The following is a 56,990-nucleotide window of genomic DNA, read 5'->3' as shown; positions in this document are numbered from 1 at the left end:
AGCGGGGACTTCGATATGGTAATCGAAAATATTCTGATCTGGTGCGTCATCGGCCTCGTTGCCGGTTGGCTGGCGAGTCTGGTGCTCGGTGGTGGCGGGTTGATCCGCTATCTGATCTCCGGTCTGATCGGTGCGTTCGTCGGCGGCTTCCTGTTCAATCTGCTTGGCATCGACATCAATCTCGGCAATGCCATCGTCAACCAGATCGTGGTCGCGACCGTCGGTGCGATTGTCGTCGTTTTCATCGCCAGGCGGATCGGTTGATATCGGGCAAGGTCGCGGCGGGTTCGCTCTGCTGATCCGTCGCGGCGACGGGTCAGCTTCGAGGCGCTCGTCCGCGTCCATGCCGCCTCTGGCAAGCTGAATAGAAATCCTGAAAGGAGTGCGCGATGGGCCTGATCATGTGGATCATCATCGGCTTGATCGCCGGTGCGGTCGCCTACCGCGTTCTTGGCGGGCGCGGCGGCTTTGTCGGCAGCCTCGTCGTCGGTCTGATCGGCGCGCTTGTCGGCGGCAAACTCGCGGAAATCCTCAGGCTCAACATATCGGGCGGGTTCATCGACCAACTGGTGCTGTCGACCGTTGGTGCGATCCTGCTTCTGTTCCTCTGGCGCAAGATCAAGGGATAAGACAGTGTCCGACTTGCTTTCCCTCGACAGCTATCCGGCGCGGGTGCGCGAGAAGCTGCGCTATTGCGATACCGACAGCCAGGGCCACGTCAACAACGCGGTCTTTTCCGAAATGCTGGAAGCGGGGCGGGTGGCGCTGTTTTACGACAGCGAAACGCCGCTCGCAGACGAGGGGTGCGCTTTCGTGCTGGCGCGCCTGGAGCTGGACCTTATGGCGGAGCTTTTCTGGCCCGGGCAGGTCGATGTCGGCACGGGGATCGTGGAGATCGGACGGAGCTCGATGACGCTTGCGCAACTGGTGTGCAAGGAGGACGGCACGCCTGTCGCGAAGGCCCGGACGGTGATTGTCCAGCTGAACCAGACCGCACGCAGGTCGCAGCCGTTTTCGGATACGGCGCGCGAGATGCTTTCTCGCCACGCACTGCCGCCCGAGATGCAAGGCTGACATGCAGCGAAACTCTTGACCTTTCTCTTCAACAACGACAGTTAGAGGCCATGGTAACGATCCTCGATACAGTCTCGCCCGACACGGGCGACGCACAGCGGCCCCGGCACCCGGAAAAGGCGCATCGGCCCGACAATCCGATTCAGCGCAAGCCGGCATGGATCCGCGTGAAAGCGCCGACGTCGCCTGTGTATCGCGAGACACAGAAGGTCGTGCGCAACAACAACCTCGTGACGGTCTGCGAGGAGGCCGGCTGCCCGAATATCGGCGAATGCTGGTCGAAGAAACACGCCAGTTTCATGATCCTGGGCGACACCTGCACCCGCGCCTGCGCCTTTTGCAACGTGCGCACCGGCATGCCGGGGCCGGTGGACCCCAACGAGCCGGCCGGCGTCGCGGAAGCCGTCGCGACCATGGAGCTGCAACATGTGGTCATTACCTCGGTCGATCGCGACGATCTGGACGATGGTGGCGCGCAGCACTTTGCCGACGTGATCGGGGCGATCCGCGACCGTGCGCCGGGCACGACGGTCGAGGTCCTGACACCGGATTTCCTGCGCAAGCCAGGCGCTCTGGAAACCGTCGTCGAGGCTCGGCCCGACGTGTTCAATCACAATCTGGAAACGGTGCCCTCGAAGTATCTGACGGTGCGGCCGGGCGCGCGCTATTTCCACTCGATCCGGCTGTTGCAGCAGGTCAAGGAGCTGGATCCGGCGATGTTCACGAAGTCCGGCATCATGGTCGGGCTTGGCGAGGAGCGCAACGAGGTGCTCCAGCTGATGGACGACCTGCGTTCCGCCGATGTCGACTTCCTGACCATCGGGCAATATTTGCAGCCGAGTTCCAAGCACCATGGCGTTGCGCGTTTCGTTACGCCCGACGAGTTCAAGGCCTATGAGAAGATTGCCTATGCCAAGGGCTTCCTGAAGGTCTCCGCCAGTCCGCTGACGCGCTCGTCGCACCACGCGGGCGAGGATTTCGCAGACCTTCGCCGTGCCCGCGACGCGAAATTGGGCGTTCAGGGGGGCGCTTGAACGCCGGTACCGGGCGCCGGGCGGTCACCGCGCCGGTTGCCTTCGGGAAACCACGTGCAGCGCCGCACGGTTTCCAATTGCGGATTCCGCATTCCGTTCGACCCATCGCTACGTCGTGAGTGCCGATGCCGTCCTTCAAGACTGTCCACAAGGTTGACCATTCCGCCGGCGACATGTTTTCGCTCGTGGCGGATGTGGAAAAATATCCAGAGTTCGTTCCGCTTTGCGAGAGCCTGCATGTGCGCGGGCGCAAGGCGCTCGATGACGGCCGCGAACTCCTGGTCGCCGACATGACGGTGTCCTACAAGCTGTTCCGCGAGACTTTCACCAGTCGGGTCACGCTTGAGCCGGAGGCGGATCGCATTCTTGTCGAATATCTCGACGGGCCCTTCCGGCACCTGGAAAACCACTGGACCTTCCGGCCCCTTGGCGAAGACGCCAGCGAGGTGGGCTTCTATATTTCGTATGAATTCAAGAACCGTGCGCTCAGTGCGTTGATGTCGGCCATGTTCGACCGGGCCTTCCGGAAATTTTCAGATGCCTTCGAGGCGCGCGCGGACGTCGTTTACGGCGGCGGCTGACGGCTCAGCGGCCGTGGAAGGAGGGCGTGGTTCGGCCGGAGTTGCTGAAGCTGGAAAACGCTTTCTTGATGTTGATGAAACGCTGACGCTTGTTCGTTGCCGCGTCACTGGCACGCATCACCGTGAGATTGTCGTCTTTGACGCCGATATCGGCGAGTTTGACCTGCTGGTCGGGATCTTCGCACACACGGAACCAGCCGCTGCCGCCGTTGTATTCCAGGCCGACATCGCGCCCTTCCTCGGCCTCGTAATTCATCCATGCGACCGTTGCCGCCCTTGCGAAATACGGGCGTCCGCACAGGGCGATCTCGTGCAGCGTCGAGCCGTTGCGGTCAAACACCCGGTGGCTGGAAGAGAAGGTTCCGTCCGACTGGCGCGAAATCATGTGGTATTCGCCTGCCGCCGCCATGGCGGGCGAAAGGGCGGCAAGAACGACAGTGAGGCGAAAGATGTGCATGACGGATTGATCCCTTGGCATGCAACCTAGATGCGCAGAGCGTGGTTGCGAATCAATTATCGAAAACAGGAGATTGTCGGTCTGGTGAATGCTGTTTTCGACTAAACGTTCAACTTTGAAAGACCTTCGAGAGCGACCGCCACGCTGGCCAGGCGGATTGCCGACCGCGAGAGATCGCCAAAACGACGTTCCGCATGGACCGTGGCCCGCCCCCTTGCGGCGAAGCCGAAATGAACGAGGCCGACCGGCTTTTGCCCGGACCCGCCGCCCGGGCCGGCAACCCCGGTGACGGAGACGGCGACATCGGCGTTCGAGGCTTTCAGCGCACCGGACGCCATCGCCAGGGCAACCTCCCGACTGACCGCGCCATGTTCGCCAATCAGCGTTTCCGCGATCCCGAGCAGATCCGTCTTGGCGGCGTTGGAGTAAGTCACGAAGCCGCGTTCGAGGACGGCCGAAGAGCCCGGTATTTCGGTCAGCAAAGCCGCGATCAGCCCTCCGGTGCAGCTTTCCGCGGTGGCGATCGTGCGACCCGTGCGGGTGAATGCCGCGATCAGGTCTTCCGCGCCGGGGCGAAGCGGGGTCAGGTCCGTCATGTCGAAACTCAGCTCTCGTCGTCAGGGAAGAGGGGCAGGCGGACCGTGGCGGAGGCAAGGGCGGCAATGCCTTCCCCGCGTCCGGTGAAACCGAGCCGCTCGGAGGTCGTCGCCTTGACCGACACGCGCGAAAGCGGAATGCCGCAGATCTCGGCAATGCGCGCGCGCATGGCCTCGCGGTGCGGTCCGATCTTGGGTTCCTCGCAAACGATTGTCGTGTCGAGATGGGCGATGGCGCCGTCGCGCGCCCGCACGCGTTCCGAGGCAAAGGCCAGAAAGCGGTCGGAGGAGACCTTGTGCCAGGCCGGATCGGAGGGCGGAAAATGGTGGCCGATGTCGCCGTCGCACAGCGTTGCGAGAAGCGCGTCGGTCAGCGCGTGCAAGACCACATCCGCGTCGGAATGGCCTTTCAATGCGCGGTCGTGATCGATCCGGATGCCGCCGAGCATAACGTGGTCGCCGGTCTCGAAGGCATGTACGTCATAGGCGCTGGCGACGCGGGTGTCGCCGCGCGCGGCCCAGTCTTCGAGGGTCAGTTTCCGGTCGGCCTGCATCAGGTCCTCCGCCGTCGTGATCTTCACATTCGCCGGATCGCCGGCAACGAAACGGACCGTCTCGCCGGCCCATTGGGCGACGGCCGCATCGTCGGTGAGGTTGCTTGCCCCGTTGCGCGCGGCGCGTTCATGCGCGCCGAGAATGGCCGCGAAGCGGAAGCCCTGCGGGGTCTGGGCGGCGCGCAGCGGCGTCCGGTCGACGGTTTCGGCAACAGACGCAAGGCCGGCGCCGTCATCCTGCGCGCGTTTCACCGTATCGACGACCGGCAGGGCCGCGATCACGCCGGTTTCGCCAGCGGCAAGCGCGCGAACCGTGGCATCGATGACGGCCGGGGTCACGAACGGGCGGGCGGCGTCGTGGATCAGGACGGTTTGCGGGTCGTGCGGCTCAAGGGCGCGCAGGCCTTGCAGAACGGATTGCTGCCGTGTTTCTCCGCCGATCACCGGCGGCAAGAGGGCGCAGGCGAGGGAGAGGCCGGACACGCTGGCGTCATAGAGCGGCATGTCGTCGCGGTGGATCACAACCTGGATCGCGTCGATCGCGGGTGCCGAGGAGAGCGCGACAAGCGTGCGCGCGAGAACCGGCACTCCGCCGATTTCACGGTACTGTTTGGGCGCATCGCCGGATCCGGCCCGCGATCCGCGCCCCGCGGCGACAACGAGGGCCGCCGTTTCGATGGACGGACGACGCGAAGCCGAAGGCGCTTCATCTGCAGGCATTCAGGCACTTTCCCGGGTTGGAGATCCTGTCTGCGTTTTGAAACTTTCCACCGGCGATCTCAAGGCTTATGTGCGGGAGCTGAAATTGTCACTTGCGGGCGCAAGGCGGATGTCTATTCTATAGGCAGAATGGAAAGTGCACATCATATGAGCAACGCAAACGCGCAATCGGCGAAAGGCACGCTGGCGATCGGTGGGATCGCGGTGCCGAACCGCGCCTTTCTCGCGCCGATGTCCGGGGTGACGGACATGCCGTTTCGCCAGCTCGCGCATCGCTTCGGCGCGGGGCTTGTGGTCTCCGAGATGGTCGCCTGCGAACAACTCGCCGCCGGCGATCCCGAAACGCAGATGCGCAGCGAAGGGGTCGCGGGCGCATTGCACGTGGTTCAGCTCGCCGGCCGCGAGGCGCACTGGATGGCGCATGGCGCGCGTCTGGCGGAGGAGGCCGGGGCCGATATCGTCGACATCAACATGGGGTGCCCGGCCAAGAAGGTGACCTCGGGCTTTTCGGGCTCGGCGCTGATGCGCGATCTCGATCACGCGTTGCGCCTCATCGAGGCGACGGTTGCGGCGGTGCGCGTTCCGGTCACGTTGAAAATGCGACTTGGCTGGGATCATGACACGCTGAATGCGCCGGACCTCGCCAGGCGCGCCGAAGACGCGGGCGTCAGCATGATCACGGTCCATGGACGCACCCGCTGCCAGTTCTACAAGGGAACCGCCGACTGGGATGCCATTCGCGCCGTGCGCGAGCGCATTTCGGTGCCGCTGGTTGCCAATGGCGACTGCCGCACGGCAGACGATGCCCGCGAGATGATGCGCCGCTCCGGCGCGGATGCCGTGATGATCGGCCGGGCCTCCTACGGCCGCCCGTGGCTTGCGGGGCAGATCGGTGCGGACCTGGCCGGCAGGGTTGGCGTCGAGACCCCGCAGGGGGCCGCGCGTGCCGATCTCGTGTGTGAGCATGTCGAGGCAATGCTTCACCACTACGGACGGGACAAGGGTCTCAAGCTCGCACGCAAGCATGTCGCCTGGTCTCTCGACGACATGACACCGGCGATGCCGGTTGCGCTTCGCAAGGCGGTGCTGACATCGCACGACCCGCTTTTCGTGCTGTCGACCCTGCGCGACTGGATCCTTCACGGCAGCCGGGAGGCTGCTGCATGAGCGATATGCCGACCAACCCCGGATCCCGCAGCGAAGGCGCCTCGACGCCGATTCTCGACGCGCTGCCGCATCCGCTTCTGCTGATCGATCCGCAAGGGCGCGTGGCCGAGGCGAACATGGCTGCGGAGAGCTTCTTCCGCGCCAGCGCGCCGGTGCTGCGACGCCATCCCATGTCGCATTTCGTGCCGTTCGGCAGTCCGCTGCTCCTGCTGATCTCGCAGGTGCGTGATCGTGGCGCGCCGGTCAACGAATACAAGGTCGATATCGGCTCGCCGCGGATCGGGTCGGAAAAGATCGTCGACATCATCGCGGCGCCCGTCGCCGATTCTCCAGGCTCCGTCGTTCTGATGCTGCAGGAACGGGGAATGGCGGAAAAGATCGACCGCCAACTGACCTCGCGCGGCGCGGCGCGGACCGTTTCCGGCCTTGCGACCATGCTGGCCCATGAGATCAAGAACCCGCTGTCGGGAATCCGTGGCGCGGCCCAGCTTCTGGAGGGATCGGCCTCCGACGAGGACCGGGCGCTGACCCGGCTGATCATGGACGAGGCCGACCGTATCGTGAAGCTGGTCGACCGGATGGAGGTGTTTTCCGACGACCGTCCGATCGAGCGCGAGCCGGTCAACATCCATGTGGTGCTCGATCATGTCCAGCGACTGGCGTCGTCCGGGTTCGCCCGCAACGTAACGATCAATGTCGACTACGACCCGTCGTTGCCGCTGGTGTTCGCCAACCGCGACCAACTGGTGCAGGTCTTCCTGAACCTTTTGAAGAATGCCTCGGAGGCGGTCTCCGGCGGCCACGGAGGCGAGATCACGCTGACGACGGCCTATCGGCCGGGCATTCGCCTGTCGGTGCCGGGATCGCGCGAACGCGTCAGCCTGCCGCTGGAGTTCTGTGTACGCGACAGCGGCCCGGGCGTGCCGGAGGACCTGCTGCCGCATCTGTTCGATCCTTTCGTGACCACCAAGGCGAATGGCTCGGGGCTTGGTCTGGCGCTCGTCGCCAAGATCATCGGCGATCATGGCGGCGTGATCGAATGCGACAGCCAGCCCGGGCGGACCGTGTTCCGCATCCTGATGCCGGCCTACGCCACCCAAGACGAAACCTGACACCAAGAGATCCGACACCGGGGAACCCGAAAACATGCCGACCGGTACCATTCTTGTCGCAGATGACGACGCCGCGATCCGCACGGTGCTCAATCAGGCGCTGTCGCGGGCGGGTTACACCGTACGTCTGACCTCCAATGCCACCACCTTGTGGCGCTGGATCAGCTCGGGCGACGGAGATCTCGTGGTCACGGACGTGATGATGCCGGACGAAAACGCCTTCGACGTTTTGCCGCGCATCAAGAAGATGCGGCCCGATCTGCCGGTTATCGTGATGAGCGCGCAGAACACCTTCATGACCGCAATCCGGGCGTCGGAGAAGGGGGCGTATGAATATCTGCCCAAGCCGTTCGACCTCAAGGAACTGACCAGCATCGTCAGCCGGGCGTTGTCGGAGCCGAAACGCGCCCAGGTCGATGCGCCCGAGGACGGCGGCGAAAGCATTCCGCTGATCGGTCGTTCGCCGGCGATGCAGGAAATCTACCGGGTCTTGGCCCGCCTCATGCAGACCGACCTGTCGGTGATGATCAACGGTGAATCCGGCACCGGCAAGGAACTGGTTGCGCGCGCGCTGCACGACTACGGCAAGCGCCGCAACGGCCCCTTCGTCGCGATCAACATGGCAGCCATCCCGCGCGATCTGATCGAGGCGGAGCTTTTCGGCCACGAAAAGGGCGCCTTTACCGGCGCTCAGCAGCGCTCGGCCGGACGGTTCGAGCAGGCGGACGGCGGCACATTGTTTCTCGACGAGATCGGCGACATGCCGATGGAGGCGCAGACCCGGCTGCTGCGCGTGCTGCAACAGGGCGAATACACCACGGTCGGCGGACGGGTGCCGATCCGCACGGACGTGCGCATCGTCGCTGCGACCAACAAGGACCTGCGCCAGCTGATCAATCAGGGGCTGTTTCGCGAGGATCTTTATTACCGCCTCAATGTTGTGCCGATCCGGCTCCCGCCGCTGCGCGAGCGCATCGAGGACATTCCCGATCTCGTGCGTCACTTCTTCGCTTTGGCGGAACGCGAGGGGCTCCCGGCCAAGCAGATCGAGAATGCCGCGATCGACCGGATGCGGCATTACCGCTGGCCGGGCAATGTGCGGGAACTGGAAAACCTGGTTCGACGATTGTCCGCGCTCTATCCGCAGGACGTGATTTCCGCTTCGCTGATCGACCAGGAACTCAGTCAGCCGGCCGCGCTCCCCGATGAGGAAGAAAACGGGACAATCGACCTTTCAGGGTCCGTCGAGCGCTATCTCAGTACCTATTTTCAGACATTCGGCGACGCGTTGCCGCCTCCGGGTCTCTACCACCGGATCCTCAGGGAGGTGGAATATCCGCTGATCGGCGCGGCGCTGGCTGCCACGCGGGGCAACCAGATCAAGGCGGCGGAACTTCTTGGCGTCAACCGCAACACACTGCGCAAGAAGATCCGGGACCTCGACGTCCAGGTCATACGTGCGAACAGATAAGTGGTTGCGCCTGTCGCGCAGCATTCACAATGCGATCGGTCTGTCGTAATTTGGCAACAATGTGTGGTAAGGGTGCCGCATCTTTGCGCCGGTCCCGCATGGACCGATTCCAGACAATGGTTGCCCGACCTTGACCGCCGAACGAACGAGCGCCGCCGCCTATCAGGCAGACCATGGCCGTACGGGGCTGCGTGTCCGCCGGCTCGGTTTTGCGCTTGTGATCGTGTCCCTGATCTCGATCACCTTCACCTTCTTCCTGCTGATGGGCGCGACGCCGATTCCCCCAGACGGGCCTGTCGCCCAGGTGGCGATGGTGATCAACGGAATCCTGGTCGCGGCCTTGATGTTGCTGATCGGGCTGGAACTCTTGTCACTGTGGCAGGCGCGTCGCCGCGGCCGGGCGGCCGCGCGCTTGCACGGGCGGATCGTCACGCTGTTCAGCTTCGTGGCCGCCGTTCCGGCGATCCTTGTCGCCATTTTGGCGACGATCACGCTCGACCGCGGCCTCGATCGCTGGTTCGAGGACCGCACGCGGCTGATCATCGACAATGCGCTGACGGTGGCGCAGGCCTATCTTCAGGAACATGCGCGGGTTCTGCGCGGTGACCTGATCGCCATGGCGAACGACATCGACCGCGCCAAGGCCGTTTATGAGTTCGAGCCGACGCGTTTCGATTCCTTCTTCCAGACCCAGACATCCCTTCGCGCGCTTCTCGGGGCCTTCCTCATGAAGTCGGACGGCACAGTGATAACGCGGATCATCGTCAACCCGGACATGGACGTCCTTCTGCCGCCGAACCAGGCTTTCGAACAGGCAAGCCGCGGTGAACCGGTGATCATCGCGCCCGGGGTGTCGAACCTCGTTGGCGGCGTCATGAAGCTCTCCGCCTATGACGACATGTATCTCTATGTCACCCGGGCGATGGACAAGCGCGTGGTCGACTACATGCGGCTGGCGGAGGAGGGGGCCAACCAGTACACGCGCATGGAACAAAGCCGTTTCGGCGTCCAGGTCGCCTTTGCCCTTGTCTATACCGGCGTGACGCTGGTGCTCCTGCTGTCGTCGATCTGGATCGGTTTCGGCTTCGCCAACATGCTGGTCGCGCCGATCCGGCGCCTGATCGGCGCGGCGGACCAGGTGTCCAAGGGCAATCTCTATGTCCAGGTCGAGACCGACAAGTCTGCCGGCGATCTCGCCAATCTGGGCGCGACCTTCAACAACATGACGGCTCAGTTGCGCGGGCAGCGCGACGCACTCCTGGCCGCGAACGACCAGATCGACCGCCGCCGCCGGTTCACCGAGGCCGTGCTGTCGGGTGTCACGGCCGGGGTCATCGGTGTCGACGACAGCGGGCGCATCACGCTGGTGAACCGCTCGGCCCTGTCGCTCGTCGGGGTCAGCGAGAGCGCGCTGCTGGACGAGCCGCTGGCGCAGGCGGTGCCGGAGCTCGCCGACATCGTCGCGGATGTGCTGGCGCGGGCCGACGACCGCATGAGCGAGACGCAGGTGTCGCTGCACCGGCACGGCCGCGAGCGCACCGTCAACGTGCGGGTGACCAGCGAACAGTCGACACGCAGCGAGCACGGTTTTGTCGTCACGCTGGATGACATCACCGACCTTGTCACTGCGCAGCGCACCTCCGCCTGGGCCGATGTCGCGCGCCGGATCGCCCATGAGATCAAGAACCCGCTCACGCCGATCCAGTTGTCGGCCGAACGGATCCGCCGCCGATACGGCAAGGTTATCGTGGAGGATCGCGGGGTTTTCGACCAATGCGTCGACACAATCATTCGCCAGGTCGGAGACATCGGGCGCATGGTCGACGAGTTCTCCTCCTTCGCGCGCATGCCGAAGCCGGAAATGGAGGTTTCCGACCTGCGCACGACCGTGCGCGAGGCGGCCTTCCTGCAAGGCGTGGCCAATCCCGACATGTCGATCAAGACCGATCTGCCCGACAAGGCGGTGAAGGTGCGTTTCGACCAGCGCCTTGTCGGCCAGGCGCTCACGAATGTGATCAAGAACGCGGCCGAATCCGTCATGGCGCTGCCGCAGGATCAGGTGGCGGACGGGCGCGTCGACATTCATCTGGCACAAGAGGACGGCAAGGTGGTGATCGATGTCACCGACAATGGCATCGGCTTGCCGGTCGAAAACCGTCAGCGGCTGCTCGAACCCTATATGACGACCCGCGAAAAGGGCACCGGCCTTGGTCTCGCGATTGTGAAAAAGATCATGGAAGAACACGGCGGCGGCATCGAACTCCTCGATGCCCCCGGCGACACGGCAGATTCAGCCGGCGGGCGCGGCGCCACGGTTCGGCTCACGCTCGCAGTTGAGCCCGTTCCGACCCTTGCGGTCGACGCGGATCAGGTCCCTCCCACCTCGGAAACGGTTGCGACAGATGGCGTATGATATTCTGGTAGTCGACGATGAAGCCGATATTCGCGATCTCATCGCCGGCATTCTCGATGACGAGGGCTACAACACCCGCACCGCCTCCGACAGCGACACCGCGCTCGCCGCGATACAGGAGCGTCGTCCGTCGCTTGTGGTGCTCGACATCTGGCTGCAGGGCAGCCGTCTGGACGGTCTCGATCTGCTCGATGTGATCAAGGAACAGGACCCGGACCTTCCCGTCGTCATCATCTCCGGCCACGGCAACATCGAAACGGCCGTGTCCGCAATCAAGCGCGGCGCCTACGACTACGTCGAAAAGCCCTTCAAGGCCGACCGGCTCGTGCTGATCGCCGAACGGGCGCTCGAGGCCTCGTCGCTGCGCCGGGAAATCCGCCAGCTCAAGCAGCGAAGCTCCGACGCGCTGGACCTGCTTGGCAACAGCAGCGCCATGGGCCAGTTGCGCGGAACCATCGAACGCGTCGCGCCCACCAACAGCCGCGTCTTGATCACCGGACCGTCGGGATCGGGCAAGGAATTGACGGCGCGTACCATCCACACCGCCTCGCAGCGCGAGAAAAGCCCCTTTGTCGTCATCAATGCCGCCACGATCACCCCTGAGCGGATGGAAGAGGAACTCTTCGGCATCGAGGGCGACGATGGGCGGATCCGCAAGATCGGCGCCATGGAAGAGGCGCATGGCGGGACACTCTACATCGACGAGGTGGCGGACATGCCGCATGGCACGCAGGGCAAGATCCTGCGCGTGCTTGTCGACCAGACCTTCACCCGCGTCGGCGGGGCGGGCAAGGTCAGCGTCGACATTCGCATCCTGTCGTCGAGCGCCCGCAATCTGGAGCAGGAGATCGCCGAGGGGCGCCTGCGCGAGGACCTGTTCCACCGGCTCGGTGTCGTGCCGCTGCATGTTCCAGCCCTTGCCGACCGTCGCGAGGACATTCCCGAACTCGTGCAGTTCTTCATGGAACAGATTTCACTCAGTTCTGGCCTTCCGATCCGCCGCATCGGCGAGGACGCGATGGCGGTCCTGCAGGCCCATGACTGGCCGGGGAACGTGCGCCAGTTGCGCAACAACGTCGAACGGTTGATGATTCTCACCCGCGCGGATCCGGATGCGGTGATCACGGCCGACCTGCTGCCGGGCGAAATCGGCGCGGACGCGCCGAACCTGCCGACAAACGGGGGCGGTGAACACCTGATGGCGCTTCCCTTGCGCGACGCGCGGGAGTTGTTCGAGCGCGATTATCTTCAGGCGCAGATCAAGCGTTTCGGCGGCAATGTCTCGCGCACGGCGGAATTCGTCGGGATGGAACGCTCCGCCTTGCATCGCAAGCTCAAGTCGCTAGGACTGTCGTAGGCACGTCGGGGGCCGGGGCTCCCGTGCGCACCGGCATGCGATGAAGGAAACCGAACGATGAGAGTGGTGATTTGCGGGGCCGGCCAGGTGGGTTACGGCATCGCCGAGAAGCTCGCCGCGGAGCAAAACGACGTTTCCGTCATCGATTCGTCGCCGCGTCTGATCAATGCGATCCGCGACACGCTCGACGTGCGCGGCTTCGTCGGCCATGGCGCCCATCCGGATGTGCTGGCCCAGGCCGGCGCGGATCAGGCCGACATGCTGATCGCCGTCACATTGTATGACGAGGTCAACATGGTGGCGTGCCAGGTGGCGCATTCGCTGTTCAAGGTGCCGACCAAGGTGGCGCGCGTGCGTGCGCAAAGCTACCTCAAGCCGCAGTGGAGCGATCTGTTCTCCCGCGACAACATGCCGATCGACGTGATCATCTCGCCGGAAATCGAGGTCGGCGAGATGGTGCTTCGGCGTCTCGCTCTGCCCGGCGCTGTGGAGACCGTGCGGTTTGCCGACGATCAGGTCGTTGTCGTCGGCGTCGTGTGCCGGGAAGACTGTCCGGTGGTGAACACGCCGCTGCGCCAGCTCACCGAGCTGTTTCCCGACCTCGGCGCGGTGGTCGCGGGCGTTTTCCGCGGAAATCACCTCTTTGTTCCCAAGAGCTCCGACACGCTTCTGGTCGACGACCTTGTCTATGTGATTGCCCGCCGCGACCGGGTGCGGCGAACGCTCGCGATCTTCGGCCACGAGGAGCCGGAAGCGACCCGTGTGGTGATCGCCGGCGGTGGAAACATCGGTCACTACGTCGCGCACATGCTCGAGCAGCGCCAGTCGACGGCCAAGGTCAAGATCGTCGAACATTCCCGCGAGCGTGCGCTGAGCATCGCCGACACGCTGAAACGCACGGTGATCCTGCATGGCAGCGCGCTCGATCAGAACCTGTTGCTGGAAGCCGACATCCAGGACGCCGACACGTTGATCGCGCTGACCAACGAGGACGAGGTCAACATTCTGTCCTGCGTCATGGCGAAGAAGCTGGGCTGCAAGCGCAACCTGTCGCTTCTCAACAATCCGAGCTATCCCACATTCGCCCATGCACTGGGGATCGACGCCTTCGTCAATCCGCGCCAGGTGACGATTTCCAAGATCCTGCAGCACGTGCGGCGCGGGCGCATTCGCGGCGTGCATGCGCTGCAAAACGGCGCAGCCGAGGTGATCGAGGCCGAGGCGCTGGAAACCTCGCCGCTCGTCGGCAAGCCCCTGCGCGATACCGAGCTTCCGGACGGGATCCGCGTCGGCGCCATCTTCCGTGAAGGCACGGTGATCACCCCCGACGGCAGCACGATCATCCGCGCGCACGACCGGGTAGTGCTCTTCGCGATCGCCGAGAGGGTGCGCCAGGTGGAGCAGATGTTCCGGGTCAGTCTGGAATTTTTCTGATACGCATCAATATAGAAGAATGGCTTGGGGGCTGTCGCGCGCGGTCCCGGCCGTCAGGACCCGGATACAAAGGACCGGATGAACGATGTCAAGAATCGCCTATGTCAACGGACGCTATGTCCGCCATGCCGAAGCAGCGGTCCATATCGAGGACCGCGGTTATCAGTTTGCGGACGGTGTCTATGAGGTCTGCGAGGTCTGGCACGGCAAGATCGTCGACGAACGGCGTCATTGCGACCGGCTCGAGCGCTCCTTGCGGGAGCTGGCGATCGACATGCCGATGACGCGGGCCGCTCTTTCGCAGGTCATGCGCGAGGTGCTCCGCCGCAACCGCGTGCGCAGCGGGTTCGTCTATCTCCAGGTGACGCGGGGCGTGGCCCGTCGCGACCATTACTTCCCGTCTCCGGACACGCCGCCGGCCCTTGTCGTCACGGCCCGCAATGTGGCGCCGGAAACGGGCGACAAGGCTGCGGAAAAGGGCGTTGGCGTGATCACCGTTCCGGAAAACCGCTGGGACCGCGTCGATATCAAGACCGTCGGGCTTCTGCCGAACGTGCTGGCCAAGCAAAAGGCCAAGGAAGCCGGCGCCAAGGAGGCCTGGTTCGTCGATTCCGACGGCTATGTCACCGAAGGCGGATCGACGAACGCCTGGATCGTCACCAAGGACAATACGCTCGTGACCCGACCGGCGGACCACGGCATCCTGAAGGGGATTACGCGACAGGTTGTTCTTGATATGATTGAACGAAACGGTTTGTCCTTTGATGAAAGGCCCTTTACCGTAGCAGAGGCAAAGGAGGCAAAGGAAGCCTTCATCACTGCCGCCTCGACGCTCGTGATGCCGGTGGTCCGAGTTGACGACGCTGCCGTCGGCAACGGTCATCCGGGCGAATTGTCCCGCGAGCTTCGTCGGCAGTTCCACGAAGTGAGCGAGCTCGAGCCGGTCTGATAGGAACAAGGTGCCGGCCATGACCGCCGGTGCCGACACGGAACGTCCTGTGCTTCGCTCCGAGCAAGATCGCCCGGACCCGGAAGGCTCTTTTTTTGAGCTGTGGCGCCTGCAAAAACGGGCAGAAAATCGGTTCCGGATAGGATAGAGTCCCGGTCAAGCTCCGGAATCCTATTGGCGGTTCCCGGGTGTGATCGACGGAGAGACAGAACATGGCGTCGGGGCAGGCGACCGTCTCACCGGATCTCAAGCGAAGCGCAGTAAAACGACCAGGCGAATGCAGGAAATAATAAAACATGGCTGACCGCGCACAGAATCTTCAAGACACTTTTCTTAATCATGTCCGGAAACAGAAAACGCCGCTTACGATCTTTTTGATCAATGGCGTCAAGTTGCAGGGTGTTGTGACTTGGTTTGACAACTTTTGCGTGCTGCTGCGGCGGGACGGGCATTCCCAGCTTGTCTACAAGCACGCGATTTCGACAGTGATGCCGAACGCACCGGTTCAGCTGTTCGATCCGGGCGACGAGACGGATGAAAAGGCGGCGAGCTGATTGAAAACCCAGGAACGGCCAAAAACCGACGGCCAGGCGGCGGCGTCGTCTGATCACGCCTTCGACGGTCCGCGCGAGACAACGGGCGCCCGTGCGGCGGTGGTGGTGCCGGTGCTCACCCATCGCGGAGACGCGAGCGCGGACGCGAAGCGACGCTCGCCGGAGGCCCGGCTTGAGGAAGCCATCGGGCTTGCGGCCGCCATCGAGCTCGAAGTCGTATCCTCCGGGATCGTGAACATCGCCACGCCGAAACCGGGCATGCTGTTCGGCAGCGGCAAGGTCGAGGAACTGGCGGCGATCGTCCAGGCGGAAGAGATCGAGCTTCTGATCGTCGATCATCCCCTGACGCCGATCCAGCAAAGAAACCTGGAAAAGGCACTCAAGTGCAAGGTGCTCGACCGGACCGGCCTGATTCTGGAGATTTTCGGTGCGCGCGCCAGCACCGCGGAAGGCACGCTGCAGGTCGAACTCGCGCACCTGAAATGGCAGAAAAGCCGGCTGGTGCGCTCCTGGACGCACCTTGAGCGCCAGCGCGGCGGGCTCGGCTTCATCGGCGGGCCGGGCGAAACCCAGATCGAGGCCGACCGGCGGCTGATCCAGGAACGGATCACACGGTTGGAGCGCGAGCTCGCGCAGGTCAGCCGGACGCGGGAGCTGCACAGGCAAAAGCGCAAGAAGGTGCCGCAGCCGGTTGTCGCGCTCGTCGGCTATACCAACGCCGGCAAGTCCACGCTGTTCAACCGCCTCACCCGGTCCGAGGTTTTCGCCAAGGATCTGTTGTTTGCAACGCTCGATCCGACGCTGCGCCGGGTCGCGCTGCCGCATGGGCGGGAAATCATCCTCTCCGATACGGTGGGGTTCATTTCCGACCTGCCGACGCATCTGATCGCGGCCTTCCGTGCGACGCTGGAGGAGGTCACCGAGGCCGACCTGGTGCTGCATGTGCGGGACATTTCGCATGAGGACACGCAGGCGCAGGCCGCCGATGTGACCACCACGCTCGACCTGCTCGGGCTGGGCGAAGACCGCGATGTCACCGTCGTCGAGATCTGGAACAAGATCGACCTTCTGCCGCAGGAGCGGCGGGACGGTCTGCTTGCCGCCAATGGCGCCGCGACGGAGGCGGTTTCCGTCTCAGCGGTCACGGGCGCGGGCATGGACGACCTGCTGGCCCGCATCGAGCTGGAGCTTTCGGCCGGCAGCGTGGTCTTCGATGTGTCGCTTTCCGCCGATGACGGCGAAGGGATCGCCTGGCTGCATCGCAACACCGACGTCCTGTCGCGCGAGGACGCGGAGATGCTGTGCCACTTCCGGATTCGCGTCGCGGAGCGGCGCAAGGGCGAGGTCATGCAGCGGTTTCGGGGCAGGCTGGACCCGGTGGGCGGGCCGGCCGAGGGCTGATTGACGGCGTGCCTGCGGGGTCTTTGGCCGAGACCGGTATCATTCAGCCCGGTGACGTTTCGCTTCCTGCCAGGCGGCTTCCATCTCTTCCAGGGTGAGATCGTCCAGCGCCCGTTGTTGCCGGTCGGCTTCGCGCTCGATTGCGGCAAAGCGGCTGCGGAATTTGCGATTGGTTCGCTTCAACGCTTCTTCCGGGTCGATGTCGAGATGGCGCGCGAGATTGGCGACGGCGAAGATCAGGTCGCCGAGCTCATCCTCCATCCGGTCGGTTCTGCTTTCGCTCTCGGCTGACGCGACTTCCTCGGCCAGTTCGTCGATTTCCTCGCGGATCTTGTCGAGTACCGGACCGGCCGCGCCCCAGTCGAAGCCGACGCGCGCGGCCCGTTTTTGCAGCTTTTCCGCCTCCGTCAGCGCGGGAAAAACGGGCGGAACCGTGTCGAGATAGCCGGGCGCCTCGGCGTTGAGTCCAAGGTCGGCGCGCTGTTTGGCGCGGTCCGCTTTTTCCCGATCCTTGATCCGCTCCCAGGCACCCTTGGCCATTCCGGCGGAGCGTGCGGTCTCGTCGCCAAAGACATGCGGATGGCGGCGGATCATCTTGGCGGTGATCTCTTCCACGACGTCGCCGAAGTCGAACTGGCCGTGCTCGCTTGCCATCTGCGTGTGATAGACGACCTGAAGCAGAAGATCGCCCAGTTCCTCTCGCAGGTCCACCGGATCGCCCCGGTTGATCGCGTCCGCCACCTCGTAGGCTTCCTCGATGGTGTAAGGCGCGATGGTCGCGAAGGTCTGTTCCAGATCCCAGGGGCAGCCGGTCTCCGGTGTGCGCAGGGCGGCCATGATCTCGATCAGACGTTTGATGTCGCGGGCAGGGGTCACAAAATACCTTCAGATCGTTGCGAGCGTGTTCCCGACGTAGCATTCGCACAGCCGCGTGCAAAGCAGGTTGGCGGACGAACAAGTTTCTTCACGAGGCGATCTGGCGCGCCGGGCGCGCTCATGCGAAACAGGAAAAATGAGCGAAGGACCACAGGACGGGCTCGACGTCGGGCGCGGATACATCATTCCGGCCAGGGAGCTCTCGGAGAGTTTCATCCGGGCCTCGGGACCGGGCGGACAGAACGTCAACAAGGTCGCGAGCGCGGTGCAGTTGCGTTTTCACCTTGGCGACAACACCAACCTGCCGGAGGACGTGAAGCGCCGGCTTGCGCGGCTGGCCGGCAGTCGGCTGACGCTCTCCGGCGACATTCTCATCCAGTCGGACCGGTTCCGCAGCCAGGACCGCAACCGTGAGGATGCGATGGAGCGACTTGCCGAACTTGTGCGCAAGGCGTTCGAGCGGCCCAAGCCGCGCAAGGCGACCCGGCCGACCAAGGGCTCGAAAGAGCGACGGCTGAAGGCAAAGAAGCAACGCGGCGCCATGAAGAAACTCAGATCCGGTCCCATCGATTGAGGCGACGGTCGACGAGCGACCATCACGGGGAGGTGCGGGCATGTACATCGGGATCGACATCGGCACGTCCGGCGTCAAGACGGTGCTCACCGACGAAGATGGCGCTCTCATCGCCCATGAGAGCGAAGCCCTGAGCCTGTCGCGCCCGCAGCCGGGATGGTCGGAACAGGATCCCCGCGCGTGGTGGGAGGCTGTCTGCCGCACGCTCGACCGTCTGTCGACCAACGCATCCGCGGCAATGGCCCGGGTCACCGGGATCGGCCTGTCCGGGCAAATGCATGGCGCAACCTTGCTCGACGTGCGGGACAGGGTCCTGCGGCCCGCGATCCTGTGGAACGATGGACGCTCGGATCGCGAATGCGCGGCGATCGATGCGCGCGCGGATTTTCGCGGCATTGCCGGCAATCTCGTCATGCCGGGTTTCACCGCGCCCAAACTGGAATGGGTGCGCCGGCACGAGCCGGAGATTTTTTCGCAAATCGCCAGGGTTCTGCTCCCCAAGGACTATGTCCGCCTCCTGCTGACCGGCGGTGCCGTCTCCGACATGTCGGACGCATCGGGCACGCTGTGGCTCGATGTCGGCAAGCGCGCCTGGTCGGAGGCGTTGCTGGACGCCTGTGGCCTGTCGCCGGCGCAAATGCCGGAATTGGTCGAGGGCAGCGATCCATCGGGGGCGGTGCTTGAAGAGCTCTGCGCGCGCTGGGGCTTCGCCGCTCCTCCGGTGGTGGCCGGCGGGGCCGGCGACAATGCCGCCAGCGCCTGCGCGCTCGGTGTCATGCGGGAAGGTGAGGCCTTCCTGTCGCTTGGCACGTCGGGCGTTCTTTTTGCCGCGACCGACGGATTCCGTCCCTTTGTCGAAGACGCCGTTCATGCCTTTTGCCATGCCTGTCCGCAGACCTGGCACCAGATGGGCGTCACGCTCTCGGCCAGCGACAGTCTGGAATGGCTGGCCACGATTACCGGCGCCGACGTCGCTGTTCTGGTCGCGGAAGCCGAGGTCTTGCGGGTGGAAAGGTCCGGTCCTTCACCGGTTCTGTTTCTGCCGCATCTGTCGGGCGAGCGCACCCCGCACAACGATCCGTCGGCGCGCGGCGCCTTTGTCGGGCTTGAACGCGGTGTCGGCCGGGCGGATCTCGCGTTGGCGGTGATGGAGGGGGTTGCCTTTGCGCTGCGCGATTGCCGGGATGCGCTGAACCGTGCGGGCACGCAGATACGCCGGCTGACAGCCGTCGGTGGGGGCGCGCGATCCGCTCTCTGGCTATCCATCCTCGCGGATGTTCTGGAATGCGAGATCGCGCGCCCGGTGCACGAGGACTTCGGCGCCGCCGTCGGCGCGGCGCGGCTTGGCGGGGCGGCAGCCAGCGGCGGATACGCGGCGCAGTTCTTTCCCGCGCCCGAGATCGCCAAGGCGGTCAAGCCAAACGCGGAGAGGGGGCAGGCCTATGCGCCTGTTCGCGCGCGTTACCGGGCGCTTTATCCGATGCTGGCGGCCTTGCCTGACTGAGCGCAGTCCGCCTGGTGTCGACAAAAAAAACCGCCGGGCAAGCGCGGCCCGGCGGTCCTTTAATCGCAGTTCGGGCCCTTTGAAGAAGGCTAGCGGCCGTTGACGCCGTGGCGGGCAGCCTGCGAGGCGCCGGGCTCACCGACGCGGAAAGCGCCGAAACGGGCGCGCCTGGAATCGTCGCCGGCGAAACCGAGGTCGGACAGCGTGCGCGGATCTGCGTCCGCGACATGAAGGGGGTGGACGCGGGAGGCAACGCCAAAAGCATTGCCGAGGACTTTGGTCAGATAGGACATTGCGCTCTCCTGAGTGCCTGGTTTTTCGGGCCACGCACCAGCCCTCGGCCGGTTGCGATACGCTGGATATGTGCGTATTCGACCTGTCAATCAAACCAAAAGATCTTATATGATAGGTCAATCTGGTTGATGTGTAAGATCTGGAGGCCAATTGTGGATATCGGGCCGGGAAAAGGCACCGCGCTGATCGAAACCGACCTTTACCGGACGTTTCTGGTGATTTCCGAAACGGGAAGTTTTTCAAGAGCTTCTGAAGTTGTCGGACGCACGCCGTCAGCGGTGTCGATGCAGATCAAGAAACTGGAAACCATACTTGGCGTTTCCCTGTTCGCGCGCGAGGGGCGCAGCGTTCGCCTGACCGCGGAAGGCGAGGCCCTGCTCGGATACGCAAGACGGATCCTGATGTTGAATGCCGAGGCGGTGGCGCTTTTTCGCGCGCCAGCGATCGAGGGGGAGGTGCGCTTCGGCGCTCCCTCCGATTTCGGAACGCGGTTCCTGCCCAATATCCTCACGCGCTTTGCACGAACGCACCCCGGCGTGAACGTCGATGTCCACCTCGACGGCAGCCCGCAGTTGCTTCACAAGCTCAAGGAGCGCCAGCTCGACCTGATCCTTTACACCGTGCGCACCGACAGCGACCTCGTGCGCGGAGGAGAGATCGTCCATACGGAGCCGCTCGCCTGGGCGGGCCTGGAGGGCGGCGTCGCCTACAGTCGCGATCCGCTGCCGCTTGCGCTCTCGGTCTCCGGCTGTCCATGGCGCAAGGCGGCGCGCATCGCGCTCGACAAGACCGAGCACCCTTATCGCATTGCCTACCAAAGCTTCCACAATGCCGGACAGGAAGCCGCATTGCTGGCCGATCTCGCCGTTGCGCCCTTTCCGGCCAGTGTCATCGCGCCGCCGCTGCAACGTCTCGACGAGCGCCACGGACTGCCCGAGATCGGCGACTATAACCTGATCCTCAAGGAAGGCGCCAAGGCGGGAAAGGCGACGGACGCCTTCGCACGCCATGTCGTGGAATGTTTCCGGGAAATTTCGAATAGCTAAAAATGCCACTATATCAATGTATTAAAAAGTTTTTTTCATCAATTTTCGCAGCGGCCATCCCCGGTATTTGTTCCAAGCCGGACCGACTGGTTTTCGTGTGCGTTCGCCGGCGCTGCAAGTACGGTGGCAGAATGGTCGAAAATTTTCTGGTAGATTAAGTCTTTTTATATCAATTGACTAAGCGGTATTTTTAATCTGATCTCTCAGGAGATACGGGAGCTGTCGGCGCTATCGGCGGGTCGTTTCGCCGGTCGCCGCATCAGGGGGTTTGCTGCACCGCACAGCAATGACGCCGGTCCTTGTGGTGACGGGCCGCGAACGGCGATTCGACGCGCCAGGGCGCGGTCAGGCGCCTCGATCGGAAGATTGTTGCAAACAAACACAATCGGCCCCGACTTTTTCCAGTGCGGCCTACTTCCCGCGAGCGCGAGTGGCGGGATGGGCAAATACTGTTGAATGCCGTCCATGCGGAGCGCGGCGACCCGTCTCAACGCGCCGGCGCCATTCTCGCGACGCGGCGGTTTCTTGCGCAAATCCGGGCCCTTTGCTTCGGTTTGACGAAGATTCAGGCTCATTGCCGGGCCGGGGGGCATTTGGCGTGGCGACCGTCAAGGCATCGGGCACTGGTGGCTCTTGAGATGTTTTTGGCGATGTACGACGTATTCCCCATGAATGGATGGAATATCTTGTTCGAGAGAATGCTTTCTTTTCGATCTTATATTAAATCATGAAAGAATAATCGGATTCAGATGTGCCTTTTAGCGTATTTTTGAGGCTGTTTTTCGCGCGGGACTGTCAAGGGTGGCCGGCTCTTTTCTGGCGCGATGCGGGGGAGATGGCAAAGTTCCGGATTGGGCTTTGCATATGCATCCGTTTTCATTGTTTACTTACAGGGATATTGCGAGGTGCGTGGTTCGACCGACCGCCTCGCGCCCGGTCCGCGCAGAACCCCCGGTTTCCGCGCGACCCTGTTAGAAAACGGATCTCCCGTTCGGGTGAAATCCGTGTGACGTCGAAACATGAGGAAAGACAGGGCCAATGTCGAACAAAGACACGTCGAACACACTCCATCCGAAAGTGGCGGACGCCCGTTGCCAGATGGAATCTGGAAAGCTCAATCGCCGTGAGTTCGTCCGGTTTGCCGCGCTTCTGGGCGTCGGTGCCGGGGCTGCCTACGCCATGGCGGGACTGCCGAACCCGGCGGTTGCCCAGGATGCGGCGAACCTGCCGTTTCCCGCGGACGATCCCGATGCCAAGGCGGGCGGGATTTTGAAAGTGGCGATGCAGGTGCAAAAGATCGACGATCCGGCGACCTTCTCCTGGACCCAGGCGTCCAACCAGGCGCGGCACATGCTCGAGCATCTGGCGATGACGGGACCGGACAACGTCACCCGTCCGATGCTCGCGGAGCGCTGGGAGGCATCCGACGATCTCAAGACCTGGACCTTCTACCTGCGCAAGGGCGTGAAGTGGCACAATGGCGACGACTTCACGACCGAGGACGTGAAGTTCAATTTCGAACGCTGGACGGATCCGGACCTCGGCTCTTCCAATGTCGGCCTGTCATCGATCTCGGCGATGGTCGAGGAAGTCGACGGCAAGAAGAGGCTGATCGACGGCGCCATCGAGGTGGTGGACGATCACACGATCCGTTTCCATCTCGCCAAGCCGGTCCTGTCCTTCCCCGAGGATATGTACAACTATCCGACCGCCATTGTTCATCGCGGCTTCAGGGCACCGCTCGACGATTCCCCGAACGGCACGGGCGCCTACCGGATTGCGGAGAATGTGGTCGGTGACCGATGCATCCTCAAGCGCGTGACCGAGGCCGACGGCCAGCCCTTCGAGTACTGGGGCGGCAAGGTCTATCTCGACGAGATCCATTATTACAACTTCGATGCCGACAACCAGCTCACCGCCTTCGCCGGACAGAGTGTGGACGCGATCTACGACTTTGGCGTCGAGCAGATGGAGCTGGCCAAGGCGATCGACGGGCAGATCATCTCCGCCCGCACCGCACAGAGCCTGTGCTGCCGCATGCGGGTGGACGCGGAGCCCTTCACCGACGTGCGCGTGCGAAAGGCGATTGCCATGGCGGTCGACAATTCGCTCATCAAGCCGCTGGTCTATCCGGAAGGCGGCGACGTCGGAGAGAACTATCACGTCGCGCCGGTTCATCCCGACTACCAGGCTCTGCCGCCGATCAGCCGTGACGTGGAGGGCGCCAAGGCGCTGCTTGCGGAGGCCGGGTATCCGGACGGTCTGGAGGTCACGATCGACGTCGGCAACACGGACGGCCCCTGGCACCAGACAGTGGCCGAGGCCATGCGCGACCAGCTCAAGGACGCCGGTATCACGCTCAACATCAACGTGATCCCGGCCTCCAAGTACTGGGAAATCTGGACCCAGACGCCGTTCGGCGCCACGGCCTGGACGCACCGCCCCCTCGGGACGATGGTGATGTCGCTCGGCTACCGCACCGGCGTGCCATGGAACGAGAGCGGCTTCTCGTCGGCCGAGTTCGATGCCGCGCTTGACGAGGCCGAGGCAACGCTCGACGTCGAGGCACGCAAGCCTTTGCTCGCCAAGGCGTCGAAGATCCTGCAGGATTCCGGTGTCGTGGTGCTGCCGATCTGGCGCCCGATCTACTGCATGGCGTCAAACTCTGTGCATGGCTATCCGGCACACCCGACACAGTACCATCAGTTCAACAAGGTCTGGATGGGCTGAGACGGCCGACGGGGCGGCGATCCGTCATGACTTCCCGTGGCCGGCCGCAAGAAGCCGGCTGCGGGGCTTTAGGTCCGGACGCCCGCTCGGGCGGCCGGTACGAGGGGCATGCCTCGCAGGCGCGGCGAGGCGGCGACACGGTGGGCACCGATGTTGAAACTGATCCTGCGCCGCCTTGCTCAGATGGTTCTGATCATGGCGGTCTCGTCGCTATTGCTGTTCGCGATCTTCGACACTCCGGAGTTCAAGAAACGGCTGGCAGTCCAGGAACTCGGAGGATTTGCCGTCTCGGCCCTGACCGAGGACAGCTACCAGAGCTGGCTGGCAAAACGCGGCCTCGACGTTCCTTTTCACGAGCGCTACGTCAACTGGGTGGGCAACATCCTGACCGGCGACTTCGGCTTCTCCTTCGAGAAGAACAGGCCGGTTGGCCCGCTCCTGGCCGACCGGCTGGTCAATACGGGTATCCTGGCCTTCTTCGTCTTTGCGTTGATGATACCGCTTTCGCTCGTGCTCGGCGTTCTCGCCGGCATGAAGGAGGGATCCGTGCAGGACCGGACGATTTCCTTCGTTTCGGTTTTCACGACCAGCATTCCCGAGATCGCCAGCGCCATCCTGCTCACCGTGATCTTTGCCCTCGGACTTGGCTGGCTTCCGGTGAAATCGGCGATGATCGGGGGCTTTTCCTTCCGCGAGCTGGTCTTGCCCGTTCTTACACTGGTGATCTACGACTTTGGCTACGTGGCGCGCATGACACGCGCTTCCATGGCCGAGGTAATGACCTCCCAGTACATCCGTACCGCGATCCTCAAGGGGATTCCCTACCGGCGCGTGGTGATGAAACACGCGCTGCGCAACGCGCTGATCGCCCCCTTCACGCTGATCGTGCTGCAGCTCAACTGGCTGCTGTCGGGCGTCGTGGTGGTGGAGGTGTTCTTCGAGTACGACGGATTCGGCAAGCTGTTGCTGGAGGCCGCGCTGTTCCCGGACGTGGAAGTGGTGCAGGCGTGCACGCTTGTGGCCGTGGCCGTAGCGGTCGTCTCGCAGATCATTTCCGACATTGGCTACACATTCCTCAACCCGCGCATTCGCTTCGCATGAGGACCGGAGACAAAACGTCATGGCTGTGACTGAACTCGATGCCGGCCCGTCCTTTCTCGATCGCCTGTCGCGGCCGAAGCCGCTGATCGTGCTGGCGGTCCTGATGTGGATCCCGCTGACCGTCTACGTCATGTTCGGCGACCGGCTGGACGGTTACGCCGACACGGTCCTGTTGCCGGCGATCCCCGCGACCCTGGTGCTCTATATACTCGGCGTGCGTGCCTTTCGCGAAAGCTGGGTGGCGGTGCTCGGACTGAGCCTCGTCTTCTTCTGGTTGCTGATGGCGGTGACCGCGCCTTATCTGCCGCTCATGGACCCCAACAAGCCGATCGCGCCTTTCACCACACCGTTTTCGGAAAAGCGCGACGTGTTTTTCTGGCTCGGAACGGACTTCAAGGGCCGCGACATGCTTTCGCGCGTCATCTGGGGGTGCCAGCGGGTGATCGTGTGGGGGGTAAGCGCAACCATGGTTGCCTATGTCGTCGGCGCGCTGTTCGGCCTGGTCTCGGGCTACCTCTCGGGCTGGTGGGACGAGATCATCTCCTTCTTCGCCAATGTGCTTTTGTCGTTCCCGGTGATGGTGCTTTTCATCGTGATCCTGAACTATCTGGGGCCGTCGGGATTCAACATCGTGGTCGCGGTCACTTTCGCCTCCGCGCCGGCAATCATGCGCATCGTCCGGGGGCTGGCGCTCGACATCAAGACACGCGATTACGTGTTTGCGGCACAGACGCGCGGTGAACACCCGCTCTACATCATGATTGTGGAGCTGCTGCCCAACGTGCGCGGGCCCATTATCGTCGACGCCTGCCTGCGGCTTGGCTACACCACCGTCGCGATCACCACGCTGACCTTCCTGGGACTGGGACTGCAGCCGCCGGATCCCGACTGGGGGCTGATGATCCGCGAAAGCGCCAAGACGGCGATGCTTTGGAAGTTCTCCTACATGCTGCTCGTGCCGGCACTTGCCGTGTCGAGCCTCATTCTCGGCTTCAACCTGATGGCTGACGGTCTCAGGGAAATGAGCCTGCGTGACTGAGGAAGGATCCGTCATGAGCGACCAGATCCCGGTTCTGGAGTGCCGGAACCTGAGCATCTCCTATTACACGCGGGCCGGAGAGATCCCGGCCGTGGTCGACTTCAACCTCAAGCTGATGCCCGGCGAGGCGCACGGAATCGTCGGGGAATCGGGCTGTGGCAAGTCGACCGTCGCGCTCGCGATCATGCAGTACATGGGCACGAACGGCGCCATCGTCGATGGCGAGATCCTGTTCGAGGGGCGTGACATGCGCACCATGAGCGCGGAGGAGCTGCGCCATATCCGTGGCTCCAAGATCGCAATGGTCTACCAGGAGCCGATGGCCTCGCTCAATCCGTCGATGCTGATCGGCGAACAGCTCGCGGAAGTGCCGGTCTATCACGAGGGCATTTCACAGGACGCGGCGATGGCGCGGGCAGCGGAGACTCTGGCGAAGGTGCGGCTTCCCGATCCCAGGCGCATTCTGAAGTCCTATCCGCACCAGATTTCCGGCGGACAGCAGCAGCGCGTGGTGATCGCCATGGCACTGCTGTCCAATCCGCGCCTGCTGCTTCTCGACGAACCGACGACCGCGCTCGATGTCACCGTCGAGGCCGGCATTGTCGAACTGATCAACGAGATCTCGGAAGAGTTCGGCACTTCCATGATCTACATCTCGCACAATCTCGGGCTTATTCTGGAGACCTGCGACCGGCTGACGGTGATGTATTCGGGCGAGGCCGTCGAGGTCGGAGACATTCGCGATGTCTTCGACGAAATGCGCCACCCCTATACGCGCGGGCTGTTCGGATCGATCCCGCTGCCCGGCGCCGACAAGAACGCGCAGCCGCTCGTTGCCATCCCGGGTCAGCTACCCCTGCCGCACGAACGGCCTCAGGGCTGCAACTTCGGTCCGCGCTGTTCGTTCTTTCGCGGCGGGACATGCGATGTCGGCAAGCTGAAGATGCATGCCGTCCCGGGCGACGATGGCCACAAGGTGCGCTGCGAACGTTTTCAGGCAATCGACTGGGAGCGGGATCTTCCCAAGGGGGAGGCAAAGGAGCCCGTTCCGGCCGGGGACATCGTGCTGTCGGTCGAGGAGATGACCAAGCACTATGTCATCGACGACGGCGGCATGGCTTTTCTGAGCGGCCCGCCACGGACCGTGAAGGCAAACGAGAAGCTGACCTTCACCGCGCGCGAGGCGGAGACCGTCGCCATCGTCGGGGAATCGGGCTGTGGCAAGTCGACGTTCGCCAAGGTGCTGATGGGACTTGAGGACGCGACGGCCGGCAAGGTCATGCTCGGAAACGTCGAGCTTGGCGACCTTCCCGTGGACAAGCGCGACCGCGAGACGGTCTCCCGGCTCCAGATGGTGTTCCAGAATCCCTTCGATACGCTCAACCCCTCGCACACGATCGGCAGCCAGATCGGCCGGGTCATCCGCAAGTTCGGTGTGGCAAAGGACGATGACGAGGTTGAGGAAATCGTCTACCGGCTGCTCGATACGGTGAAGCTGCCGCGCGATTTCGCCAAACGCAAGCCGCGCCAGCTCTCCGGCGGGCAGAAGCAGCGCGTCGGCATCGCCCGGGCCTTTGCCGGAAACCCGAAGGTGGTGATCGCCGACGAACCGGTGTCGGCGCTCGATGTTTCCGTGCAGGCCGCGGTCACCGAACTGCTGATGGACATCCAGCGTGAAAACCGCACGACAATGCTGTTCATCAGTCACGACCTGTCGGTGGTGCGTTATCTGGCGGACCGGATCGTCGTGATGTATCTCGGTCAGATCATGGAGCAGGGGACGACGGACGAGATTTTCGCGCCGCCCTATCACCCCTATACCGAAGCCTTGCTCGCGGCGGTTCCAATCGCAGACACGCGGATCGAGAAGCGCAGCATCGTGCTCAAGGGCGAAATCCCGTCCCCGGCCAATCCGCCGAAGGGGTGCCCGTTTTCCACCCGTTGCGCCTATATGATGTCCGGCGTGTGCGACACCCAGGCACCGCCACTCAGGACATTCCAATCCGGTCACCAGATTCTGTGTCATCTCGAGCCGGCAGAGCTGGAAGCGATGGAGCCGGTGATCAAGCCCAAAGCCGCCGAGGCGGCCGAGTAGCAGAGAGCAGACAAAGATGACGACGATCGGCAGCATGGACGAACTCGAGGCGCTTTACGGCCCCACGGTCGAGGCGGCCACGGTCAAGGAGATCGACCATGTCAGCGATGCCTATGCGCGACTGATCGCTGCGTCTCCCTTCGTTGCGCTTGCGACCTCGGGACCGGAAGGGCTCGATTGTTCGCCACGCGGGGACGCGGGAGCGGTCGTGCGCATCGAGACGCCCCGGCGTCTGGCGCTGCCCGACCGGCGTGGCAACAACCGCATCGATTCGCTGCGCAACATCCTGCGCGATCCACGGGTGGCGTTGCTGTTCCTGATTCCGGGAAGCGGAACCACCTTGCGCGTCAACGGCCAGGCAAGCATCAGCGTCGACAAGGAGCTGCTCGCCTCCTTTGCAGTCGACGGGAAGGCGCCGAGATCCGTCATTCTGGTCGATGTGGAGCGGGTCTATTTCCAGTGCGCGCGCGCCATCGTGCGCTCAAGGCTTTGGGAGGCGGAAACACGCCGCGATCCGGCCGACTTGCCGACGCCCGGCGAGATCCTCTCGGAGCTGAGCGAAACCCGCGTCGGCGGTGCCTCCTATGACGCGGCGTGGCCGGAACGGGCCCGCAAGACGCTGTGGTGACGGAATATCAGGTTTCCGGCTGGCAGATCTCGTCGCGCCGGATGGCGGCCATGGTCTTGATCACGAGCATGGCGATCACCCCGAGCAGAACGACGTAGGACACCAGCATGACCCCTTGCTGGAAGCCGTTTCCCGTTTTTTCCGCGAACAGCGCTGAGGCGATGGTGAAGGCGGCCACCGGGAACGAATAGGCCCACCAGGACATGGTGAAGGGCAGGCGCAGCAGTTTTTGGACCTGCGTCAGGGTGATCAGGACGAACATCAGGCCGCAGTAATAGAGCAGCCGCGCGACGGCATCGATTTCGCCACCGTTGATCTGGTACCAGGCGACGAAGCCGGCCGAGGGGGGCGCGATCATGATCACCAGCGTGGGAAGCAGGCGCTCGGGCAGCGGGTTATGGAAGATAAGCCGGTTAAAGACCAAGGTGAGGAAGACGAGCCAGAACAGCATTCCGACCGAGAAAAAGAACCAGGACACCTCAAGATAGCCAAGTTGTACGCCGGCAACGGGCACCAGCACATTGCCGACGGCTGGAATGAACCAGGCCGGCGTGAGGTGCGCCTGTTCGAATGTCCTGTGGCTTATCCATGCGGAGACCACGCCGAGCGTGATGCAAAGATGAACGGCCGCCGCCGGAATCCAGATCGCGCGGGCAAGCGGCTCGCTTACCGGCAACATCCCGGCCGCAATCAGGAGCGCGCCGATGGTGATCGCGGGAAAGAAGGCGATGCGCACCGGATGGTTCCATTCCGCCCGCAGGTCCGCACGGTGTCGCAGCCCCTTGAGCACGAAAAGGACTGAGATTGCGCAAAAGACCAGCGCCGTTGCCCCGATCAGGCCGGTGCTGGCAAAAGATCCCGCGCCCAGAAAAAGCTCGACGCGGCGGGTAGCGAGCGCCAGGCCGGCCAGTCCCATCACGACGGCGAAGAAGGTGACGGGGAAATGGGCAAGCCTTGAGGTCGCGGCGGAGTGATCGGCGGTTGGGGCGGACATGGGGTCTCGGTCTGGCATCGGGCGGGGGCTGAACGCAGAGCATTGCGTGAATGCGAACATAGACAGGCTTTCAGCCCGCCGTTCAAGTCCGACAGGCGATGGCTTTTGACAAATGCCCGAGCCAAGGCCGCCGGTCGCTTGACGCGAAGGGCGTGGCGAAGGATGACTTGCCGCAAGACTTTTTGTTCCGCTCGAGGGTTTCCATGTCATCACCTTTTCGTCTCGCCATCGTCCTTGCCGCCGATCCCGGTACACGCATGGCCTCAAAGTGGCCGCTGGCACTCCACGAGGTGGGCAACCTGTCGCTCGTGGGGCATGTGCTTGCAAGTGTCGCGGGCGCGGGGATCGAGCGGACGGCGGTGATTGTCGGTCCCGACATGGAGGAGCTTGCGGCGGAAGTGACCCGGTGGGCACCAAATGCCAGCTGTCATGTGCAAACGGAAGAACAGGGTGGCGCGCAGGCGCTTGCCGACGCCCTGGCCGCCCATGGCGAGGTGCCCGATCAGGTGATCGTCCTGTCCGCCGACCGGCCGTTCATCACGGACGAAACCCTGGTGCGGCTGTCGTCGCGCCTTGGCGAGGGGGCCGATGTGGTGATGCTCGGGTCGCGGGAGGGGCAGCCGGAAAACGTTCGTCCCAGCGGGATCATGGCCCTCGCCGGGGACCGGTTTGCGGAAACCCTGTCCCGGATCGATGCCGAGCCCGGCACGGGGGCGGGCGGTCTTTCGGATGTGACACGCGCCGTTCAGGCGCTTGGGCTGGCAGTGGTCAGCGAGATCGGCGCCGACGCGGAAGTGCGGCGCGTCGGGACGCGGGCCGACCTTGCGGCGGTGGAAGCGCATTTCCAGGCCACGATGCGCGCCGAAGCGATGGCGGCCGGCGCAACACTGATCGCGCCCGATACCGTGTTCTTTTCCCATGACACGACACTCGGGCAGGATGCGGTGATCGAACCGAATGTGGTGTTCGGTCCCGGGGTTGCGGTTGCCGATGGCGCGCGTATCCGCGCCTTTTCCCACCTGGAGAAGGCGATCGTCGGCCAGGACGCGACGGTTGGCCCCTATGCCCGGTTGCGGCCCGGTGCGAAGATCGGAGACGCCGCCCACATCGGCAATTTCGTCGAGATCAAGAACGCAACGGTCGAGGCCGGCGCGAAGGTCAACCATCTCAGCTACATCGGCGATGCGCGCGTCGGCGAAAAAGCCAACATCGGCGCCGGCACGATCACCTGCAATTACGACGGCTTTCTCAAACATCACACTGACATCGGGGCGGGCGCCTTCGTCGGATCGAATTCCACGCTGGTTGCGCCGCTTTCAATCGGCGACGGTGCCTATCTGGCGGCCGGCGGGGTGATCACGGCCGAGGTGCCGGATGACGGACTGGCGATCGCGCGCGCGCGGCAGGTTTTGAAGGAAGGACGCGGCGCGCAACTGCGCGCCCGGTTCGCGCGCGCCAAGGCGGAAAAAGCCGGAAAATGACGGTGGCCTGCCGCGTCCGTTTCCAGGCACACTCCTCAGGAGGAGCAGGATGACACAGCCAGTATCCGGTGGCTGCGCCTGCGGCGCAGTGACATTCGAAATCACGGGATCGTTCGAGGCGTTCTTCCTGTGTCACTGCGCGAGATGCCGCAAGGACACCGGGTCTGCCCATGCGGCGAACCTGTTTTCCTCCTCCGCCACAATCGAATGGCGGACGGGGCAGGAGCGGGTGAAGACCTACAGGGTCCCAGATTCCCGGCATGAAAAGAGTTTTTGCCGGGATTGCGGCTCGGCGCTGCCGGGTCTTCAGATGGACGGCACGCTTCTGGTCGTGCCCGCCGGGAGCCTCGACAGCGACATCGGCATGCGTCCGACCGCGCATATCTGCTGCGCGAGCCGTGCGGATTGGGACGACAATCTGGAAACCGTGCCGCGGATCGACGGGCTGCCCGGGTGATCAGCGCCCGCGCGCCAGCCCATGCGCCACCAGCCGGTCAATGACCTGCGCATAGTCGATGCCGCTGGCGGACATGACCTTGGAATACATGCTTATGTCGGTGAAGCCCGGAATGGTGTTGAGCTCGTTGACCAGGATCTCCATCGTGTCTGTGACGAAGAAGTCGGCGCGCGCCATGCCATCGCACCCAAGCGCGCGAAACGCCGTTTCCGCCATCTCGCGCATCCGGCTTTCCACCTCTGCCGGCAGTGTCGCAGGAATGCTCAGCGCGGCGCCATCGGCATCGATGTATTTGGCATCGTAACTGTAGAAGCCATGCTGCTCCGCCGGCGCGATTTCGCCCGGACGCGAGACCACCAGGCTTCCATCCGGGTTTTCGAGAATGGCGAATTCGATCTCACGGCCCTGGACGAACGCCTCGACGATTAGCTTGCGGTCGTGTTTGAACCCTTCGGCGAGTGCCGCCCGATAGTCCTGCGCATTCTCGACCTTGCTCACTCCGACGGAGGAACCCTGTCGTGCCGGCTTGACGAATACGGGCAGGCCCAGCCGGCTTTCGACCTCCGAAAAGGGGGGCGGGGTGGTGACGTGGGCCGTGACGGAGCGGGCGGTGGGAAGCCCCGCCTCGTTGAACAGGCGCTTGGCGACGTCCTTGTCGAGAGCGGCTGCGGATCCAAGAACGCCGCAACCCACGAGCGGAACGCGCGCCACCTCGCACAGACCCTGAACCGTTCCGTCCTCGCCATGAAGGCCGTGCAGCACCGGAAAGAGGATATCGATCCCGGGCAACTCATGCGCGGCGGCTTGATCGGGAACCGCCAGGATCCGCCCGCGCCCGCCCGGCACGAGACAGATTTCGGTCCCGCGCGAGGGAGTGTCCAGCGATCCGTCCTCATAGCTGCTCAACAGCCATTGACCCGCTCGGGTCACATGGATCGGAACGGCATCGTATTTCCCCGGATCGAGCGCCTGCAGGACATTCCTTGCGGACATCACCGACACGTCATGTTCGGCGGAACGTCCGCCAAAGAGCACCGCAATGCGCAGCCTGCCTGTGGGGGATGTCACGAAAACCTCCAGGGGGTCGGGTCGAGACAGCGGTGCCGGAGCGAAACGGGCGTTGGCGAGGTGCAGCTCATATCTTGTAGAAATCCCGGTACCAGTCGACGAAGGCCTTTACGCCGTCCTCGACCGCGGTCTTCGGGCGGAACCCGGTGGCCGCGCTCAGGTCGTCGACATCGGCCCAGGTCGCCAGCACGTCTCCTGGCTGGAGCGGCATGAAGTTGCGTATGGCTTTCTTGCCGCAGGCCTTTTCGACGGCCTCGACATAGCGCATCAGCTCCACCGGCTCGGAATTGCCGATGTTGTAGATGCGGTAGGGGGCGGAACTCGATGCGGGATCGGGCGTCTTGCCGTCCCAGTCGGGATCGGGGGCAGCCGGGCGATCCGCGATCCGCACGATGCCCTCGACGATGTCGTCCACATAGGTGAAGTCGCGCACCATCTGGCCGTTGTTGTAGATGTCGAGCGGTTCGCCGTTCAGGATCGCGCGGGTGAACTTGAACAGCGCCATGTCGGGTCGCGCCCATGGCCCGTAGACGGTGAAGAAGCGCAGGCCCGTCAACGGCACCTTGAACAGATGCGCGTAGCTGTGCGCCATCGCCTCATTGGCTTTCTTCGTGGCGGCATAAAGCGAGATCGGATGATCGCCGCCGCGATGGGGCGAGAGCGGCATATCCTCGTCGAGACCGTAGACAGAAGAGGTCGAGGCATAGACGACATGATCGACGGCGAAATGCCGGGCGCATTCCAGGATCGTCAGGAAGCCGGTGACATTGGCATCAATATAGGCCTGGGGCGCGTCGAGCGAATAGCGCACGCCGGGTTGTGCCGCCAGGTGGATGATGCGTTCCGGGGCATGTTCGCGCATCAACGCAAAGACCGCCTCGCGGTCTTCCAGCGAAATCCGCGCCTCGGTGAAGTGGTTGTTGGTCTTGAGGTTCTTGACGCGGGCTTCCTTCAGCTCCGGGTCGTAATAGGGGCTGACGCAATCAAGGCCGATCACATGCCAGCCGTCGCGAAGCAGGCGCTGGCTGACGTGATAGCCGATAAAACCGGCCGAACCGGTCACGAGGATCTTGCGCATGATGTTCCGTGAGGCTCAGACCTTGAGAAGGTCATTCAGGACTGGGCGGATCTGGCCGGCGAGCTCTTCGTCCTCCAGGGCATAGGCGATGTTTGCGGCAAGGAAACCCGACTTCGAACCGCAGTCGTAGGTCTGCCCCTCGAACCGCAGGCCGGTGAAGGTCTGCTCCCCCATGAGCGCCAGCATCGCGTCCGTCAGCTGGATCTCGCCGCCGGCGCCCGTGCCCTGTTTCTCCAGCAGCTCGAAGATGCGCGGCTGCAGGATGTAGCGGCCGTTGATGAAGAGGTTCGACGGCGCTGTGCCGGGCTTCGGCTTTTCCACCATGCCGGTGATCTGCACGGTGCGCGCCGTCTGGTCGCCCTTGACCTCGACAATGCCGTAGTTGTGGGTCTGGTCCTGCGGCACGGCCTCGACCGAAATCACATTGCCGCCGGTGTTCTCGTAGACCTCCACCATCTGGCTGAGGCAGCCGGGGTCCGATTTCATCAGCATGTCGGGCAGGAGAATGGCGAAGGGCTCGTTGCCGATCAGGTCGCGGGCGCACCAGATGGCGTGACCGAGCCCGAGCGGCTCCTGCTGACGGGTGAAGCTGGTGCCGCCGGCGGCGGGGCGGATCGCCTCCAGCAGGTCGAGCGCGTCCTGCTTACCGCGTTCGCGCAGCGTGTCCTCAAGCTCGTAGGCAATGTCGAAGTGATCCTCGATCACATGCTTGTTGCGCCCTGTGACGAAGACGATGTGCTCGATCCCCGCCTTGCGGGCCTCGTCGACCACATACTGAATGATCGGCCGGTCGACGATGGTCAGCATTTCCTTCGGCAACGCCTTTGTGGCCGGCAGGAACCGGGTGCCCAGACCTGCGACGGGCAGGACGGCCTTGCGAATTGTCTTCTTCTGCATGAACGGGGTTTCCGGTATTTGCATTCAGGAACGGGCACCTGCGCGAAAACCGCGCGGGTCTTTCTGTCTATCGCGAATGCAATCGTGAACCAAGCTGCTCTTGCATTGTTCCCGTTTGGCCGAGCGCGGGCAGGGGCGCATGTCTTGCGCGCGCCGGCCGCTCGCAGTACTCACGGGCGGGGCGAACCATGACGAGCCGCAAGAAGGATAGACCACCCGCCATGACCATGACCTGCAACAGCGCCGTCCGCGTCGGCGACGTCACCTTTTCCCAGACGGCACCCCTTTCGCTGATCGCCGGTCCCTGCCAGATGGAAAGCCGCGCACATGTGCTGGAATGCGCCGCGGCGGTGAAGGAAATCGCCGACACGCTCGGCATCGGCGTTGTCTTCAAGGCCTCCTTCGACAAGGCCAACCGCACCTCGATCGCCGCATCGCGCGGCGTCGGCCTCAAGGACGCGCTTCCGGTCTTCGCGGAGATCCGCGAAACCTATCGTATGCCGGTGCTGACCGACATTCATTCCGTCGATCAATGCGCGCCCGTGGCCGAGGCGGTGGATGTGCTGCAGATCCCGGCCTTCCTGTGCCGGCAAACCGATCTCTTGATCGCCGCAGCCGCGACCGGGCGCGTGGTCAACGTCAAGAAGGGGCAGTTCCTGGCGCCCTGGGACATGAAGAACGTGCTCGCCAAGATCGTCGATAGCGGCAATCCCAACGTGTTGCTGACCGAACGCGGAGCCTCCTTCGGCTACAACACGCTGGTCACCGACATGCGCGGGCTTCCGATCATGGCAGCCACCGGCGCGCCGGTGATCTTCGACGCGACCCACTCGGTGCAGCAGCCGGGCGGGCAGGGCGGCTCCTCCGGCGGTCAGCGCGAGATGGTGCCCGTGCTGGCGCGGGCGGCGGTTGCCGTCGGCCTGGCAGGCCTCTTCGTCGAGACCCATCCGGACCCGGACAATACGATCTCGTCCGACGGGCCGAACATGATCCCGCTCAATGCCTTGCAGGGACTTCTTGAAGATCTGATGGAATTCGACAAGGTCGCCAAGGCGCGCCCTGTCACCCTTTGAGCGGCGCTCCAGAGCGCGCGCCGCCCCGCCACGCCCTTCCCCTTTTGTCCGTCCTCGGCTAGAAGCGCGGGCAAGATCTTTCAACGCTTGGGCGCGCCATGCGCGCCTGCCTGCCCGGCTAGCCGGACGCCCATTTCAAGGAGACGCCAATGACCGCCATCGTGGACATCATCGCACGCGAAATTCTCGACAGCCGCGGCAATCCCACCGTCGAGGTCGATGTCCAGCTGGAAGACGGCGGCTTCGGCCGTGCGGCCGTTCCCTCCGGCGCCTCCACCGGCGCGCATGAGGCGGTGGAACTGCGCGACGGCGGCGCGCGCTATCTCGGCAAGGGCGTTGAAAAGGCGGTCGACGCGGTCAACGGTGAGATCTTCGATGCCATCGGCGGGCTCGATGCGGAAGACCAGCTCAAGATCGACGAGGCGATGATCGACCTCGACGGCACGCCCAACAAGGCGCGCCTCGGCGCCAACGCCATCCTCGGCGTGTCACTGGCGGTCGCCAAGGCCGCCGCCCAGTCCGCCGGCCTGCCGCTTTACCGCTACGTCGGCGGCACCGGCGCGCGGCTTCTGCCCGTGCCGATGATGAACATCATCAACGGCGGCGCGCATGCCGACAATCCGATCGACGTCCAGGAATTCATGATCATGCCGGTCGGCGCGCCGACCTTGCGTGATGCCGTGCGCATGGGCGCGGAGGTGTTCCACACGCTCAAAAAAGCGCTGAAGGATGCGGGCCACAACACCAACGTCGGCGACGAGGGCGGCTTTGCGCCCAACATCGGCTCCACCGACGAGGCCATCGGTTTCGTGATGAAGGCCATCGAAAAGGCCGGTTACCGTCCGGGCGAGGACATGTTCCTGGCGCTCGACGCGGCCTCCACCGAATTCTTCAAGGACGGCAAGTATCACCTCGACGGCGAGGGCAAGGTGCTCGGCCCGGACGAGATGGCTGCCTATCTCGCCGATTTCGTCAATCGCTACCCGATCATCTCCATCGAGGACGGCATGGGCGAGGACGACTGGGCCGGCTGGAAAGCGCTGACCGACATGGTGGGCGACAAATGCCAGCTCGTCGGCGACGATCTCTTCGTCACCAACTCCACGCGCCTGCGCGAGGGCATCGAGAAGGGCGTCGCCAACTCCATCCTCGTCAAGGTCAACCAGATCGGCTCGCTGACGGAAACGCTCGACGCGGTCGAGACGGCGCACAAGGCCGGCTACACGGCGGTGATGTCGCACCGCTCGGGCGAGACCGAGGACGCGACCATCGCCGACCTGGCGGTCGCCACCAACTGCGGCCAGATCAAGACCGGCTCGCTCGCCCGCTCCGACCGGCTCGCGAAATACAACCAGCTCATCCGCATCGAGGAAGAGCTGGGCGCCCAGGCCCGCTACGCCGGCCGCTCGATCCTCAAGGGCTGAGCGGAAAAGGGCGGCCACGCGCCGCCCGGCCTGGTTTTGCTGCGAGACTGATGTGAAAGCCGCCGGAGAAATCCGGCGGCTTTTTCGTGTGTGCCCGGTCGACCCCGACGGGCAGGGGAACGGCGATCCCCCTCAACGGCTCGATGTGATCACTCTCTCAGCCGCAAACCACGAACGCCCCCGGCTCCCCGATCCCGGGTCGCGGCTGTGCCTTGCCCGGGATGACGCCGGGGCGAAATCGTTGTGCGCGTCAACACCTTACATCCGGAGCCGTCATCCCGGCCGAATGCAATGAGAGCCGGGATCGGAGAGCCACCGATCCCACCGTGATGCACCGCCGACGCACCCCCACGGAGGTCATCCCCGACTTGATCGGGGATCCATTGGCACCCGTATCGGTCGGGAGAATCCTCTGCGATTGCCGCTCGCCCCGCGCTGACTTCCGCCGCTCTGGAACCGATTGGACACCAGATCTCCGGCTGCGCCTGCGTCCGGTGTGACACAGATGGGGGCGGTGTGTCCAAACGATCTGCGGCCTATAAGGCCGCCGACAAGAAAGGTATGTCGCACCACTCTTACGATACTGACGACACAATCACCGCTGAACTAGCGGTAACCACCAACAGCGGACAGATCAATACAGAATCGCTCGCACGTTCCGACCGACCGGCTGACGGAAGATGCCCGATTGATACGATTCGAGGTGGAAATAGACGCACAAGCGCGCAAAGTGTGGCGTGCTGTGGCTGAACCACAAGTCTGGAGGCAGTCCTACCATGCTCGCGACTGCACTACTTATTGTTTTTCTTCAGCGGACTTTGTACTTTCTGTGCGAGCACGGATGTGCTTCAGAAGAAATCGTGAAATGCCAGGAGCTGTTCCTTCCCGAATTTCCTTCGACGGAACCAACTTGTCTGTTGGGTTAAAGGCGAGTTGCTCCAGAACAAGCGCTGCGATTTCCTCCGCGTATTGCGGTGCCTGTTGTTTAAAACCTTCAACCGCAACCGCCATGGAATATTTATAAGCATAGTGCTCTCGCAGCCTGAACAAAGAAGAGTGCCGGATTGCAGCAAACGAGACAAGCCAAGCCGCGGGAAGCAAGATTGCGACACGAGAAAGAACTTGTCCGAAGTACTTCCAGCCACTGTCTGCAGGAGTAATCGCAAAATCTGCTGCGGAAAGTAGCAAATTCGGAAAAATTGCAGTAAGTATGGGCGAAATTATTGGCAGGGTAACAAAGGCCAGCAACGGAAGAGCTGATATCATCAGGAAAACGATCCCAACGTAAAATGCTCCACGAGCCCATCGAAGCTCTGAAGTGAGTTCATTCTTTATGTTTGAAAAGTTTGATGCAAGTCCGGCAACTGTAGCCGATGATAGCATCTGTTCCGACCTCTCAATCAGCCTTGCGACGTCCTCTCGTTGCTTGTCGAATGAACTAATGAGTTCTTCGAGCTTTGCTGTTCCAGTGGAAAATTTTTCTTCTCGTTCGTCAATTTGTTTTTTGAACTGATTGAAAATATTTTGATATGATTCGACTGATGTCTGTAGATTTTCAGCCTCTGTAGAGATCGCGTGAATTGATGCCTTCTCTTGCGTTGCTTGCGCTAGATATTCTGAAATTGTTTTTCGATCATTGTCACCATCATTTTTAAGCCGCGTTATTTCTGCAAACTGAGTTTCTGCATTCGTTTCAATTTCTGTTATTTTACTCTTAGAGACAGAGACTTGTTTGATGGACTGTTTGAGGGTTGATATTTGATCATTGGTATCATCAATGACCGTTGACAGCGCATTCGCAGCAGCTTGGAAGCTGTACGATGCTCGCGGTTTAAGAATAAAAAGGCTTTCAAAAAATCGCTGCAGCAGCAACTCGCACGTGTTGTGCAAGGTTTTGAATTCTCCCTGCATATTGTTATTATTACCGTTTCTTGCGAGCGCATGAAAACTTGAGTAGTCAAAAGATTGCAGGCCGCCTTGAGAATTTTTTATGTTTTCTATACGATTTATAATAGTTAAGATTGCTTCTTCCGTTTCTTCTAGTGATTTCTGTAGATTAACTAGAACCGAAAGAGGTGCGAGGTTTGGTCGAGTGGCTTTATCGAATTCTGTAATTATCCCGCCGGCTGAATGAATGCGAGACACAATTTGTGATACAGAACTATCAGTTCCTCGAATTGGCTTTTTCACATCGAAGGGGTGACTGTTAATGTCTTCAAAATGTGAGAGAGAGTTAAGTAAATTTTCTGCTTCTATAGAAAGAGATTCAGATTTTTCTATGATGGTCTTAATATTATTTTTGCGCACAACAGTATCCAATCAAATTTTGACGCGTTTGTTTTTCTTCGTTATTTCGCTTCCAAATTCATTGGGAATTCATATTTCAAAAATCATGTATTCCTTCCTGAGAAGGCAACAGTTCAAGCTACTACGCCCTCCGAAATTAGCCGGTCATCGAAAATGGATTTCAGTGCGCCGATGAAGTTTAATCTCATTTTATAAACAATTACCGATACCCACCATAGCTGCAACCCCTCACCACACAAACCCCAGCGAAATCCCCCCGACCAATATCAAACTCACCGCCCAGACCAGATCCAGATTGAACCAGCTCCTCGACAGGAACCGCAGGCCGAGCCAGTGGTAGACGCCGGCGGCGATGAGGCCGCCGGAGAGGGCCATGGCGAGAGTGTGGGCGGTGGCAACAGTGAGGGCGATGCCCGCATTGCCCGTCATCAGGCTGGAGGCGGCGGCGTGGCCGGGATCGGTTTCGATCGTCCGGCAGATGCCGAGATAGATCGGCACCAGCATCAGCCCGGCGCCATGGGCCATGGCGACGAGGAAGGACCAGAGCGCAAGCCGTGTCGGCGGCACGCGGGCGAGAAAACGCGGGTGCCTTCGGTTGATCAGCAGATAGAGCCCGAGCGCGATGACGAGACAGGCGGCGGCGATGCGGATTTCGCGCTGCCATTCCACCAGCACCAGAAGCGCGGAGAAGGGGAGCAGGATCGCCGTCATGGCGAGAAGATGCCCGCCGGCAAGGGCCGCGAGAGCCTTGTAGAGGCTCGCGCGCGAGCGGTCCATCAGGGCCGCGGAGACGGCGAGCGGCCATCCCATGCCCGGATTGACCCCGTGATAGATGCCGGAGGCGACGACGGCGCCCCAGAGCGCCGCCGCCGTGTCCATTTCCGCCACGCGTCAGACGGAGGGGTAGCAGAAACTGTCGGTCGAACAGTCGCCGCCCTCCAGCCGGATCTGGTGGCTGCGGTAGCCCTTCGGGAAGTCGATGTAGAAATCCTCGGCGAGCGTCAGTCCGCCGCTCTCGCCGACGTGGGCCATGACCATCTGCCCGCCCTCGTCGTCGGGATAGAACTGGTCGTCCCAGGTGGAATAGAGCGAGTTGGTCCAGTAGACGCGCTTGCCGTCGCGGCTGACCTCCACCATCTGCGGGCCGTAGGCGAAGGGCTTGCCGTTCGGGTGCGGCGTGCCGCGCGCGATGCCGCCGATCTCCACCTTGCCGGCAAGCGTCGGGTTCATCGGGTCGGAGACGTCGTATTGATGCATCTCGCCCAATCCCCAGCAGGCGACATAGAGATATTTGTCGTCAAGGCTGAGGTCGATGTCGGTGACGAGCGGCGGCACGGCCGCGAAGCCTTGTAGCAGCGGCGGCAGGTTTTCCGCCGCTTCCGGGCGGGGATCGATGGTGAGGGTCTTCTTCGCCTCGAAGGTGCCGTCGGGTTTGCGCCACCAGGTGAAGATCGCGCCCTGCAGGTTGGTGGTGTCGACGACGACGCCGCAAAAGCCGTAGTCCTTGGCCGGGTCGTGGGCCGGGCGGATTTCCAGCGCCATCTGGTGGTTTTCGCCGAGATCGATGGTCTGGACGTTGCGCCGCTCGCGCAGGTTCCAGAAATGGATGCTGTGGCCGTATTTGTTCGACAGGAGATCCTCGGCGACGATGCCGTTCTCGAACTGCGGCGGCAGGCCCCATTCGGAGCTGATCATGTAGTCGCGCGGGAGGTTCCACCAGAAATCATAGTGCTTGTCCTGCGCGCCCCGGTCCATCTCGTAGCGGCCGAGGATGTCGAAGGTCTCACAGTCCATGATGAAGATGCCCGGCGGCCCGTCGGTCCCGTCCTTGCCGCCGCCGCCCAGCGTCGAGACATAGATCCCTTCCGGCCCGCAATGGATGGTGTGCGGGCGCGAGTATCCCGTCTTGGCGAAGACCTCCTCCGGCTCGATGATCTTGTGGATCTTGGCCTTGAGCGGCTCCTTCACGTCGATCACATAGATGCGTGAGGAGCGAATGCCGGGAACGATCAGGTAGCGGCGTTCGAGAAAGGCGTGGCCCGTGAGCGGCGACAGCGCGGAGGAACAGGCGTTCCAGCCGAAATGGTGAAACTCGTCGCCGGTGTTCGGCATGATGAGCTGGTGGACGATCTCGCCGTAACTCGGCGATTTCGGATCGACGTCGACGACGGCGAGCCCGTCCGGCTGCGATGCGTCGGGGCTCAGCATGAGCGTGAAGGCGAGCGTTTCCGCCGGCGCCTGCATGGCGAGTTTCGGGGTCGCGTGAAATGTGGGGTCGGGTCTCAACGTCATTACCGGCTCCTCCCAGGATCTGGCCAGTGTCTGGGCGCCAGGTGTCTTTTCGACGTTTTTGCCAGCACCCGAAACGCGAGTGTGGCACAGTTTTCACACGTGGAGAAACGATCTGTTACGCTAGGGAAGGCGCGGCCCGGAGGGCTGTTTTCCGGAGCCGGTCAGGTTTCGGAGCGCGGAGTGGGCTTGCGCTGTGGGTTGACGGATTGCGCCGCGCGGGTCAGCCCGTCTTCGTCTCGTGCGCGTGCTTTATCGCGGCGGCGAGGGTTTCCGGCTTTTCCGCCCCCATCACCAGGAACCGCTCGTCGATGATGAAGGCCGGAACGCCGGTCACGCCGATCTCGCGGGCCTTGTCGAGATCCTTGCGGATCTTGTCGATGTCGGAATCGGTCGGCAACAGTTCCGCCACAAGATCCGACATCATGCCGACGTCGGCGGAGGCCTGGATCAGCGTCGCGCGGTCGGTGAGATCCGCGCCTTCCAGGAAATAGAGCTGGAACAGTCGCTCGGCCATTTCGCTCTGCGCGTTGTCGGCGCGCGCCCAAAGGATCAGGCGGTGGCAGTCGAGCGTGTTGGGGGACACCTTGATCTTGTCGAAGGCGAAGGGAATGCCTTCGGCCGCACCCGCGTCGCGGATCGGCGCATAGATTTCCTCGGCCCGATCGGGGCCGCCGAATTTCTCGTTCAGATAGCTCTGGCGGTCCTTGCCCTCGCGCGGAATCGTCTCGTCGAGCTGGAAAGGCAGCCAGCGCAGCTTGACCGGAATTTCGGGCACGGTGGCGAGCGCCTTTTCCAGGCGGCGCTTGCCGATGTAGCACCACGGGCACATGACGTCGGAGACGATATCGATGTGCATCGGGTCTGCTTGATCCATTCCGCTGTGTCCTTTCCGGCCGTTCGGCTTGTCGGTGTCCCTCGGGCCATCGCACGCAAGGCGCGCACGGCGATTAGGCGAAGCTGGTGGAAGCGAGGATCGCACCGACGCGACGCGTCAGGCCGGCGGCGGCCTGCACGTCGCGCAGAACGATCCTGTCGCCCAATTCCTCCACCCTAGCAACAAAATCCTCCTCGCGCGATGCGGCAAGGAGGGTGGAGCGCACAGGATCGCCCACGACCGGCGCGAGCGGATCGTCGTTGGCGGCCGCCGGACGCAGCGGCGCGGGGTGGAGATCGGCAAGCGTCATCAGGAGCGGGACGCGCCCGCGTCGGCTCAAAGCTTCGCGCAGGCGCCCGAGATAGGCGTCATGGGCGGCGCGCGACAGCAGCGTTTCCTCTTCCAGATAGACCGCGCGGAACCGGCGCAGCGCCGCATTCGACAGCGCCCGCCGCGCGCCGGCGGCGAGAAGCGCGCGCAGTCGGACGCCGAGATCCTCCGGGGCGACATCGCGCCGGACCACATCGTTGCAGCCCGCGGCCAGGAGCGTTTCGATGTCTTCCACGGTTTCGGCCATGGCCATCACCGGCAGGCTGACATGGCGCGGATCTGCGCTCACCCGTTCGATTACATCGAGCGCGCGCGCCGTCGGCATGTCGATGAAAAGGGCGCGACTGCCGGCTTCCTGTAGTCGCCGACAGACGGTTTCGGCCGCAAGCACGCCGGTCAGGTTTGCGACAAGGCCGGCCCGCTCGAGCGCGGCACCCGCCTGCTGCCCAAGCCCCGCAACCATCAGTCCGCCGGGCCGGTGAGGGGCTGCAACGGTTTCCCCCGGCAAGGCGCCGAGCGTCATGCGGCGCAGGCGGGCTTCCTCCATGCGCACCGACTGCCGGATGGTCTCGCGCAGACGGGTGGCGAGAAGTGCAGGCGAGGTTTCCGGGGGGAGGAACGCATCGGGCAGACGCCTCCAACCGGTGTCCGCGCCCGTGCCCGCACGGGTGGCAACCACCAGCGGCACGTCGACACCCTCCGCGCGGATGCTCTCGCGCAAGCGCTCGATCCGGGCCACGACTTGCGGGTCCGGCCCCTTGCCGGCGACCAGAAGCAGGGCATCGGGGGCGGTGCGCGTTGTCGACCAGATCTCCTCGGCCTCGGCGAGGTCCGGCACGGGGCCTTCCGGCCAGGCCGCGCGCAAGGCGTCCGCGCGCTCGACCGATTGTGCGCCCGTCGCCGCAAGCGCGATCACGGAAGCTGATGACACGTCGTCGTGCTGCATGGCGCTCAGGCTACCGCTGCGGCGCGACCCTGGTCGACGCGCAGCGCCAGGGCGGCACGGTCGACCGTTCCGTTTTCCCGGCGCGGCAATGCGGCGAGCGACAGGACGCGGTGCGGGATCTCGCCCAGGCCGGCGCATTCGGCATCGAGATAGGCGAAGAAGCCCTCGACATCGAGCATCAGGCCGCGCTGCGGCACCAGGGCCGCGTAAAGCCTTGCACCGAGAATGCCGTCCTCCACGAGGAAGGCTGCAGCTTCTTTCAGTCCCGGAAAGGCGCCGAAAAGAGCATCGAGGGCGGGCAGGGAAGCGACGCCGGGAAACGAGGTGCCCGGCATGCCGAAAGCGGCGATCCCGTTGTCGTTCTGGCGCAACGCCAGCAGCGTGTCGACATAGCCCGCCTTGTCGGTGGGGATGCGCACCTTGCAGGCCGGCCAGGCGCTGTCGGCCACCATCGCGCCACGCACCTTGAGGGTGTTCGGCTGGTTGTCGGTGTCGACCGCGATCTCGAGCAGCGCCGGGCCGTTCGCCGCCGTGGAAGGCGACATCACACGTCCGGCGCCGAAGGAGCGGGGCAGGGCGCTGCCGTCGCGCTTGCGCGCAATCATCGCGAATTCGTCCGCGATGTGAATGTCGGTCACGTCGCGGTTGGTCTGGTGGTGCGTGGCTGCGGGCGAATGGGCGTTCCACACCGGCACGATGCGGCAGTCGCCGTTGGTCATGCGTCGTTCCAGCTGCGGCATCAGCGAGCCGGGACACAGGACCATGTCCGCGTCGACCGCGTCGGCATGGGCCGCGAGCTTGCGCAGGGAGCGCGGATGGTGGAGGTGCAGCGTTCCGCCGCTCAACAGCCAGGGCATCAGGCCGGCGCCGATCCCGGCCATGCCGGTGAGCGCATAGGGCACGACGGCGACCGGCGCCTGGGGCAGCGAAAGTTCGAGATAGGGCATCAGGCCCGCCGCGATCCACTGGTTGTGGCTGCGTGCGATCGGCAGCGGCTCGCCGCTGGTGCTGTGGGTCCAGGTCAGGGTTGCCACGTGATCGGCGGCATTGGGGTCGCGCCGGCCGGGGGGCGGCGTCATTTCCGCCGGAACCTCCTTCAGCACTTCGGCAAGCTCGATCAGCCCGTCGGCGACCTCGGTTCCAAGACCGAAAACGAAGCGCAGCGAGAACATCTCCGCCGCGGTGTCCCGGGCCTCGTGGCCGATGTTTCGACCGCCGAAACCTTCGCCCGCAACAAGTGCCTTGGCGCCGGCGCGCGACAGGGCTGCGAGGACGTTTTTCTGGCGCCAGTGCAGCGGCAGCGGGGCGACGACCAACCCGGCGCGCAGGGCGGCCAGAAAGGCGATGACCGCTTCCACCGTGTTGGGGCTTTGCAGGCCGACCACATTGTCGGGCGTGAGGCCGACGGCCGCGAAGAAGGCGGCGAGCCGGGAAATTTCCTCGTCCGCCTCGGCATAGGTCAGCCGGCGGGGCGTGCCTTGCATCGCGTCCGCGCGATCCTGCGGGTCGCACAGGGCGAGACGTTCGGGATGTGCGGCTGCGGTCTTGCGGAACAGGGCATCAAGCGTCACCCGTCCCCAGATGCCGCTTTGCCGATGCGCTTCGATGGTTTTTTCCGGTGTGAGTATCATTGTGCGTCGTCCACAATCTGTTCGCCGCCGTCGGCGGCCCACCATGCCTCAAAACGCGGTCCGAACACGGGATGGTGTTCGGGACGCAGGATCGTCTTCCAGCGGGCCACCCAGACCTCGGGAAGATGAAACAGCGGCACCGCATAGGCGCCGGAAATCAGGACCCGGTCGAAAGCCCGCACAGCAGCGACGAAATTTTCGCTGTCGCGGGCGGCCAGCATCGCGTCGATCATCGCATCGGCCGCCGGATCGCGCACGCCCGCGTAGTTGAAGGAGCCGTCCTGACCGGCGGCAGCGCTTCCCCAGCGGTAGCGCTGTTCGTTGCCCGGAGACAGCGACGCCGGCCAGTTGTTCAGCACCATGTCGAAATCGAAGGTCTGACGCCGGCGCTGGTATTGGGCGCCGTCGACGCTGCGGATCTCGGCGTCGATGCCAATCGTCTTCAGGACCCGTTGATAGGCGAGGGCAAGTCGCTCCTGATCCTTGGTCGCCACCAGGACCTCGAAGGCAAGCGGCGTACCGTCAGGGCCTTTCATCGTGCGCCCGTCGATGGCGTATCCCGCCGTCTTCAGCGCACCGACGGCGGCCCTGAGCACCTTGCGGTCGCGACCCGACCCGTCGCCCTGCGTCGGCCGCCAGGTCCCCTCGACGACATCGTCGGGAAGGTCCTCGATCCAGGGCGCCAGCAGATCCCGTTCCAGCGCATTCGCCGGGCGGCCGAGCGAGGAGAGGACAGAGTTGTCGAAATAGCCGCCGGTGCGGGCGTAGAGGTCGTAGTAGAGTGTGCGGTTCACCCATTCGAAGTCGAACAGCATGGCCAGCGCCCGACGCACGCCTACGTCGGCGAAAACCGGCCGGCGGGTGTTGAAGACGAAACCGTACATGCCCGCCGGCGTTCCGAGCTCAAAGGTCTCCTTGACGACATCGCCCGCCTCGACGGCGGGAAACGAAAGACCGGTGACCCAGCGCGCTGGGTCGGCGACGGGAAGGATCGAGACCAGCCCCTTCTTGAAGGCTTCCTGAAGCGTGTTCTCATCGCGGAAATATTCGATCCCGACCTCGTCGAAATTGTAGAGGCCCTTTCGGATCGGAAGGTCCTTCGCCCAATAGTCGGGATTGCGTCGATAGACGATCCGGCTGCCGGGATCGACCTCCTCCACCCGATAGGGTCCGGAGCCGACCGGCGGGGTCAGGGTGCTCTTGTCGAAGGTCTCCGGATCGATGGTGTGACGGGCGAAGATCGGCGACAGACCCAGGAGCAGCGGCAATTCACGGTCGCTGCCATCGGCAAAGACGAAGCGTATGGAGCGCTCGCCGGTCTTGTCCATGGAGACGATGCGCGAATAGCGCGCGCGGAAATGCGGACGTCCCTTGTCGCGCAGGATCTCGAAGGAAAAGATCACGTCCTCGACCGTGACCGGCTTGCCGTCGGAAAAGCGCGCCTGCGGATTGAGAGTGAATTCGATCCAGTCGCGTTCCTCGGGCATGCGCACCGATTCGGCCAGAAGCCCGTAGAGCGCGAAAGGTTCGTCCATGTTGCGCTCGAGAAGGCTCTCGAACACCAGCGCGCCGAACCGTGCATCGCGCAATCCGCGCGCCGATGTGGTTCCGCCCTGAACGATGAACTGATTGAGACTGTCGAAGGTGCCCTGAACGCCATAGGTGATGGCGCCGCCCTTGGGAGCATCCGGATTTGCATAGGGCAAGTGCTTGAAATCGCGGGCCAGGGCGGGTTCGCCATGCATGGCAATGCCGTGGGCGGGCGCGGGGGGCTGCCCGTCGGCGGCGACAGCGGCAGACAGCAACGTGCCGGCGACGGCGAGCGCAAGCGGAACGCGGCTGCATGCGCGGAGAATCAGCAACATGTTTCGTGACCTTGGCTTCATGGTTTCCTTGTAGCGTGCAATCACTTTGGTATGGTTAACAAGGCGTCAAAAATCCGGTCGGCATCCTCACCGCCGACAAGAGTGCGTCCGGTTCGCGCGCCCGGCGGCGGCGGGAGCCGCACCGTCGAGTTTCGCAACGAATCCGATGGTTCGCCTGCGTCTCTTTCTGGATATTTGCCGCGCTTGCCTGTAAAGATGCGCGCGTGACCGTCTGGGCCAACGTCTTGCCGCATTCGTTGCGCACACGGTTGGGTCATATGGCACGACAGAATTTTCGGCGCCTGCAGGCGGAAAACGTTCGCCACGCGCGCTGCAACGACACCAGGGACTTAGGGACGCATTGTATGGCTGAGAGTTTCAAGAACCGTTTGATGGGCATGTCGCTTGCCGCCGCCATGGCGGTTGGGGCAGCGACCGGCGCAGCCGCGCAGACCGTTGAACCTTCGGCGGACACGCCCTGGGTCAAGCTCTGCAACACGGATCCGGAGTCCAACAAGGAAATCTGCATCGTGACGCAGGAGCTGCGGACCGATACGGGGCAATTCCTTGCCTCCGTCGCCGTGCGCGAAATTGCCGGCGAAGCGCGCAAGACGCTGCTGGTCGCCGTTCCCCCGGGCATGCTGATCCAGCCGGGCCTCCGGGTGCAGGTCGACGGCGGCAAGCAGAGCGAAGCGAAGTACAGCATCTGCTTCCCCAACGCCTGCTATTCGGAGCTGGTGATCGACGAGGGGTTCGTCAATTCGATGAAGGCGGGCGGGAACCTCATTCTCACGACGCTCAACCAGCAGGCCAAGCAGGTTCCCTTCCAGATGACGCTGACCGGCTTCACCAAGATCTATGACGGTGATCCGATCGACGCGGCCGCCCTTCAGCAGAAGCAGCAGCAGCTTCAGTCGGAACTGCAGAAGCGCGCCGAACAGGCCCGCCAGAAGCTGATCGACAAGCAAAACGAGGCAACCGGCGCGAACTGATCGCGACACGGGTTTCCGTAAAATGAAAAGGCCGCCGGAGCGTTGCTTCCGGCGGCCTTTTTCTTTGTTGTGAGAGGATCACACCGACGACGGGACGTCGGATTTCAGCCCCGGTCAGTGAAGCTCGACATCGCGGGGCAGATAGGATCCGTCGTCCTGCTGTTCGAAGATCTCGTCCACCTGCGGGTGACGCACCGGTTCGCCCGTCTCGTCAGGCACGAGGTTCTGCTCGGAAACATAGGCGACGTATTCCGTCTCCGCGTTTTCAGCGAGCAGATGGTAAAAGGGCTGGTCGCGCGCCGGGCGCACGTCGTCGGGAATGGATTCCCACCAATCCTCGGAGTTGGAAAACGTCGGATCGACGTCGAAGATGATCCCGCGGAAGGGGTACACCCGATGACGCACGACCTGACCGATCATGAATTTCGCGGTTCGCATCTTCATCTTTGTTCAATTGCACATTGCCCTGCGCATACGCTTTTGCACGGCGCGTGACAAGCCGTCATGCCCCCGTGAAGCCGAGTACGTTCCGCGGCCGGCGGCAAAAGCCCGGCAGCGGACGGGCGTGAGCCGACGCTACAAACCGTAGAGTTCGGCCAGATCCGGGTCCTTGGCGGCGACGATGCGTGCAAGATCGACGATTACCTTTGCCTGCTTCCAGGTGGCGTCGTCCTGCATCTTGCCGTCGATCATCACCGCGCCGGTTCCGTCGGGCATGGCCTCCAGGATGCGCAGGGCGAAGGCGACTTCCCTCGGCTCCGGGCTGAACACCCGCTTGGCGATGTCGATCTGGTTCGGATGCAGCGACCAGGCGCCGGCGCAGCCCATCAGGAAGGCGTTGCGGAACTGGGCCTCGCACGCGGCGGCATCGGAAAAATCGCCGAAGGGCCCGTAGAACGCCTTGATGCCGGCGGACATGCAGGCATCGACCATCTTCGCCACCGTATAGTGCCACAAATCCTGCTGATAAGCGGTGCGGGAGGTCGCGCCGGCTTCGTCGGACAGAACCGCATAGTCGGGATGACCGCCACCGACCCGCGTGGTCTTCATTGCCCGTGACGCCGCGAGGTCGGCGGGGCCCAGGCTCATGCCGTGCATGCGCGGGCTTGCCGTTGCGATGGCGTCGACGTTCTTCACGCCCTCGGCCGTCTCCAGAATGGCATGCACCATGATCGGACGGGTGACGCCGGCGCGGGCTTCGAGCTGCGCAAGAAGCTGGTCGATGTAGTGAATGTCCCAGGGACCTTCGACCTTGGGAAGCATAACAACGTCGAGTTTGTCGCCGACCTGGGTGACGATCTCGACCAGGTCGTCCAGCACCCAGGGGCTGTTGAGGCAGTTGATGCGTGTCCACAGACCGGTCGTCTTGAAATCGGTCTCGCGCGCCATCTGGATGAAGCCCCGGCGCGCGGCCTCCTTCTGATCGGCGGGGATGGCATCTTCCAGGTTGCCGAGCACGACATCGACCTTCGAGACGAGGTCCGGAACCTTGGCTCGCATCTTTTCCACATGCGGGGGAACGAAGTGGATCATGCGCTCCAGTCGCACGGGCAGGTCGCGCAAGGGAGCGGGGGCGCCGATCGCCAGCGGTTGATAAAACGCGCGCGGTGTCTTCAAGTCTTCCTCCCGATACAGGTTTTGATCGGAGCCGGCGCGGCCCGCTCCTGTCATTGCGGAGAGACTAAACGCAAATTGCTGCAGTGCATATAGATCATGGGATGTACTGGCGTGCGCTTCCCGGTCGGCCAGTCAGGCCCATTTGCGCGTGATCCACATCCATTGCGACGGATGTTCGCGAATCCAGGTCTCAAACAGCGCGTGATAGGCCCGGGTCGCATTTTCCGCATCGCGCTTTCGATCTCCGGTGCGCTCGAATTCCAGAACGCGCGCCTCGATCCGAAACCGGCTCTCGGGCAAGCGGACCACGCGACAGGCGATCATCGGGACCCTGGCAGCACAGGCGATGGAGGCGGGAAACAGCGTTGCATAGGCGTCGTTGCCGAAAAAGGGAAGCACCGTGCCCCGACGGTCCTGAAGATCCGCCAGCATCGCGATGCGCCCGCCGCCGCGCGTCATGGCCAGCAGCCGGCGGGCGGTGTCGTGTCCCTTCGGGAGCAAACCGCCCGGATAGAGGCGGCTGCGAAGCCCGTAAAGGATGGATTCGGTGCGCCTGTTGGATAGTTTCTTGTAGACTCCGACCGGTTCCCAGTCGCAGGCGAGGGCGCCCATCGCCGTCACTTCCCAATTGCCGGCGTGCATGGAAACGACCACCGCGCCTCCGTCGCCAACGACCTTTTTCACGTCGTCCAGATCATATTCGAAGCGCGTCGGGTCCGCGACGATCCGGTCGAGCTGAAGGGTCTCGGCCGCGATACGCCCCAGGTTCTCCCACATGTCGCGGGCAATGCGTTCGCGCTGGGGTGCGGTCAGGTCGGGCAGGGCGCGCTCGAGGTTTTTCAGGGCGCGCTCATGGCGCTTGTTGAACGGCGCAAGCATGCGCCATGCCTTGCCCATCACCCGGGCGGCGACGGTCGGCGGCAACAAACGAAAGAGTGCCAGCACTGCGGAAAGGCCCGCCCATTCGCTCGCATGTCGCAAGCGAAGAAGGAGGGGCAGCCGGGCAGGAGCATCCCCATCCGGGCCGTTGATTTGCCGTCTTGCCATCATGTTGCGCGCAAACAGTCCCTTGTTTCTGGTGGCGTCCGGCCAGCGTTGACCCGCATCCGCGAACCCGTTAGGCCTGCGGTGATTAACCAAGCGCCGGGACGAAGGCAACATGGGCGCTCTTTGGACGCCCGCCCGGTCCGCTGGAGACCCCGATGGAAAACGTAATTTCTCTGGCGCTGCCTTTCTTCGGCCTGATCTTTCTTGGCATAGCCGCAGGCAAATTGAAGAAGATTCCGGCCGAGGGGCTGGCCTGGATGCAGTTCTTCATCATTTACATCGCGCTTCCGGCGCTGTTTTTCCGCCTGCTCGCCAAGACGCCGATCGAGGAACTCACCAACATCGGATATGTGGCCGCCACGACCTTTGCCACTTATTGCGCCTTTGCGGTCGCCTTTTGCGTTGGCGTGTTCGCCTCGCGCGGCAACATTCCCGAGGCAACGATCCAGGCGCTCGCCGGTTCCTATTCCAACATCGGCTACATGGGGCCGGGCCTGACCTTGGCCGTGCTCGGTCCCGCCGCAGCCGTGCCGACCGCGCTGGTTTTCTGCTTCGACAACATCCTGCTCTTCACGCTGGCGCCGCTGATGATGGCAATCGGCGGGACGGAGAACGAGCCTCCGCTCGCAACCGCCCTGACCGTGTTGCGCCGCATTTTCACCCACCCCTTCATTCTTGCGACCATCGCGGGTGTCCTGGCGGCAGCGGTCGAGTTCCAGCCGCCTCAGGCGATCGACACCCTGCTGACCTTCCTCAGCAATGCGGCCGCGCCCTGTGCGCTTTTCGCGATGGGCGTCACGGTCGCGCTTCAGCCGCTGGGGAGAACGCCACTGGAGCTTCCGGTCGTGCTTTTGGTCAAGCTGGTGGTGCATCCGATCATCGTGCTGCTGTTGCTGAACTGGGTCGGGGGCTTCGATCCGGCCTGGGTCGCGACGGCTGTCCTGATGGCATGTCTGCCGCCGGCGGCGAATGTCTTTGTCATTGCGCAGCAGTACAATGTCTACGTCCAGCGGGCCTCGAGCGCGATCCTGATCGGCACCATCGCCTCGACGGTGACCGTCTCCGCCTTTATCTACCTGATCACCGAAGGGCTGTTGCCGCTGAAGTAGCAATGCCAGGTTTCGCGCGAGGTCCGGCCATGAACGAACAACCGCTTTCCGGTGTGACGGTGGTCGATTTCAGCACCTTGCTGCCCGGTCCGCTTGCCACGCTCATGCTCGCGGAGGCCGGCGCCACCGTGATCAAGGTGGAACGTCCCGGCGGCGAGGACATGCGTTTCTTTCCCCCGCGCTCCGGCAATATCGGCACGCTCTTTGCCATGCTCAATCGCGGCAAGCGCTGCGTCGAGCTCGATCTCAAGGCCCCCGAAGCCCGCCAACAGGTTTTCGATCTTGTCGATACGGCGGACATCGTGGTCGAGCAGTTCCGGCCGGGCGTGATGGCACGCCTCGGCTTGGGGGCCGATGACTTGTGCGCGCGCAACCCGCGGCTGATTCATTGTTCCATCACCGGGTTCGGACAGTGCGGACCGCGTGCGATCGACGCCGGTCACGACGTCAACTACATGGCCCTGACGGGACTTTTGGCGCTGTCCTGCGGACCGCCTGAAAGTCCGGTGTTGCCGCCGGCCCAGCTTGCCGACATCGGCGGCGGGAGCTTTCCGGCGGTGATCAACATCCTGCTTGCGCTCCTCCAGCGGGACAGGACGGGGAGGGGCAGCCGGCTGGATATCGCCATGTGCGATGCGATGTTCACCTTCGCGCTCTTCGCGCAGGCGCAACTTACCGCGCTCGGGCGCGCACCGACCAATGGCGCCGACCTGCTTACCGGGGCTTCGCCGCGCTACAGGCTCTATCCGGCGGCCGACGGCCACCTGATCGCTGTGGGCGCATTGGAGGAGAAGTTCTGGCAGGCGCTTTGTGACGCTGTGGAGCTGCCGGAGGCGCAGCGCGACGACAAGACCGATCCGGACGCCTGTGCGAAAGCAATGGCGGCCCGTATCGCCACCCGCACCGCAGCCGAATGGGCGCCGATCCTGGCGCGGGCCGATTGCTGCGCCACGCCGGTTGCCACGCTGGAGGACGCGTTCCGCGATCCGCATTTTCAGGAGCGCGGGCTGTTCGACTTCACGGTGCAAGCCGGCGAAACGCCGATCCCGGCGACGGTCGTGCCCATCGACCGCGCGTTTCGCGGCAGTGCCGGGACAGCCGATCCGTCCTGAGTCCGGGTCAGGACTATCGCAGCGACAGGCCGCGCATCAGTCGCGGGCGTGCCATCACCGGCGCGATGCCCTCGCGCATCATCAGCCTGCGCAGCGGCGGGATGCGTCCGGCGAGATAAAGGCCGACGCTTCGCAATGCCTGGACCGGAAGCAGATCGCTCAGGAGCGAACGGTTGAGCAGGTCGACAGCGGTCGTGCGCGTGGCGATGTCGGGACGACGGGCGCGTTCATATGCCTGAAGAGCCCCGTTGGACCCGATATCCTCGCCGCGCCTGCGTGCGGCGACCAGCACCTCGCCAAGAGCTGCGACATCGCGCAGGCCGAGATTGAGCCCCTGTGCGCCGATGGGCGGAAACACATGCGCGGCTTCCCCGACAAGCGCGCAGCGGTTCGCCGCGACGGTGCGCGCGGTCAATCCGCCGAGCGGATAGATCTGGCGCTTTCCCACGACCGTCATCTTGCCGAGAACCGAGGCCGAGCGACGCTCCAGCTCAACCGCAAGGGCCGCGTCATCGAGGGCGGCGAGATAATCGGCATCCTCTGGCGAAACAACGCAGACCAGCGAGGACTTGCGTCCCTTGAGCGGCACCAGCGTGAAGGGGCCGGAGGGGGTGTGAAACTCGGTCGAGTGATTGTGGTGCGGAACCCCATGCTCAAGCGTCAGGACGAGTGCCGATTGTGGATAACGCCAGTCCTTGACCGCGATGCCGGCGGCTGCGCGGACCGGGGAATTGCGTCCGTCCGCACCGACAGCGAGCCGCGCGACGATGGTTTCGCCGGTGTCGGTGGTCAGTTCCGCCCGGTCGGCCAGTGGCGTGAGGGACGCAAGCCTTGCCTCGATGCGCAGAAGGTCCGGTTCATCGGCGCAGGCTTTTGCGAGCTCGCGGTTGAGATCGCGATTCTCGATGTTGTAGCCGAAGGCGGGCAGTTCCAGTTCGGAGGCATCGAACACGACCTCGGGCGCGCGGATCAGCCGTCCCGTGCCGTCGACGATGCGCATGTGACGGAGTGCGGCCGTATGGGGTTCGATCGCCGCCCAAAGATCGAGCGTGCGCAACATCTCGACAGACGATTCCAGCAGCGCTGTGGTGCGGTCGTCATCCGCCATTGCGCCCGGGGCGATCAAGGCGGTCCTGAAGCCGTGGCGCGCGAGCAGGAGCGCCATTGCCATGCCCGACGGGCCGGCACCGATAACGGCGGCATCCACCTGCGTCGGCGTCTTGGCGGTATCGGGCGCGGCGGCGCTTGCACGTCTGGCCATGAGAAGTCTCCGTTGCGGGGGCATGCCTTGCCCGTCAAGATGACGCGCGCGGGCGAATTTGCAAGTTCGCGGCACGCGCATAAGGTCGCATCCGTAGGCATTCGTATCCGATTCCGCCGACAGGGATGGTAAAGCGGCGGCACAATCGTAACGACCCATGCCGGCATCGGTTGAAAAGGGTCGGGGACAAGGGCGAACAATGAACGCTTTTCCGGAAAAGACCGCGTCTGCTGACGCTGGTGTCGTGCATCCGCTTCGTTCGCTCGCGCGCCGTCCGCGCCTCGCCGTCTTTCTGGCCGTCGGGCTTGCCGCGGCGGCGGGCTGGATCTACCTGGCGGCGATGGTCGCCGACATGGTTCCGGCGATGGACATGAGCGAGCTCGGGCCGGGGATGGCGTTTTTCAACAGTTTCAACATCTTCGCCGGCCTGCCGGCGGAGGCGCGCGCGGCACTTGCGATCATCTGTCTGCCGGAGGGCACAACGACCTTCGGAATGCCGGCCTCAGAGGTCTGGAGCCTGTCGGACGCCTGGCTGGTCTTCGTGATGTGGGTGATGATGGCGCTGGCGATGATGCTGCCGAGTGCCGCGCCGATGATCGCCTCCTTTGCCGAACTGCCGCAACCGATGCGCGGCAGCGCGCGCCGGACGCCCCCCGTTGTCGTGCTTGCGCTGGGGTATCTTTCGGTCTGGGTCGGCTACGGCGTGCTGGCGACCGCGGCGCAGGGAGCGCTGACGGCGGCGCGGATGATGTCTCCGATGATGTCGCCGGCGACCATGGTGCTCGCCGGAACCACGCTGATCGCCGCCGGGATCTATCAGTTCACGCCGGCCAAATTGGCTTGTCTGTTGCGTTGCCAACGACCGATTCCGTTTTTCATGGAGCGCCGGCCCGAAGGCTATGGTGCGGTCTACCGCTTGGGCATCATCCAGGGGCTGTTGTGTCTGGGCTGTTGCTGGGCATTGATGACGGTGATGTTCGCGGTCGGGATCATGAATGTCGTGTGGATTGCCGTGCTGGGCTTCCTGATGGCGCTTGAAAAGACCGTGCATCGGCTCTGGATTCCGCGCGCGATCGGGATTTTCCTGGTTGCCTGGGGGCTCTTCGTGCTCGCGCTTTCCGATGCCGGGCAGGCCCTTTTGGCGGCGTAGCGGCCGGTTTCGGCGTATTCCGCTTGACGATTCGGGCAAAAACGCATGAGTTCGGTTGCAGATCGCCTCAGTTGAAGGCATACGAAAGGGCTGGGGGAATTCCAAGGCCCGCGCCGGTTTGCGGCCGGCATGACATGAGGCGACGCCGGTGGCGAAAGGCAAGTTGGCGGATCCGGAGACGGGCGTGACGCAGCGGCTGAAAAGCGCGCACCCGCTGTTTTTGATCCACATCCTGACAGCGCTTGGCGCGCCGGTCGCACTGCTGGCGCTTCTCGCCGGTGCGCAAGGCGACTGGGCGATGCTTTTCGTCTGGCTCGGGCTTGCCCTGGTCATTGACGGGATCGACGGCCCGCTGGCGCGGCGGTTCGACATCGCAAACCGCATGCCGCAATGGTCGGGTGCCTCCCTCGATTTCGTCATCGACTACGCGACCTACGTCTTTTTGCCGGCCTTCGCCCTTGCAGGCAGCGGCATGGTCTCGTCGCCGTGGAACTGGATCTGCGGCGGGCTGATCGTTTTCACCGGGGCGCTGTATTTCGCCAACAATGGGATGAAACAGCCGGACGGCTCCTTCATGGGGTTCCCGACCGGCTGGAACATGGCGGTTTTCGGACTGATGGTGCTGTCGTCCTCCGAAGTTTTCACGATCGTCAGCATCTTCGTCCTGTGCGCTTTGACCTTCGCGCCGATCCGCTTTGTGCACCCGGTGCGCGTCGCGCGCTGGCGGCCGCTCACGCTCTTCGTCACACTGCTCTGGTTCATCGGCGCAGGACTTGCGATCGTCAACGGCCTGTCGGCGGAGGGCCTTGCGAAATGGCTGCTGGCGGGGTCCAGCATCTATCTTCTTCTGGTTTCGGCCGTCCAGCAGTTCCTCGACGCACTTCGCTGATCCAAACCGATCCGGGCCTGCGCTCGCGGTGTGGCGAACACCGGGCGGCCGGCCGCCGAGGCGTGAGCCACGCCCGTGACGCATGAGGCACTTCCATGATCGACCTGCTCTCCGATCCGGCCGTCTGGGCGAGCCTTCTCACCCTGACGGTGATGGAAATCGTCCTCGGTATCGACAACATCATCTTCATTTCCGTCATCGTCGCCCGGCTGGAGCCGAAGACCGCAAAGCGCGCCCGCCAGATCGGACTGGCGCTGGCGCTGATCTTCCGCATTGCGCTCCTCTCCGTTCTGACGCTGCTGATCGGCCTGACCGCGCCGGTCTTTTCGGTGCTG

Annotated in this window: 54 protein-coding genes (1 of these 54 cut by a window edge); 33 read left to right on the top strand and 21 right to left on the bottom strand. The window is 63.5% G+C overall.

Going from position 1 to position 56,990, the window contains the following annotated elements; all coding sequences use genetic code 11:
• The first annotated feature begins 15 nt into the window (after nt 1–15).
• The 5 genes from G572_RS0102045 to G572_RS0102025 all read left to right on the top strand — a co-directional run bounded on the left by G572_RS0102045 (nt 16) and on the right by G572_RS0102025 (nt 2,689).
• The gene (locus G572_RS0102045; protein ID WP_029057067.1) at nt 16–264 is read left to right on the top strand and encodes a GlsB/YeaQ/YmgE family stress response membrane protein; all 249 of its coding nucleotides are present in this window, start codon (nt 16–18) and stop codon (nt 262–264) included.
• Between the two features lie 125 nt (nt 265–389).
• On the top strand, nt 390–629 hold the full coding sequence (locus G572_RS0102040; protein WP_029057066.1) for a GlsB/YeaQ/YmgE family stress response membrane protein: 240 nt from the start codon (nt 390–392) through the stop codon (nt 627–629).
• Between the two features lie 4 nt (nt 630–633).
• The gene (locus G572_RS0102035) at nt 634–1,074 is read left to right on the top strand and encodes an acyl-CoA thioesterase (protein ID WP_029057065.1); all 441 of its coding nucleotides are present in this window, start codon (nt 634–636) and stop codon (nt 1,072–1,074) included.
• A 50-nt stretch (nt 1,075–1,124) separates the two neighbouring features.
• Nucleotides 1,125–2,108 carry a lipoyl synthase gene (gene lipA, locus G572_RS0102030; RefSeq protein WP_029057064.1) on the top strand — a complete coding sequence of 328 codons (984 nt, stop codon included), beginning with the start codon at nt 1,125–1,127 and terminating at the stop codon, nt 2,106–2,108.
• 125 nt (nt 2,109–2,233) lie between these two features.
• Nucleotides 2,234–2,689 (top strand): type II toxin-antitoxin system RatA family toxin, encoded by a 456-nt coding sequence (locus G572_RS0102025; RefSeq protein ID WP_029057063.1) that lies wholly within the window; start codon nt 2,234–2,236, stop codon nt 2,687–2,689.
• Between the two features lie 4 nt (nt 2,690–2,693).
• Here the strand turns inward: G572_RS0102025 and G572_RS0102020 are convergent, their stop codons facing one another.
• The 3 genes from G572_RS0102020 to G572_RS0102010 form a co-directional block, all read right to left on the bottom strand.
• The gene (locus tag G572_RS0102020; RefSeq protein WP_029057062.1) at nt 2,694–3,146 is read right to left on the bottom strand and encodes a hypothetical protein; all 453 of its coding nucleotides are present in this window, start codon (nt 3,144–3,146) and stop codon (nt 2,694–2,696) included.
• Between the two features lie 101 nt (nt 3,147–3,247).
• Nucleotides 3,248–3,742, bottom strand: a complete 495-nt coding sequence (locus tag G572_RS0102015; RefSeq protein ID WP_029057061.1) for a CinA family protein — start codon at nt 3,740–3,742, stop codon at nt 3,248–3,250.
• Nucleotides 3,743–3,750: 8 nt separating this feature from the next.
• The gene (locus tag G572_RS0102010) at nt 3,751–5,016 is read right to left on the bottom strand and encodes a bifunctional 2-C-methyl-D-erythritol 4-phosphate cytidylyltransferase/2-C-methyl-D-erythritol 2,4-cyclodiphosphate synthase (protein ID WP_051241466.1); all 1,266 of its coding nucleotides are present in this window, start codon (nt 5,014–5,016) and stop codon (nt 3,751–3,753) included.
• A gap of 147 nt (nt 5,017–5,163) precedes the next feature.
• On the opposite strand from G572_RS0102010, the gene dusB reads away from it, so the two are divergent.
• The 9 genes from dusB (at nt 5,164) to hflX (ending at nt 16,874) form a co-directional block, all read left to right on the top strand.
• On the top strand, nt 5,164–6,183 hold the full coding sequence (gene dusB / locus G572_RS0102005) for a tRNA dihydrouridine synthase DusB (RefSeq protein WP_051241464.1): 1,020 nt from the start codon (nt 5,164–5,166) through the stop codon (nt 6,181–6,183).
• Nucleotides 6,180–7,295, top strand: coding sequence for a two-component system sensor histidine kinase NtrB (locus G572_RS0102000; protein WP_037545087.1), 1,116 nt, complete (start codon nt 6,180–6,182; stop codon nt 7,293–7,295). The genes dusB and G572_RS0102000 overlap by 4 nt, the downstream gene beginning before the upstream one ends.
• A gap of 34 nt (nt 7,296–7,329) precedes the next feature.
• Nucleotides 7,330–8,766 (top strand): nitrogen regulation protein NR(I), encoded by a 1,437-nt coding sequence (gene ntrC, locus G572_RS0101995; protein WP_029057057.1) that lies wholly within the window; start codon nt 7,330–7,332, stop codon nt 8,764–8,766.
• 130 nt (nt 8,767–8,896) lie between these two features.
• On the top strand, nt 8,897–11,179 hold the full coding sequence (locus tag G572_RS22080; RefSeq protein ID WP_208979001.1) for a sensor histidine kinase NtrY-like: 2,283 nt from the start codon (nt 8,897–8,899) through the stop codon (nt 11,177–11,179).
• A complete protein-coding gene (gene ntrX, locus G572_RS0101985; RefSeq protein WP_029057056.1) occupies nt 11,169–12,536 on the top strand; it encodes a nitrogen assimilation response regulator NtrX in 1,368 nt (455 codons plus the stop codon). Before G572_RS22080 ends, ntrX begins: the two co-directional genes overlap by 11 nt.
• A gap of 57 nt (nt 12,537–12,593) precedes the next feature.
• Nucleotides 12,594–13,970, top strand: a complete 1,377-nt coding sequence (gene trkA, locus G572_RS0101980) for a Trk system potassium transporter TrkA (protein ID WP_029057055.1) — start codon at nt 12,594–12,596, stop codon at nt 13,968–13,970.
• A gap of 85 nt (nt 13,971–14,055) precedes the next feature.
• Nucleotides 14,056–14,919 (top strand): D-amino-acid transaminase, encoded by an 864-nt coding sequence (locus G572_RS0101975; protein WP_029057054.1) that lies wholly within the window; start codon nt 14,056–14,058, stop codon nt 14,917–14,919.
• 296 nt (nt 14,920–15,215) lie between these two features.
• Entirely contained in the window at nt 15,216–15,473 is a 258-nt protein-coding gene (gene hfq / locus G572_RS0101970) for an RNA chaperone Hfq (protein ID WP_029057053.1), read from the top strand.
• Complete coding sequence (gene hflX / locus G572_RS22075; RefSeq protein WP_084649826.1) at nt 15,474–16,874, top strand: GTPase HflX; 1,401 nt, start codon at nt 15,474–15,476, stop codon at nt 16,872–16,874. It abuts the gene before it with no gap.
• A 39-nt stretch (nt 16,875–16,913) separates the two neighbouring features.
• On the opposite strand, the gene mazG is transcribed toward hflX, so the two are convergent.
• Nucleotides 16,914–17,750 carry a nucleoside triphosphate pyrophosphohydrolase gene (mazG, locus tag G572_RS0101960; protein WP_029057052.1) on the bottom strand — a complete coding sequence of 279 codons (837 nt, stop codon included), beginning with the start codon at nt 17,748–17,750 and terminating at the stop codon, nt 16,914–16,916.
• 136 nt (nt 17,751–17,886) lie between these two features.
• Here mazG and arfB point away from each other — a divergent pair, with 136 nt between their 5' ends.
• Complete coding sequence (gene arfB / locus G572_RS0101955) at nt 17,887–18,324, top strand: alternative ribosome rescue aminoacyl-tRNA hydrolase ArfB (RefSeq protein ID WP_029057051.1); 438 nt, start codon at nt 17,887–17,889, stop codon at nt 18,322–18,324.
• 40 nt (nt 18,325–18,364) lie between these two features.
• Nucleotides 18,365–19,828, top strand: a complete 1,464-nt coding sequence (xylB, locus tag G572_RS0101950; RefSeq protein WP_029057050.1) for a xylulokinase — start codon at nt 18,365–18,367, stop codon at nt 19,826–19,828.
• 89 nt (nt 19,829–19,917) lie between these two features.
• Here xylB and G572_RS0101945 read toward each other — a convergent pair whose 3' ends face one another.
• Nucleotides 19,918–20,121, bottom strand: a complete 204-nt coding sequence (locus tag G572_RS0101945) for a hypothetical protein (RefSeq protein ID WP_029057049.1) — start codon at nt 20,119–20,121, stop codon at nt 19,918–19,920.
• A 153-nt stretch (nt 20,122–20,274) separates the two neighbouring features.
• Between G572_RS0101945 and G572_RS0101940 the strand changes: the two genes are divergently transcribed.
• Nucleotides 20,275–21,168, top strand: a complete 894-nt coding sequence (locus tag G572_RS0101940; RefSeq protein ID WP_029057048.1) for a LysR family transcriptional regulator — start codon at nt 20,275–20,277, stop codon at nt 21,166–21,168.
• Between the two features lie 203 nt (nt 21,169–21,371).
• Here G572_RS0101940 and G572_RS26170 read toward each other — a convergent pair whose 3' ends face one another.
• A complete protein-coding gene (locus G572_RS26170) occupies nt 21,372–21,743 on the bottom strand; it encodes a hypothetical protein (protein ID WP_156884456.1) in 372 nt (123 codons plus the stop codon).
• Between the two features lie 463 nt (nt 21,744–22,206).
• Between G572_RS26170 and G572_RS0101935 the strand changes: the two genes are divergently transcribed.
• The 5 genes from G572_RS0101935 (at nt 22,207) to G572_RS0101915 (ending at nt 28,761) form a co-directional block, all read left to right on the top strand.
• Entirely contained in the window at nt 22,207–23,898 is a 1,692-nt protein-coding gene (locus G572_RS0101935) for an ABC transporter substrate-binding protein (RefSeq protein ID WP_029057047.1), read from the top strand.
• A 150-nt stretch (nt 23,899–24,048) separates the two neighbouring features.
• Entirely contained in the window at nt 24,049–24,999 is a 951-nt protein-coding gene (locus tag G572_RS0101930) for an ABC transporter permease (protein WP_029057046.1), read from the top strand.
• Between the two features lie 19 nt (nt 25,000–25,018).
• Nucleotides 25,019–26,038, top strand: coding sequence for an ABC transporter permease (locus G572_RS0101925; RefSeq protein ID WP_208979000.1), 1,020 nt, complete (start codon nt 25,019–25,021; stop codon nt 26,036–26,038).
• 13 nt (nt 26,039–26,051) lie between these two features.
• A complete protein-coding gene (locus tag G572_RS0101920) occupies nt 26,052–28,133 on the top strand; it encodes a dipeptide ABC transporter ATP-binding protein (RefSeq protein WP_029057044.1) in 2,082 nt (693 codons plus the stop codon).
• A 16-nt stretch (nt 28,134–28,149) separates the two neighbouring features.
• Entirely contained in the window at nt 28,150–28,761 is a 612-nt protein-coding gene (locus tag G572_RS0101915; protein ID WP_029057043.1) for a pyridoxamine 5'-phosphate oxidase family protein, read from the top strand.
• Nucleotides 28,762–28,768: 7 nt separating this feature from the next.
• On the opposite strand, the gene G572_RS0101910 is transcribed toward G572_RS0101915, so the two are convergent.
• The gene (locus G572_RS0101910; RefSeq protein WP_029057042.1) at nt 28,769–29,755 is read right to left on the bottom strand and encodes an SLAC1 anion channel family protein; all 987 of its coding nucleotides are present in this window, start codon (nt 29,753–29,755) and stop codon (nt 28,769–28,771) included.
• A 203-nt stretch (nt 29,756–29,958) separates the two neighbouring features.
• Between G572_RS0101910 and G572_RS0101905 the strand changes: the two genes are divergently transcribed.
• Both G572_RS0101905 and G572_RS0101900 read left to right on the top strand, forming a co-directional pair.
• Nucleotides 29,959–31,236: an NTP transferase domain-containing protein gene (locus tag G572_RS0101905; protein ID WP_029057041.1), complete on the top strand. Its 1,278-nt coding sequence runs from the start codon at nt 29,959–29,961 to the stop codon at nt 31,234–31,236.
• A 49-nt stretch (nt 31,237–31,285) separates the two neighbouring features.
• Nucleotides 31,286–31,693, top strand: coding sequence for a GFA family protein (locus G572_RS0101900; protein ID WP_029057040.1), 408 nt, complete (start codon nt 31,286–31,288; stop codon nt 31,691–31,693).
• Here the strand turns inward: G572_RS0101900 and G572_RS0101895 are convergent, their stop codons facing one another.
• From G572_RS0101895 to galU, 3 genes are all read right to left on the bottom strand, one after another.
• Entirely contained in the window at nt 31,694–32,761 is a 1,068-nt protein-coding gene (locus G572_RS0101895) for a D-alanine--D-alanine ligase family protein (protein WP_037545082.1), read from the bottom strand.
• A gap of 67 nt (nt 32,762–32,828) precedes the next feature.
• Nucleotides 32,829–33,839, bottom strand: a complete 1,011-nt coding sequence (locus tag G572_RS0101890) for an NAD-dependent epimerase (RefSeq protein ID WP_029057038.1) — start codon at nt 33,837–33,839, stop codon at nt 32,829–32,831.
• Nucleotides 33,840–33,854: 15 nt separating this feature from the next.
• Nucleotides 33,855–34,736 (bottom strand): UTP--glucose-1-phosphate uridylyltransferase GalU, encoded by an 882-nt coding sequence (gene galU / locus G572_RS0101885; protein WP_029057037.1) that lies wholly within the window; start codon nt 34,734–34,736, stop codon nt 33,855–33,857.
• Between the two features lie 221 nt (nt 34,737–34,957).
• On the opposite strand from galU, the gene kdsA reads away from it, so the two are divergent.
• The 3 genes from kdsA (at nt 34,958) to G572_RS25810 (ending at nt 37,983) form a co-directional block, all read left to right on the top strand.
• Complete coding sequence (gene kdsA, locus G572_RS0101880) at nt 34,958–35,809, top strand: 3-deoxy-8-phosphooctulonate synthase (protein ID WP_208978999.1); 852 nt, start codon at nt 34,958–34,960, stop codon at nt 35,807–35,809.
• Between the two features lie 149 nt (nt 35,810–35,958).
• On the top strand, nt 35,959–37,233 hold the full coding sequence (gene eno / locus G572_RS0101875; protein ID WP_029057035.1) for a phosphopyruvate hydratase: 1,275 nt from the start codon (nt 35,959–35,961) through the stop codon (nt 37,231–37,233).
• Between the two features lie 516 nt (nt 37,234–37,749).
• Nucleotides 37,750–37,983, top strand: a complete 234-nt coding sequence (locus G572_RS25810; RefSeq protein ID WP_281168742.1) for a hypothetical protein — start codon at nt 37,750–37,752, stop codon at nt 37,981–37,983.
• Between the two features lie 45 nt (nt 37,984–38,028).
• On the opposite strand, the gene G572_RS26165 is transcribed toward G572_RS25810, so the two are convergent.
• The 7 genes from G572_RS26165 to G572_RS22070 all read right to left on the bottom strand — a co-directional run bounded on the left by G572_RS26165 (nt 38,029) and on the right by G572_RS22070 (nt 47,478).
• Entirely contained in the window at nt 38,029–39,552 is a 1,524-nt protein-coding gene (locus G572_RS26165) for a hypothetical protein (RefSeq protein ID WP_156884455.1), read from the bottom strand.
• Nucleotides 39,553–39,768: 216 nt separating this feature from the next.
• Nucleotides 39,769–40,419: a hypothetical protein gene (locus G572_RS0101870; protein ID WP_425423410.1), complete on the bottom strand. Its 651-nt coding sequence runs from the start codon at nt 40,417–40,419 to the stop codon at nt 39,769–39,771.
• 12 nt (nt 40,420–40,431) lie between these two features.
• Nucleotides 40,432–41,832 (bottom strand): selenium-binding protein SBP56-related protein, encoded by a 1,401-nt coding sequence (locus G572_RS0101865; RefSeq protein ID WP_029057033.1) that lies wholly within the window; start codon nt 41,830–41,832, stop codon nt 40,432–40,434.
• A gap of 220 nt (nt 41,833–42,052) precedes the next feature.
• Nucleotides 42,053–42,706 carry a DsbA family oxidoreductase gene (locus G572_RS0101860; protein ID WP_029057032.1) on the bottom strand — a complete coding sequence of 218 codons (654 nt, stop codon included), beginning with the start codon at nt 42,704–42,706 and terminating at the stop codon, nt 42,053–42,055.
• Between the two features lie 73 nt (nt 42,707–42,779).
• On the bottom strand, nt 42,780–43,982 hold the full coding sequence (locus G572_RS0101855; protein WP_029057031.1) for a hypothetical protein: 1,203 nt from the start codon (nt 43,980–43,982) through the stop codon (nt 42,780–42,782).
• A 5-nt stretch (nt 43,983–43,987) separates the two neighbouring features.
• Nucleotides 43,988–45,613, bottom strand: coding sequence for an AMP-binding protein (locus tag G572_RS0101850; RefSeq protein WP_029057030.1), 1,626 nt, complete (start codon nt 45,611–45,613; stop codon nt 43,988–43,990).
• Nucleotides 45,610–47,478, bottom strand: coding sequence for an extracellular solute-binding protein (locus tag G572_RS22070; protein ID WP_245566135.1), 1,869 nt, complete (start codon nt 47,476–47,478; stop codon nt 45,610–45,612). Before G572_RS22070 ends, G572_RS0101850 begins: the two co-directional genes overlap by 4 nt.
• 365 nt (nt 47,479–47,843) lie before the next feature.
• Between G572_RS22070 and G572_RS0101840 the strand changes: the two genes are divergently transcribed.
• Nucleotides 47,844–48,470, top strand: coding sequence for an invasion associated locus B family protein (locus G572_RS0101840; protein ID WP_029057029.1), 627 nt, complete (start codon nt 47,844–47,846; stop codon nt 48,468–48,470).
• 114 nt (nt 48,471–48,584) lie between these two features.
• On the opposite strand, the gene hspQ is transcribed toward G572_RS0101840, so the two are convergent.
• The 3 genes from hspQ to G572_RS0101825 form a co-directional block, all read right to left on the bottom strand.
• Nucleotides 48,585–48,908 carry a heat shock protein HspQ gene (hspQ, locus tag G572_RS0101835; RefSeq protein ID WP_029057028.1) on the bottom strand — a complete coding sequence of 108 codons (324 nt, stop codon included), beginning with the start codon at nt 48,906–48,908 and terminating at the stop codon, nt 48,585–48,587.
• Between the two features lie 138 nt (nt 48,909–49,046).
• Entirely contained in the window at nt 49,047–50,087 is a 1,041-nt protein-coding gene (locus G572_RS0101830) for an HpcH/HpaI aldolase/citrate lyase family protein (protein ID WP_029057027.1), read from the bottom strand.
• A 132-nt stretch (nt 50,088–50,219) separates the two neighbouring features.
• Complete coding sequence (locus tag G572_RS0101825; RefSeq protein ID WP_084649889.1) at nt 50,220–51,134, bottom strand: lysophospholipid acyltransferase family protein; 915 nt, start codon at nt 51,132–51,134, stop codon at nt 50,220–50,222.
• 155 nt (nt 51,135–51,289) lie between these two features.
• Here G572_RS0101825 and G572_RS0101820 point away from each other — a divergent pair, with 155 nt between their 5' ends.
• Nucleotides 51,290–52,243 carry an AEC family transporter gene (locus G572_RS0101820; protein ID WP_029057025.1) on the top strand — a complete coding sequence of 318 codons (954 nt, stop codon included), beginning with the start codon at nt 51,290–51,292 and terminating at the stop codon, nt 52,241–52,243.
• A gap of 29 nt (nt 52,244–52,272) precedes the next feature.
• A complete protein-coding gene (locus tag G572_RS0101815) occupies nt 52,273–53,355 on the top strand; it encodes a CaiB/BaiF CoA transferase family protein (RefSeq protein WP_037545076.1) in 1,083 nt (360 codons plus the stop codon).
• Nucleotides 53,356–53,368: 13 nt separating this feature from the next.
• On the opposite strand, the gene G572_RS0101810 is transcribed toward G572_RS0101815, so the two are convergent.
• A complete protein-coding gene (locus G572_RS0101810) occupies nt 53,369–54,616 on the bottom strand; it encodes a UbiH/UbiF family hydroxylase (protein WP_051241459.1) in 1,248 nt (415 codons plus the stop codon).
• 199 nt (nt 54,617–54,815) lie between these two features.
• Between G572_RS0101810 and G572_RS22065 the strand changes: the two genes are divergently transcribed.
• From G572_RS22065 to G572_RS0101795, 3 genes are all read left to right on the top strand, one after another.
• Complete coding sequence (locus tag G572_RS22065; protein WP_037545073.1) at nt 54,816–55,766, top strand: DUF2182 domain-containing protein; 951 nt, start codon at nt 54,816–54,818, stop codon at nt 55,764–55,766.
• A gap of 148 nt (nt 55,767–55,914) precedes the next feature.
• Nucleotides 55,915–56,655, top strand: a complete 741-nt coding sequence (locus tag G572_RS0101800; RefSeq protein WP_208978996.1) for a CDP-alcohol phosphatidyltransferase family protein — start codon at nt 55,915–55,917, stop codon at nt 56,653–56,655.
• 95 nt (nt 56,656–56,750) lie between these two features.
• Nucleotides 56,751–56,990, top strand: the 5' end (the start) of a protein-coding gene (locus G572_RS0101795; protein ID WP_037545060.1) for a TerC family protein. 498 nt of this gene lie beyond the right edge of the window; only the first 240 of its 738 coding nucleotides appear in the window; the start codon lies at nt 56,751–56,753; its stop codon lies off the right edge, out of view.

This window comes from Stappia stellulata DSM 5886, assembly GCF_000423705.1.
GTDB lineage: Bacteria > Pseudomonadota > Alphaproteobacteria > Rhizobiales > Stappiaceae > Stappia > Stappia stellulata.
The sequence above is the reverse complement of the archived record's forward strand: the minus strand, read 5'-3'. Positions and strand labels throughout refer to the sequence as shown.

Excerpts from the sequence above, each read along its gene's own strand:
- G572_RS0102045 (WP_029057067.1), top strand. The coding sequence starts at position 16 with ATGGTAATCGAAAATATTCTGATCTGGTGCGTCATCGGCCTCGTTGCC.
- G572_RS0102040 (WP_029057066.1), top strand. The coding sequence starts at position 390 with ATGGGCCTGATCATGTGGATCATCATCGGCTTGATCGCCGGTGCGGTC.
- lipA (WP_029057064.1), top strand. The coding sequence starts at position 1,125 with ATGGTAACGATCCTCGATACAGTCTCGCCCGACACGGGCGACGCACAG.
- G572_RS0102025 (WP_029057063.1), top strand. The coding sequence starts at position 2,234 with ATGCCGTCCTTCAAGACTGTCCACAAGGTTGACCATTCCGCCGGCGAC.
- G572_RS0102020 (WP_029057062.1), bottom strand. The coding sequence starts at position 3,146 with ATGCACATCTTTCGCCTCACTGTCGTTCTTGCCGCCCTTTCGCCCGCC.
- G572_RS0102015 (WP_029057061.1), bottom strand. The coding sequence starts at position 3,742 with ATGACGGACCTGACCCCGCTTCGCCCCGGCGCGGAAGACCTGATCGCG.
- G572_RS0102010 (WP_051241466.1), bottom strand. The coding sequence starts at position 5,016 with ATGCCTGCAGATGAAGCGCCTTCGGCTTCGCGTCGTCCGTCCATCGAA.
- dusB (WP_051241464.1), top strand. The coding sequence starts at position 5,164 with ATGAGCAACGCAAACGCGCAATCGGCGAAAGGCACGCTGGCGATCGGT.
- G572_RS0102000 (WP_037545087.1), top strand. The coding sequence starts at position 6,180 with ATGAGCGATATGCCGACCAACCCCGGATCCCGCAGCGAAGGCGCCTCG.
- ntrC (WP_029057057.1), top strand. The coding sequence starts at position 7,330 with ATGCCGACCGGTACCATTCTTGTCGCAGATGACGACGCCGCGATCCGC.
- ntrX (WP_029057056.1), top strand. The coding sequence starts at position 11,169 with ATGGCGTATGATATTCTGGTAGTCGACGATGAAGCCGATATTCGCGAT.
- trkA (WP_029057055.1), top strand. The coding sequence starts at position 12,594 with ATGAGAGTGGTGATTTGCGGGGCCGGCCAGGTGGGTTACGGCATCGCC.
- G572_RS0101975 (WP_029057054.1), top strand. The coding sequence starts at position 14,056 with ATGTCAAGAATCGCCTATGTCAACGGACGCTATGTCCGCCATGCCGAA.
- hfq (WP_029057053.1), top strand. The coding sequence starts at position 15,216 with ATGGCTGACCGCGCACAGAATCTTCAAGACACTTTTCTTAATCATGTC.
- arfB (WP_029057051.1), top strand. The coding sequence starts at position 17,887 with ATGAGCGAAGGACCACAGGACGGGCTCGACGTCGGGCGCGGATACATC.
- xylB (WP_029057050.1), top strand. The coding sequence starts at position 18,365 with ATGTACATCGGGATCGACATCGGCACGTCCGGCGTCAAGACGGTGCTC.
- G572_RS0101945 (WP_029057049.1), bottom strand. The coding sequence starts at position 20,121 with ATGTCCTATCTGACCAAAGTCCTCGGCAATGCTTTTGGCGTTGCCTCC.
- G572_RS26170 (WP_156884456.1), bottom strand. The coding sequence starts at position 21,743 with ATGAGCCTGAATCTTCGTCAAACCGAAGCAAAGGGCCCGGATTTGCGC.
- G572_RS0101935 (WP_029057047.1), top strand. The coding sequence starts at position 22,207 with ATGTCGAACAAAGACACGTCGAACACACTCCATCCGAAAGTGGCGGAC.
- G572_RS0101930 (WP_029057046.1), top strand. The coding sequence starts at position 24,049 with ATGTTGAAACTGATCCTGCGCCGCCTTGCTCAGATGGTTCTGATCATG.
- G572_RS0101925 (WP_208979000.1), top strand. The coding sequence starts at position 25,019 with ATGGCTGTGACTGAACTCGATGCCGGCCCGTCCTTTCTCGATCGCCTG.
- G572_RS0101920 (WP_029057044.1), top strand. The coding sequence starts at position 26,052 with ATGAGCGACCAGATCCCGGTTCTGGAGTGCCGGAACCTGAGCATCTCC.
- G572_RS0101915 (WP_029057043.1), top strand. The coding sequence starts at position 28,150 with ATGACGACGATCGGCAGCATGGACGAACTCGAGGCGCTTTACGGCCCC.
- G572_RS0101910 (WP_029057042.1), bottom strand. The coding sequence starts at position 29,755 with ATGTCCGCCCCAACCGCCGATCACTCCGCCGCGACCTCAAGGCTTGCC.
- G572_RS0101905 (WP_029057041.1), top strand. The coding sequence starts at position 29,959 with ATGTCATCACCTTTTCGTCTCGCCATCGTCCTTGCCGCCGATCCCGGT.
- G572_RS0101900 (WP_029057040.1), top strand. The coding sequence starts at position 31,286 with ATGACACAGCCAGTATCCGGTGGCTGCGCCTGCGGCGCAGTGACATTC.
- G572_RS0101890 (WP_029057038.1), bottom strand. The coding sequence starts at position 33,839 with ATGCGCAAGATCCTCGTGACCGGTTCGGCCGGTTTTATCGGCTATCAC.
- galU (WP_029057037.1), bottom strand. The coding sequence starts at position 34,736 with ATGCAGAAGAAGACAATTCGCAAGGCCGTCCTGCCCGTCGCAGGTCTG.
- kdsA (WP_208978999.1), top strand. The coding sequence starts at position 34,958 with ATGACCATGACCTGCAACAGCGCCGTCCGCGTCGGCGACGTCACCTTT.
- eno (WP_029057035.1), top strand. The coding sequence starts at position 35,959 with ATGACCGCCATCGTGGACATCATCGCACGCGAAATTCTCGACAGCCGC.
- G572_RS0101870 (WP_425423410.1), bottom strand. The coding sequence starts at position 40,419 with ATGGACACGGCGGCGGCGCTCTGGGGCGCCGTCGTCGCCTCCGGCATC.
- G572_RS0101865 (WP_029057033.1), bottom strand. The coding sequence starts at position 41,832 with ATGACGTTGAGACCCGACCCCACATTTCACGCGACCCCGAAACTCGCC.
- G572_RS0101860 (WP_029057032.1), bottom strand. The coding sequence starts at position 42,706 with ATGGATCAAGCAGACCCGATGCACATCGATATCGTCTCCGACGTCATG.
- G572_RS0101855 (WP_029057031.1), bottom strand. The coding sequence starts at position 43,982 with ATGCAGCACGACGACGTGTCATCAGCTTCCGTGATCGCGCTTGCGGCG.
- G572_RS0101850 (WP_029057030.1), bottom strand. The coding sequence starts at position 45,613 with ATGATACTCACACCGGAAAAAACCATCGAAGCGCATCGGCAAAGCGGC.
- G572_RS22070 (WP_245566135.1), bottom strand. The coding sequence starts at position 47,478 with ATGTTGCTGATTCTCCGCGCATGCAGCCGCGTTCCGCTTGCGCTCGCC.
- G572_RS0101840 (WP_029057029.1), top strand. The coding sequence starts at position 47,844 with ATGGCTGAGAGTTTCAAGAACCGTTTGATGGGCATGTCGCTTGCCGCC.
- hspQ (WP_029057028.1), bottom strand. The coding sequence starts at position 48,908 with ATGCGAACCGCGAAATTCATGATCGGTCAGGTCGTGCGTCATCGGGTG.
- G572_RS0101825 (WP_084649889.1), bottom strand. The coding sequence starts at position 51,134 with ATGGCAAGACGGCAAATCAACGGCCCGGATGGGGATGCTCCTGCCCGG.
- G572_RS0101820 (WP_029057025.1), top strand. The coding sequence starts at position 51,290 with ATGGAAAACGTAATTTCTCTGGCGCTGCCTTTCTTCGGCCTGATCTTT.
- G572_RS0101815 (WP_037545076.1), top strand. The coding sequence starts at position 52,273 with ATGAACGAACAACCGCTTTCCGGTGTGACGGTGGTCGATTTCAGCACC.
- G572_RS0101810 (WP_051241459.1), bottom strand. The coding sequence starts at position 54,616 with ATGGCCAGACGTGCAAGCGCCGCCGCGCCCGATACCGCCAAGACGCCG.
- G572_RS22065 (WP_037545073.1), top strand. The coding sequence starts at position 54,816 with ATGAACGCTTTTCCGGAAAAGACCGCGTCTGCTGACGCTGGTGTCGTG.